The sequence below is a fragment of the Microcella alkaliphila genome (assembly GCF_004216855.1).
Classification (GTDB): Bacteria; Actinomycetota; Actinomycetes; order Actinomycetales; family Microbacteriaceae; genus Microcella; species Microcella alkaliphila.
Map to the genome: position 1 here is coordinate 113,659 of NZ_SGXT01000017.1, position 54,531 is coordinate 168,189.

The window sequence follows — 54,531 nt, forward strand, 5'->3', positions numbered from 1 at the left end:
ATTGCGTCCATGGCCATTGCAATCATCGTTCTGCTGGCCGTCGCGTTCTTCCTCCTGCGCACGCGCCTCGGAAAGGCGACGCGCGCCGTCAGCGACAATCCGGCTCTGGCCGCCGCATCCGGCATCGACGTCGACCGTGTGATCCGCATTGTCTGGGTCATGGCCGGTGGCCTCGCAGGCCTCGGTGGCATCCTCTGGGCCTACTTCCGACCGGGTGTGAGCTGGGACATGGGCTTCCAGATCCTGCTCCTCACCTTCGCCGCGGTCGTGCTCGGCGGACTCGGTACCGCGTTTGGTGCCCTCATCGGGTCGATCATCGTCGGCCTGTTCGTCGAGATGTCGACCCTCGTGATCGCTGCAGACATGAAGTACGTCGGTGCCTTGGTGGTCTTGATCGTCGTGCTACTGGTGCGACCTCAGGGAATCCTGGGCCGCAAGGAACGGATCGGCTAAGACATGATCGACTGGATTCAACTTCTCGGTAACTCCGCTCAGCAGATCCTGAGCCCCGTCACGGCGGCGTACGCGCTCGCCGCTCTCGGCCTCGCCATCCACTTCGGATACACCGGCCTGCTGAACTTCGGGCAGGCGGGCTTCATGGCCCTTGGCGCCTATGGCTACGGCATCTCGACGCTCACGTTTGGTTTCCCCTGGTGGGCGGCCCTGCTCGTGGGTGTGGGCGTGTCGATCATCTTCGCCTTGATCTTGGGTGTGCCCACGCTGCGACTGCGCGCTGACTACCTGGCAATCGTGACGATTGCGGCGGCCGAGATCGCGCGATTGTTCTTCACGACAAACACTTTCGTTCAGTACACGGGCTCGGCCAACGGCCTGCAGGGGTACAAGGGCAGCTTCGAAGAGGTGAACCCGATCCCGCCCGGACGCTACGGCTTTGGCCCCTTCACCTACAACGAATACGACTGGTGGGTTCGCATCTTCGGGTGGGGCCTCGTGATCATTGCCGCTCTCATCACGTGGCGCCTGATGAAGTCGCCCTGGGGCCGCGTCATCAAGGGAATCCGAGAAGACGAGGATGCCGTACGCGCCCTTGGCAAGAACGTTTACTTCTACAAGATGCAGGCTCTCGTTCTCGGTGGCGTCTTCGGGTCGCTCGCCGGCATGGTGTTCGTCCTCCCCCGCGCGATTGTTCCGTCGAACTTCCAGCCCACGCTGACGTTCTTCATCTACGCAATTCTGCTGCTCGGGGGCGCCGCCACGGTGCTCGGCCCGATCGTCGGCGCGATCGTGTTCTGGGTGGCGCTGAGCTTCTTCTCCGGGTTCGTTGCCCGCGCAGTCGAGGTCGGCTGGCTGCCCTTCATGTCAACGGTTCAGGCCGGCCAGTTGCAGTTCATCCTCGTCGGCATCGTGATCATGCTCTTGGTGATATTCAGGCCACAGGGCATGTTCGGAAACAAAAAGGAGCTGGCCTTTGTCAAGTAACGACGCCGTGCCCTCGAGCACGCCCACCAAAACCTCCGGCCTGCACATCGGCGAACCCGCTCCCGGGGTGAAGAAAGTCGATCCGATCATCGTCGCCGACCACATCAAGCGCTCGTTCGGCGGCCTCACCGCCGTTGACGTTGAGCACCTGGAGATCCCGCGCGGCGCGATCACGGCGCTGATCGGGCCAAACGGTGCGGGCAAGACGACGCTGTTCAACCTGCTGACCGGCTTCGACAAACCCGACACGGGTGAGTGGACCTTCGACGGCAACAGCATCGCCGGGGTGCCCGCCTTCAAGGTGGCCCGTCGCGGTCAGGTGCGAACCTTCCAGCTCACGAAGGCCCTCGGCCTGCTCACCGTTCTCGACAACATGAAGTTGGGCGCGAAGGGTCAGAGCGGCGAGAGCCTGACGAAAGCGATCTTCCCGTGGTTCTGGCGCAAGGAAGAGGAGGAAATCGAAGCGCGCGCGCTCGACCTGCTCGCCCGCTTCAAGCTGGATGCCAAGAAGGACGACTACGCCGCGAGTCTCTCGGGCGGACAGCGCAAGCTGCTCGAGATGGCCCGCGCCCTGATGAGCGAGCCCACGCTGGTCATGCTCGACGAGCCCATGGCCGGGGTGAACCCTGCGCTGACGCAGTCGCTGCTCGACCACATCTTGAACCTCAAGACCGAGGGCATGACCGTGCTCTTCGTCGAGCACGACATGCACATGGTGCGCCACATCGCCGACTGGGTTGTGGTCATGGCCGAGGGCAAGGTCGTGGCGGAGGGTGACCCACACGAAGTTATGAAGAACCCCGCCGTGATCGACGCCTACCTCGGCTCGCACCACGACGAAGACCTGGGCGAGCTCGACCCGAGCATCACCGAAGCAGTGAAGGAGCTGGCGGATGACGACGCCGACGAAATCAAGCACTGAGGCCGGCGGCGCGGTCGTCGACGACCGCAAGGTCGTCGTCCACGTCGACAACATCACAGCGGGCTACCTTCCCGGTATCAACATCCTCACCGACTGCTCTCTGACCGCACGCGACGGCGAGTTGATCGGCATCATCGGGCCGAACGGCGCCGGCAAGTCGACGCTCTTGAAGTCGATCTTCGGTCTCGTGAAGGTGCGCTCGGGGTCGATCTCGCTCTACGGCGACGACATCACGAACCTCAAGTCGAACAAGCTCGTGGCAAAGGGTGTCGGCTTCGTGCCACAGACGAACAACGTCTTTCCGACGCTGACGATCGAAGAGAACCTTCAAATGGGTATTTTCTTGCGCCCGAAGGACTTCTCGCACCGGCTCGAATTCGTGGTCAACATCTTCCCTGAGCTCGGCAAGCGTCTGCAGCAGCGGGCCGGATCGCTCTCGGGCGGCGAGCGACAGATGGTCGCCATGAGCCGCGCGCTCATGATGAGCCCCGAGGTGATCCTGCTCGACGAGCCGAGCGCGGGCCTCTCGCCGGTGCGTCAAGATGAGGCGTTCCTGCGCGTGAAGGAGATCAATAAGGCCGGCGTGACAACCATCATGGTCGAGCAGAACGCGCGCCGCTGCTTGCAGATCTGCGACCGCGGCTACGTGCTGGACCAGGGCAAGGACGCGTACGAGGGCACCGGCCGTGAGCTACTCAACGACCCGAAGGTCATCGGGCTGTACCTCGGCACCCTCGGGCAGGAATAGCGCCGCAGAAGGCCGCACAGAGCCGCAGACGGGGCGGGCCCCACCGTGCGGGGCACCGCTCGGCATGCATTGCGGGCGGTGGAGCGAGGGCGCGGGCGGGCACGCGCATGGGTCCACCCGGCCGGCTGGGCGGCCGGCGGCGAGGTAGGCCGGGCGGCATGCCCACGCGTGCCTCACGACCGGTCCCGAGAAGCGGGAAAGGAAAGGGGCCCCGGGAGCGAACTCCCGGGGCCCTCGTTCAGTCGATCAGACCGAGTGACGAGTCACTTAGTTGATGCGGCTGTAGGTGTTGTCGGCGTTGTACTGGTAAATGCCGATGGTCGCCTCAGTCGGGTCACCGTTCTCATCGAAGGTGATCGGGCCGGAGGGGCCGTCGTAGTCGATCGCTCCGCCACCGGCGAGGATCTCAGCACACTCGGCGAACGAGAAGCACTTCTCGCCGTCACCCGAGCCACCCGAAACAGCCTGCAGTTCGCCGGCCATCGCGCTCGCGTCGGTCGAGCCCGCGGCGAGGGCAGCGAGCGCCAGCAGCACGACGGCGTCGTACGACTCAGCGGCGTAGCTGAACTCGGTGAGGGCCGGGTCAACCTCGAGCAGGCGGTCCTGGAAGTCGCCGAGGGTCTCAATGTCGAGGCCGGGCAGCGTGCCCTTGGCGCCCTCGATCAGACCGTCTTCGAACTGGCCAGAGTAGTCGGCGAGGTTACCGTCGACCAGGTAGAGCTGCTCGCCCGAGAAGCCCGCGTTGACGAGGGCCGGCAGGGCGAAGGTCGCCTGGTCGAAGGTGATGACCGCAACGGCCTCAGGAGCCGCGGCCGACAGCGCCGAGACCTGAGCGTCGACGCTGGCGTCACCCTCGTTGAAGAGTTCCTCCGAGACGACGGTTCCACCGGCGGCCTCGAACGTGTCTCGCAATGCGGCTGCGAGGCCTGTGCCGTATGCATCGTTGAGCACGAGCATGCCAAGTGACTGCGCTCCATCGGCCGCAATTTCAGTACCGAGCACCTCACCCTGCAGCAGGTCGCTGGGGGCGGTACGCCAGTAGAGGCCGTTGTCGTTGTAGTCAGTGAACGCCGGCGAGGTGTTCGCGGGCGAGAACTGAATCACGCCAGCACCGGTGATCTGGTCGATGATGGTCAGCGACACGGCGGACGACGCCGCGCCAATGATGGCCGACACGTCCTGCGAGAGCAGGTCGGTGACCGACACGGTCGCGATGTCGGTGGTGGTGTCACCCGAGTCACGGAAGATCGCCTCGACGGTGATGCCCGCGTTCGCCGCGTTGACTTCCTGGACGGCGAGAGCAACGCCGGCTTCTTCGGGCGGGCCGAGGAAGGCGAGAGCGCCCGACTGCGGCAGGACCGTTCCGACGCGCAGGGTCAGGTCTTCACCCGGGGTGGTGGGGGTCGAGTTGTCAGCTGGCTCGGGTGCTTCCGACTCTGCCGCGCAACCAGCCAGCACAAGCGCGCTGACGGCGAGGAGGCCGGCGCCTCCGAGGGCAGTGCGGAACCGCGAGCGGGAGGCCGTGATGAATACGCCCATGGTGCTCCTTGGGTTTCGTGTGTTCAGGACACAGCAATGGATTCATTGCCGTGTCCTCAACGTACGGGGCGAATCGACGTCACACAATACGTACGGGTTACATCCCTGTAACGGCCAGAAACGTTACGTAACGCGGGATGCACGCACGGTTTCCGCGCGGAACGCCCGGTTCACGCGACGAATTCCGCATGTGCATCCCTTCGCGGTTGAGCGGTTCCGGATGCGCGTGATCAGTTCGTGAGGAGGTTCCCGTCGCGCACCGGTCGATTCTCATCGGTGTACACGGCCAGGCCGAAGGCCGCCTCGTCGAGATCACCGTCGACGCGCATCCCGAGCGGGCCCGAGAGCCCTTCGTAGTTGAGCCCCGCGTCGGGCTCGTCGATGAGGAATTGCAGGCACTCGCCGTAGCTGGTGCACGGCGCCCCCTCACGCGCCACCTGCGGGAGGCCGGCGATGATGGATGCTCCCCCGTCGTCGCCGATCACGGTCGCCGCGAGGGCGGCCAACAGTACGGCATCGTAGGCCTCCGGAGCCCAGCGGAACCCGCCGAGGAACGGGTCGGCGAAGCGCAGGCGTTCGACGAACTCGTCGTCGGCGTCGGCGCCGAGGAGCGCGCCTCGCGCGCCCTCGAGCGCGCCCGCGTCGAGCGACCCCGAGTAGTCGGCCGCGGCCGCGGAGGCGAGCCAGAGGCTCGCCGGGCTGAGGCCGGCGTCGAGGAGGTCTGCGAGCATCCCGGCGGTGACGTCGGCGAGCGCGACGCTCGTCGCGACGATGACGGCGTCAGCGTCGGCGACGGTGCTGGCCGCGCTGGTATCCGATGCCGTGACGGTGACGACGGTGGACGAGGCGGCGTCGCTCGCTGCGGCGGCGTCCGCCACGCCGTCGGCGATCGCCTCCCCGTAAGCGTCATCGGATGCGATGACGGCAATGCTCGACGCCCCGTCGGCCACGACGGCCTGGCCGATCGTGAGGCCTTGCAGGTAGTCGGTGGCAACGACGCGGGCGAAGAACCCCTCGTCGGCACCCGCGAGCTCGCCCGTCGCACCCGTCGAGATGAGGGCGACGCCGGCCTCGGCGGCGAGCGGCAGCGCCTGCTCGACGAGGGCGTCGCCGAACGGACCAATAACGACGTCGACGCCGCGCTCGACGAGGTCGGCGAAGGCCGCCTCGAGCTGGTCGCCCGGCTCGCCGCCCGAGTTGCGGTGGAAGACGGTCACGGGCTCGTCGAGCACGCCGCCGTTGTCGTTGAGTTCACGCACGGCGACCTCGACGGCGGCGATCTGCGCGGCCGCGAGGCCCGCGGTGTCGCCGTCGGTCGGCAGCAACGTGCCGATCACCAGGCGGCCGTCGCCGCTCGGCGCGACCTCGCGGAAGGGGGTCGGCGACGGGGCGGGCTCGGTCGGCACCGGCATGGGCTCGTCGGTCGTGCACCCGGTTAGCACGAGGGCGGCCGCCGCGAGCGCGGCGGGCAGCGCGAGTCGCGCAGCGCGGTGGGGGTGCGAGCGGCGAACGTCAGCGGTGCAGCGCATCAGGGTCCTTCCCGGAAAGTCTCTAGCGCCGGAAGACTACCCGCCCGCGGGCGTCATCGGGGCGAGCCGTGCGGGCGTCACGCTTCGTACATCGTTCACACCGTTTGCACCGGGCCCGTCAACGGCGCGGGGTCGGCGGCCGCGCCGCGCAGGGCCCGCCGCCGCTGGCGGACGGCGTCGGCGGTCAGCACCATGAGGGCGACCCAGACGAGAGCGAAGCCGACCCAGCGCTCGAGCGGCATCGGTTCGAGCATGACGAACACGCCGAACAGGAACTGCAGGATCGGCGCGAAGTACTGGAAGAACCCCAGAACCGTCAGCGGCAGGCGTCTGGCGGCGGCCGCGAACAAGAGGAGGGGCACCGCGGTCACCACTCCCGCGAGTCCCAACAGCACGCCGTGGCCGAGACCCTCACGCCCCATCGTGAGCCCGTCGAAGAACAGGGCGACGACGATAAGTTCGGCGACCGCGAGGGGCACGAGCCACGCCGACTCGAGGGTGAGGCCCGCGACCGCCGTGACCTGCCTGCCCATGCGGTTTTTGACGAAGCCGTAGAAGCCGAACGAGAAGGCGAGCACCAGCGCGATCCAGGGCAGCCGGCCGTAGCCGACGGTCAAGACGATGACGGCGACGACGCTGATGCTGACCGCGACCCACTGCACGGGCCGCAGGCGCTCACGGAGGAAGATGACGCCGAGCGCGATCGACACGAGCGGGTTGATGAAGTAGCCGAGGGCCGCCTCGACGATGAACCCGTTGAGGGACCCGTACAGGTACACGTGCCAGTTGACGCCGATCAGGACCGCGGTCACGGCGCTCAGCCCGAGCAGGCGACGATCACGGACGATCCCGGCAAGCAGGGCCAGGGTGCGTGTCGCGGTCAGCAGGATCAGACAGAAGACAAGCGCGAGCAGGATTCGCCAGGCCACAATCTCGATCGCCCCGGAGGGTTGCAGCGCGATGAAGTAGACCGGCAGAAGGCCCCAGAGCCCGTACGCACCGACGGCGAAAGCAAACCCCCGGCTCTTCTCGCGCTGGTCGCTCACATCGTCACTCTAGGCGAGGAAACGAAAGGCCCCCGACCGCGAGGGTCGGGGGCCTGATTCGTGGATGCGCGGGGTGCGCTTAGCGGACGACGACCGCCAGCACGTCGCGAGCCGACAGCACGAGGAACTCCTCGCCGCCGTACTTGACCTCGGTGCCGCCGTACTTCGAGTACAGCACGCGGTCGCCGACGGCGACGTCGAGCGGGACGCGGTTGCCGTTGTCGTCAATGCGGCCGGGACCGACGGCGACGACCTCGCCCTCCTGGGGCTTTTCCTTCGCAGTGTCGGGGATCACGAGACCCGACGCGGTGGTCTGCTCTGCCTCGACCTGCTGGATGACGATGCGATCTTCGAGCGGCTTGATGGAGACCGACACGGTTGACCTCTTCTTTCTTACGACGATGAGGGAAGTAATTGGCACACTCGATGGTCGAGTGCCAGAGATAACTGTATCGAAGGCGTTAGCACTCATGCAATCCGAGTGCCAGCCGGCGGCGAACTGGCAGGATCGCTCGTATGGATGCGGCCGACTTGCGCGAGCTATTCACCTCGGAGGCGCTGCGCCTGCTCGACACGCTTCCCGAGTCCGACTCCCCCGCTGACGCCGTCGCACTCGTCTCTGCTCTCCGGAAGGAGGGACACTCGGCCGCGCGCGTCGCCGCCGTGCTCACCCAGTACCGACTTCGCCGAAAGGCTCGTGCCAAGTTCGGCCCCTTCGCCGACCGCATGCTGTTCACCGAAGCGGGGCTCGAGCAGGCCTCGCGCCTGCGGGTCGCCGCCCAGCACGCGGGCCGTTTCGCGCGCGCCGGTCTCACCCGGGTCGCCGATCTCGGCTGCGGTGTCGGCGGCGATGCCCTCGCGCTCTCCTCGCTCGACCTCGCCGTCACGGCGGTCGAGCGCGACTCCGTCACCGCCGCCGTCGCCGGCTACAACCTCGCGCCGTTTCCGAACGCGTCCGTCGTGAATGCCGACATCGCCGATATCGACCTCGCCGACGTCGACGCGCTCTGGCTCGACCCGGCCCGCCGCTCGGGTGCTCGCAAGTTCAGCCGTCCCGATGACTGGTCGCCGTCACTCGAGGTCGCACTCGACCTGTCGCGGCGACTGCCCACCGGCATCAAGCTCGCCCCCGCAATGGACCGCGGCCTCATTCCCGACGGCCACGAAGCGCAGTGGGTGAGCGACGGCGGTGACGTCGTCGAGGTCGTGCTCTGGTCGGGGGCGCTCGCCCGCGATGGTATCCGCCGGGCGGCCCTCGTGCTCGCCGGCGACGGCAGTGCCCACGAGCTCACGGCGGCGGCGGACAGCGCCGACGAAAAGATGGGCTCCCTCGGCGAGTACCTGTACGAGCCCGACGGGGCCGTCATTCGGGCGCGGCTTATCGGAGACCTGGCGCGGTCTCTGGATGCTCGCCCCGTGCATCCGACAATCGCCTACCTGTCGAGCGATCACCTCATGCCCACGCCGTTCGCCGCCGCCTTCCGCGTGCGCGAAACGTGGCCCCTAAAGAAGGCCGTAATCGCGCGCGGCCTCGCCGAGCGGGGCATCGGCACGGTCGAGATCAAGAAACGCGGGGTCGACATCGACCCGGCCGAGTTCCGGAAGGCGCTGAAGCCGAAGGGGGACGCGTCAGCGACGCTGATCCTCACCCGGGTCGGAGCCGAGCGGGTCGCCCTGCTCGTCGACCGCGTCTGACCGCGCCCCCGACGCGCCGGGCGGAGGCACGACCTCGCGGATCGAGCGACCCTTCACGAGGCGATAGACCACCCGCACGACGATCGTCGCCACGATGACGAGGATCGCGCCAAGGAAGATCCACTGCCCGACGGTTGCGAACGACACCGCCAGGCCCGGTGCTGCGGCGACCATCGCGGGCTAGAAGCTGCCGGCGGTTCCGAGCGCGCCGAGGCCGATGAAGAAGAACAGCACCGGAATCAGCAGCAGGAGGCCGATCAGAATCGACAGGGCGAGCCCGACGTAGCTCGTGATCAGACCGCCGAGTGCGAGGCCGCGAGCGTGCGGTTCACGCTTCAGCGCCATGTGCCCCGTGACGACACCCGCGACCGCCGGCAGCAGACCGAGACCGAAGAAGAACGACAACACGACACCGGAAATGCCGGTGACGAGCGACACGATCGAGAGCGTCTGCTTGGGGGCCGCGGGAGCACCACCATAAGCGGGACCCGCTGCGGGCGCTGCGGGCGGCGGTGCGTAGGGGTTGCCAGCAGCAGGCTCGGGCGTGACGTCGGCAGCAGGCTCGACGGGTTCGTCGGGGCTGGCGGGGGGCGTGGTGGTCGCCATGGTCGCTCCTTCAGTCGTGGGGCGGGAATGCTCGCGCGCATCCCGCTCTTCGACCGTACCGAGTGTGACGGCGGCGCGCGACCCCGCGAACCCTCAGGCTTGGACGACGGTAACGGGCAACGTCGAATCGGCGGCAACGTCGAGCGACGACGGCTCATGCCCGGCCATGATGCGCTGTGCGGCGATGGCCGCGATCATCGCCCCGTTGTCGGTGCACAACGACAGCGGCGGGATGCGCAGGGCAACCCCCGCGGCCTCCGCCCGCTCGGCGGCCAACTCACGCACGCGGGCATTCGCCACCACTCCCCCACCGAGCAGCAGGCGGGGCACACCGAGATCACGGCACGCCGCGATCGCCTTGGCGGTGAGCACGTCGGCGACCGCCTCACGGAAGGAGGCCGCAATGTCGGCGACGGGTACGTCGAGGCCGTCGTCGCGCATCCGTTCGACGTGGCGGGCAACGGCAGTCTTGAGCCCTGAGAACGAGAAGTCGTAGCGGTGCTTCTCAAGGTCTTTGGGCAGCGTGAGGCCGCGCGGAAAGCGCACTGCACGGGGGTCGCCCGTCGCCGCCGCCCGGTCGATGTGCGGCCCGCCCGGGTAGGGCAGGCCGAGCAGACGCGCCACCTTGTCGAAGGCCTCGCCCGCCGCGTCGTCGATGGTCTCGCCCAGCAGTTCGACGTCATGCGTGAGGCTGCGAACGTGCAGCAGGCTCGTGTGCCCGCCCGAGACGAGGAGCGCGATGGTGGGAAGCTCGAGCTCGCCCTCGTCGTCGCGCAGAAGGTCGGCGCCGACGTGCCCAACCAGGTGGTTGACGGCGTAGAAGGGTTTCTCGAGCGCGACGGCGAGCGCTTTGGCGGCCCCCACACCGACCATCAGGGCACCTGCGAGCCCCGGCCCGCTCGTCACGGCGATCGCGTCGACGTCGGCGAGCGCGACTCCCGCCGTCTCGAGCGCCTGCTCGATCGTCGGCGTGAGCGCTTCGAGGTGTGCGCGGGCCGCAACCTCGGGGACGACACCGCCGAAGCGGGCATGCTCGTCCATCGAGCTGGCGATCGTGTTGGCGAGCAGCTCGGTGCCGCGCACGATGCCGACTCCGGTCTCGTCGCAGCTCGTCTCGATTCCGAGGACGAGCGGGTTGTCCGTGTTCACGCGACCCCCTCAACCGGTGCGATGTTCGCCCGCATGACCACGGCATCCACGTCGTCGGGCTGGTAGTAGCGGGGCCGCACGCCGATCTCGACGAAGCCGTGCCGCTCGTACAGGGCCCGGGCGCCCGGGTTGTCGGCCCGCACCTCGAGGAATACCTCGCGGGCGCCGCGACCGCGCGCCGCGGCGAGCAGCTGCTCGACGAGCAGGGTGCCGATACCGAGTCGTCGGTGGGTGCCGTCGACCGCGATCGTCTGAATGTCGGCCTGCTCGGCGCCGCTCGGCGCGCTCAGGCCGGCGTAGCCGACGAGCTCGTCATCGGAGTGCACCACGAGGTAGAGGGTGTGCGGCGAGGCGAGCTCGGCGAGCATGGCGTAGCGGCTCCACGCGTCGCCGGGGAAGGTCGCGGTCTCAAGCGCCATGATCGCGTCGAGGTCGCTCACCTCGGCGTCGCGCAGCCGGATGCTCGGGGCACCGGTCACGACGTCACCCTCTTCGGCCCCGTGGGCATCGTCACGTCGGGGGCGCGCAGGTAGAGCGGCTGCGGGTCGGGGAACGTCGCGCCCGCGGCGAGCCGTGCCGCCGCGACGTGCGCGAGCGCGGTCGCCGGAATCTCGGTCACCTCGTAGAGCACGACGCCCTCATCGGGCGCGAAGCCGAGCCGCGGTTCGAGACGCGCCGAGCGTACGACGCTCGGCACCGGCAGGGAGGCCGCGTACTCGGTGACGGCGACTTCGCGACGGCGGGCGTCAGTGACGACGCAGAAGCGGCCGGCCGCGACGCCGCCCTCGATGAGGTCGAGCGCGACGGCATCGTGGCTGGGCACCGGCAGCAGCGGCACCCCCCGAGCGATGGCCACGGCGCGGGCGGCGGCGATGCCGACGCGCAGGCCCGTGAACGGGCCGGGACCGATGCCGGTGACGACGCCGGTCAGCGGATCGGCGTTACCGCCGGCCGCCTCCGCGTCGGCGCCGGCAAGCACCTCCGCGAGGAACGGCCCGATCACTTCCGCGTGCCGACGCGTGTCCGCCGTCGAGCGCTCGGCAAGGACGCGGCCATTTCCGGCCACGGCGGCGACGGCCGTGCCGGCAGACGTGTCGATGGCGAGCAGCACGAGTAGAGCCTAGGCAATCGCGCTGAGCAGCTCGGCGCCGCGGGGGCCGACCGCGCGAAAACGCACGATGCGCGGTTCGGCGAGCACAGCATCCGGATCAATGTCCTCGTCGGATGCTCGGGGCGCCTCCCCGACGCCCGCCCCGCCGCCGACGGGCCGCTCGATGACCAGCTCGAGCCACTCGTCGCAAATGGCGTCGACGAGGCCGGCACCCCACTCGATGACCGTGATGGACGCGGCCAGGTCGAGGTCGAGGTCGTCAAGTTCGGCGGCGTCGGAGAGTCGGTAGGCGTCGACGTGCACGAGGGGCGCGCTCGCCTCGCGAGGGTGGGTGCGGGCGAGCACGAAGGTGGGGCTGGTGACCGCGCCGCGCACACCGAGTGCCTCGCCGAGGCCGCGCGTGAAGGTGGTCTTGCCCGCCCCGAGCTCGCCGGTGAGCACGAGCACGTCGCCCGCACGCAACTGGGCCGCGACGCGGGAACCGAACGCGTGCATGGCCTCGGGGTCGGCGATGGTCAGGGCTGCGGGGTGCGGTGAGCCCATCGCTGCGGGCGCGCCCGTCATGCGCGGGTTCTCGTGACGCGGCGACCCAGGCGGGTGACGATCTCGTAGCCGATCGTGCCGGCGGCGTCGGCCCAGTCGACCGCCGAGGGCGCCCCGGTGCTGCGGGGGTCGCCGAAGAGGATGGCGCGGTCGCCGACGGCCACGGGCTGGTCGCCGGCGTCGACGACGAACTGGTCCATGGCGACGCGGCCGACCACGGGCATCCGGTGGTCGCCGACGAGGACGGAGGCGCCGTCGGTATGACGCGGAATTCCATCGGCGTAGCCGAGCGGCACGAGCGCGAGCGTCGTGGGTCGCGCTGTGCGGTAACGGTAGCCGTAGGAGACGCCGCTGCCGGCGGGCACGCGCTTGACGTGCACGATCTCGGCGCTGAGCTCCATCGCGGGGGTGAAGGGCAGCTCGCGATGGTGGTCTTCGGGCGGCAGTCCGTAGATCGACATGCCGAGCCGAACCATGTCGTAGCGCGCCGCGGGGTGATCGAGGGCACCGGCCGACGCGGCGAGGTGACGCAGCCCCGGGTCGAGGTTCGCGGCGCGCACGGCGTCGACGAACTCTTCGAACGCGACGATCTGCGCGCGGTCCTCGTCGGGCGACGTGTTCGACAGGTGGCTGAAGACACCTCCGAGACGGAGGCCGTCGTGGTGCACGGCGTGGGCGAGCTCGTCGACGAACAGAGCCCACTCGTCGCGGGAGACGCCGTTGCGCGACAGCCCTGTATCAACCTTCACGTGGATGGTGCCGCGGTGCCCCGCGTCGGCGGCCTGGCGCAGCTGCGCGACCGAGTTGACGCCGACCATGATGCCGGCCTCCGCCGCAGCGGCAAGGTCGGCGCCGCTCGGGTGGATCCACGCGAGCACGGGGGCGTCGATACCGGCAGCGCGCAGCTCGAACGCCTCCTCGAGGTCGGCGACGCCCAGCATGTCGGCGCCCGCTTCCAGAGCGGCGCGTGCCGCGAGGATGGCGCCGTGCCCGTAGCCGTCGGCCTTCACCACGGCCATGGCACGCGGGGCCGGGGCGAGTTTGCGCATCACCTCGACGTTCTGCGCGATCGCCTGGCGCGAGATGCGCGCCTCGCGGAAGGGCCGGCTCACGGCGCCGTCTCCGCCACCACGAAGGCGATCGCCGCCCCCGCGTCATGCGACATCGACACGTGCAGTCGCGCGATACCGCGAGAGAGCGCGATCTCGGCGGCGCGACCACTCAGGGCAACGTCGGGATTGCCCTCATCATCGGAGACGATGCGCATGTCGTGCCAGCGAACACCGTCGGTCGCGCCGAGAGCCTTCATCACCGCTTCCTTCGCGGCGAATCGTCCGGCGAGCGAGCGCACCGGGCGGTCGCGTTCCGACTCGGCAAAGAGCCGCTCTCGCAGCCCGGGCGTGCGGGTAAGCGCGCGGTCGAAGCGGGCAAGGTCGACGATGTCGACACCCACTCCGACGATCACCGCACCCTCCCGCCCGTACCGAAACGACCCGCGGCCTACTCGACCGTGACCGACTTGGCGAGGTTGCGCGGCTGATCGACGTCGAGACCCTTTGCCGCGGCGAGTTCCATGCCGAAGAAGTGCAGCGGAACAACGGCGAGCAGCGGCTCGAAGAACGGCGACGCGAGCGGAATGCGGATGACCTCGTCGGCGTGCGGCAAGACGGCGACGTCCCCGGCCTCGGCGATCGCGATGACGCGCGCACCACGGGCGCGAATCTCTTGGATGTTCGATACGACTTTGGCGTGCAGTGAACGCTCATCGCGCGGGCTCGGCACGATCACGAACACGATCTGGCCGGGCTCGATCAACGCGATCGGACCGTGCTTCAGCTCGCCGGCGGCGAACCCTTCGGCATGGATGTACGCGAGCTCTTTCAGCTTCAGCGCACCTTCCAGCGCGATCGGGTAGCCGACGTGGCGGCCGAGGAACAGCACCGAGCGGGTGTCCGCCATCCAGTGGGCGAGTTCGGCGATGCGCTCGCCGCTCGCGATGACGTCGCGAAGCTGGTCGGGCACCTTCTGGAGGTCCGCGACGAGCGCGCGAACAGCATCCGCCGCAAGCGTCTCGCGCACCTGCGCGAGTTGCAGTCCGAACAGATAGCAGGCGGTGATCTGCGCGACGAACGCCTTCGTCGAGGCGACCGCGACCTCGGGGCCGGCATGGGTGTACACAACGGCGTCGGACTCGCGCGGGATCGTCGCTCCCTGCGTGTTACAGATCGACAGCGTGCGCGCGCCCTGCTCGCGGGCGTACTTGACCGCCATGAGCGTGTCCATCGTTTCGCCCGACTGGCTGATCGACACGACCAGCGTGTTCGGCGACAGCACCGGCTCGCGATAGCGGAACTCGTGGGCGAGCTCGACGTCGACGGGCACGCGCGCCCACTGCTCGATGGCGTACTTGCCGACCATGCCGGCGTACGCGGCCGTGCCGCAGGCGATGATGAGCACGCGGTCTATCGAGCGCAGTACGTCGTCACCAAGGCCGTCGAGCTCGGGAATGTGTACGAGGCCGTCCGTCACCCGGCCGCGGATCGTGTTGGCCACCGCGTCGGGCTCTTCGCTGATCTCCTTCGCCATGAAGCTCGACCAGCCACCCTTCTCGGCGGCGGAGGCGTCCCAGTCGACCTCGAACCGGCGCGACTCGACGGGGTTGCCGTCGAAGTCGACGACCTCGACGCTGCCTGGTCGGATCGTGACGAGCTGGTCTTGGCCGATCTCCATGGCCTGCTTCGTGTAGGCGACGAACGCGGCGACGTCCGAGCCGAGGAAGTTCTCGCCCTCCCCGAGGCCCACCACGAGCGGAGAGTTGCGGCGAGCGCCGACCACGACGTCGGGCTCATCGGCGTGCACCGCGAGCAGGGTGAACGCACCCTCGAGGCGGTTGACGACGGCGAGCATCGCGGCGGTCAGGTCGTGGGTGTCGCGGTACGCCTCGCCGACGAGCAGCGCGGCGACCTCCGAGTCGGTCTCGCTCGCGAACGTGTGGCCGCGCTCAGTGAGCTCGGCCTTCAGCTCGCTGAAGTTCTCAATGATGCCGTTGTGAATGAGCGCGAGCTTGCCGCCGTCACCCAGGTGAGGGTGCGCGTTGCCATCAGTCGGCCCGCCGTGCGTTGCCCAGCGCGTGTGGCCGATGCCCGTCTGGCCGTCGGCGATGGGATGCGCGGATAGCTCGTCGGTGAGGTTGCCCAGCTTGCCAGCACGCTTCGCAGAGCCCAACCCCCCGTCCGGAGTCAGCACGGCAACCCCGGCCGAGTCGTAGCCCCGATATTCCAGTCTCTTCAACCCACCGAGGAGCACCTCAATGCTGCCACGGTGACCGACATATCCCACGATTCCACACATGTGCTCGATTCTAGGGCGCGAGGGTCAGGCGGCCGCCCGCGCTACTGTGGTGGCGATGGTCGAGGCGCATCCCGCCCCCGGGCGCGAGAATGGCGCCGGCGCACCGTCGCGCGATCAGAGCCCCTTCGTCGAGCTCGACCGCGACCGGTGGTCGGCGCTCGCCCCGGCGACCCCGCAACCGCTCACCGAACACGAGTTGATCGGCCTGCGGGGCCTCGGAGACCAGCTCGACCTGCGCGAGGTGGCGGAGGTCTACCAGCCGCTCAGCCGATTGCTGAACCTCTACGCCGCGGGCGCCCGTGACCTGCACACGGCGACACGCGAATTTCTCGGCGACCGCGGCCCGCGTACGCCGTTCGTCATCGGGGTCGCCGGGTCGGTCGCCGTCGGCAAGTCGACCATCGCGCGCCTCTTGCGCGAGCTCCTGTCACGGTGGGACGACACCCCTCGCGTCGAGCGCGTCACCACTGACGGATTCCTGCTGCCGACGGCCGAGCTCTCGCGGCGCGGCATCCTGCACCGCAAGGGGTTCCCCGAGAGCTACGACCGTCGGACGCTGTTGCGGTTCGTGTCACGCATCAAAGCGGGCGCCGAGGAGGTGCGAGCACCGGTGTACTCGCACCTGTCGTACGACATCATCCCCGGCGCCGAAATCATCGTGCGCCGTCCCGACATCCTGATCGTCGAGGGCCTGAATGTCTTGCAGCCGCCTGGACCGGGCGCATCCCTCGCGGTCAGCGACCTGTTCGACTTCACCGTCTATGTGGATGCCCGCACGAGCGACATCGCCGACTGGTACGAACAGCGCTTCCTCAAGTTACAACGAGGCGCCTTCAGTGACCCGCGCAGCTACTTCCACCGCTATGCGAGCCTCAGCGAGGACGAGGCGCGCATCACGGCGCGGCGCATCTGGGGCGACATCAACGAGCCGAACCTGACGCAGAACATCCTGCCGACGCGCGCCCGCGCATCCCTCGTCTTGCGGAAGGAACGCGACCACACCGTGTCCACCGTGCTGCTGAGGAAGATTTAGACGGCCAGTTCGGCTTTGACCACCGCGGCGAGGCGGTCGGCCATCTCCCGGGCGGTCGCGTCGTCCGCGGCCTCGACCATGACGCGGATCATCGGCTCGGTTCCGCTCGCGCGCAGCAGCACGCGGCCGCTGTCACCGAGCTCCGCCTCAACCTCGGCGACCGCCGCGGCGATTCCGTCGTGACCCTCAAGCCTGGTGCGGTCGACACCGCGCACGTTCTCGAGCACCTGCGGGAAGACGGTCATCACCGAGGCGAGTTCCTCGAGGGTCTTCCCGGTGCGCGCCATCTCCGCGGCAAGCTGCAGGCCGGTCAGAATGCCGTCGCCCGTGGTCGCGTGGTCGCTCATGATGAGGTGGCCCGACTGCTCGCCGCCGAGCGACAGCCCATGCTCGGCGAGCGCCTCCAACACGTAGCGGTCCCCGACCTTCGTCTCGACCAGTTCGATGCCGTTGCTACGCATCGCGCGCTTCAGGCCGAGGTTGCTCATCACGGTGACGGCGAGCGTGTCCTTAGCGAGCAACCCGCGACGCTTCATCGACAGCGCGAGGATCGCCATGATCTGGTCGCCGTCGACGACCTGGCCCCGGGCATCCACGGCGAGGCAGCGGTCGGCGTCGCCGTCGTGGGCGATTCCGAGGTCGGCGCCCACCTCCACGACTGCACGCTGAAGCGGGGCCAGATAAGTCGAGCCCACGCCGTCGTTGATATTGAGCCCGTTCGGATCAGCGCCGATAAGGGTCACGCGAGCGCCCGCATCAGTGAAGGCCTGGGGGGAGACGGCCGACGCGGCTCCATGCGCGCAGTCGAGCACGACGTGCAGACCGGCGAGCGACACGTCAACCGTCGACAGGAGATGAAGGAGGTATCGATCCTCCGCGTCAGCGAAACGGCGAATGCGCCCTACACCCCCGCCGACGGGGGCCAGCTTCTGCTCCTCCAATGCCCATTCGATGCGGTCTTCGACCTCGTCAGGCAACTTGGTTCCGCCGTAGGAGAAAAACTTGATGCCATTGTCGGGCATGGCGTTGTGAGAGGCCGACACCATCACGCCGAAGTCGACGCCTGCGTCGCTCACGAGGAAGGCCGCGGCCGGCGTCGGAATGACTCCCGCGTCGAGCACGTCGATGCCGCTCGAGGCAAGCCCCGCGGCAACAGCGGCCGTCAGAAACTCGCCCGAGACACGCGGGTCGCGTGCGACCACCGCGGTCGGGCGCTTGCCCTGTGCGCGCAACTCGTCAGCGTGACGCCCCTGGGTCAGGACCCACGCAGCAGCCTGAGACAGGCCGAGGGCCAGCCCGGCGGTGAGATCGCCGTTGGCCAGCCCTCGGACCCCGTCGGTACCGAATAAACGGCCCATGATCGGGATGCTCGTCTCGGGTTAGCGCTTCGAGTACTGAGGCGCCTTGCGGGCCTTCTTGAGACCGGCCTTCTTGCGCTCGATGACGCGGGCATCCCGAGTGAGGAAGCCGGCCTTCTTGAGCGCCGGGCGGTTGTTCTCGCGGTCGATCTCGTTGAGAGCGCGCGAGATGGCGAGGCGCAGGGCGCCCGCCTGGCCCGAGGGGCCGCCGCCGGTGATGCGTGCCGTCACGTCGTAGCCGCCGGTCAGGTCGAGCAGCGTGAAGGGGTCGGTGATGAGCTGCTGGTGCAGCTTGTTCGGGAAGTACTCGTCGAGAGCGCGGCCGTTGACCGTGAACGCGCCCGAGCCGGGCACGAGGCGCACGCGGGCGATGGCCTGCTTGCGTCGTCCGACGGCCTGGCCGGAAACGGACAGGACGGGGCGGGGAGCCGACTCGGCCGCGGGGGCCGACGACTCGGTGGTGTAGCTCTCGGGAGCCACGTCGGTAGTGGTGTCGTTCGCCATGTGTTCTATACGTCCTTGGAAGCGGGGCCGCGTTACTGCGCGACCTGGTCGAGGGTGTAGGCCGTGGGCTGCTGCGCGGCGTGCGGGTGCTCGGCGCCGGCGTAGACCTTCAGCTTCTTGATCTGGGCGCGGCCGAGCGAGTTCTTCGGCAGCATGCCGCGGATCGCCTTCTCGACGGCGCGGACGGGGTTCTTCTCGAGCAGCTCGGAGTACGAGGTTGCCGTGAGGCCGCCCGGGTAGCCGGAGTGGCGGTAGGCCTTCTTCTGCTCAAGCTTCGACCCGGTCAGGGCAACCTTGCTCGCGTTGACGATGATGACGAAGTCACCCATGTCCATGTGCGGGGCGAAGGTCGGCTTGTGCTTGCCACGCAGGAGGGTGGCGGCGTGGCTGGCGAGTCGGCCGAGCACCACGTCGGTGGCGTCGATGACGACCCAGTTCCGCTGGATGTCAGCGGGGGTGGGGCTGAATGTGCGCGTCACAGTGCGTACTTTCTTGTCGAGGTGTTCGTGAATCCCGCTCCGGTGGGGGTTCTCGCGTCGATGACGGGGAAACGCCCGCGGTGGAGGGCTCAACTGGATGCCCGTCGGCGACGGACACCAAGGGGTTAGCTTACGGCAGTGGCGCGCCGTCGGCAATTTCGCGTTTTGCGCGGGTCTGCTGCGCTCGGGCGGCGAGCTCGTGATCGGGCGGGTAGCCAACCTCGACGAGGGTGAGCCCGTGGGGTGCGACGACGGGGAACAGGCTCGTGCGCACGGCCTCGTCACGCGCGGCGACGAGCTGCTCGACGCTCAGCGCGCCGCGCCCGACGGCGATGGCCGCGCCGACGAGCGAGCGGACCATCGAGTGGCAGAAGGCGTCGGCGCGCACGGTCGCGACGAGCACGCCGTCGTTTGTCTCTCGCCACTCGTACTGCTGCAGCGTGCGTACCGTGGTGGCGCCCTCGCGGGGCTTGCAGAAGGCGCCGAAGTCGCGAAGGCCGAGGAGGGCATCCGCCGCCGTGTTCATGGCGTCGAGGTCGAGCGTGTCGCGCACCGCGAGGGTGTCGTGGCGGCGCCGGGGGTCGCGCGGGGCGCGCCCGTCGGCGAGCCGATACTCGTAGCGGCGCCAGACGGGCGAGAAGCGCGCGTCGAACCCCGCGGGGGCGAGGGATGCGCGGTGCACGACGATGTCTCCGTCGCGTCCCACGATCCCTCCGAGCCGCCGCGCGAGCGCGTCGGCCGGGCTGAGGGCAGCGTGCTCTGTTCGCGCACCGCGGTCGGGGCGGGCGAGCGCGGCGAACCGTGCCGCGTCGAGGTCGACGTGCAGCACCTGGCCGGTGGCGTGCACGCCGGCGTCGGTTCGACCGGCGACGACCACGCGTGGCCGATCGTCGCCGTCCCGGCTGAACAGTGTGGCCAGGGCGGATTCGATCTCTCCTTGCACGGTGCGCAGGCCGGGTTGGGCCGCCCAGCCCGAGAACGCTGAGCCGTCGTACGCGAGGTCGATGCGCACGCGCACGGAACTCACCGCGTCGCCGCCTGTCTCCCGGTTATCCACAGCTGGCGAGTCTACGGCGCGTCGAGTTTGACGGCCCCTCTCACCCCGCGCGACCCTTGACGCACGATGTCTTCCAGCGCTCCACCTCTCGCTCTGCGCGGCCGGCTTCCCGGCCTCGACGCGCTGCGGGCGCTGGCGGTCATTCTGGTGCTGGGCTACCACCTGTTCCCCGGCCTGATCCCCGGCGGGTTCATCGGCGTGGACGTCTTCTTCGTTGTCAGCGGCTACCTCATTACCGCGCTGTTGCTGCACGAGCGTCGCCGAACGGGTCGCATCGCGCTGCGCGCGTTCTGGGCTCGGCGCGCGCGCCGACTGCTGCCCGCGCTCGCGCTCGTTGTCATGTCGACGGCAACCCTCGCGTCGCTGATCGGCGGCGACGTGCTCGTCGGTATGGGCTGGCAGCTGCTCGGCGCGGCGACGTTCACGAGCAACTGGGTGGCGATCAGCGCCGGGTCGAGCTACCTCGACCAGACGAGTCCCGAACTGTTCCGGCACCTCTGGTCGCTCGCCGTCGAGGAACAGTTCTACCTGCTGTGGCCGATCGCCGTGATCGCGCTGCTCGCGCTCCCCCTCCGGCGCTGGATGCTCGTGGCACTGCCGCTTGCCCTCGCCGCCTGGTCGGCGCTCGCGATGGCCGCTGCCGCGGGTGACCCGGCGCTCGACGGCGGCGCGGCCGCGTCGGCGGCCTACCTGTCGACGCTGACGCACGGCTTCGGCCTGCTCGCCGGCGCGGCGCTGGCGCTCGGACGTGACCCGCTCACGCAGCCCCGCGCGCTGCTGGGCCGCGCGTCGACGCCCGTCGGCGTCGCCGCGGTCGCGGGAGTGGTGGCGGTTGCGCTGTCGACGAGTATCGACGACCCGGGTGCGTACCGCGGCGGAATGGCGCTCGCGGTAGCCCTCACCGTGCTGGCGATCCTGTCGCTTGAGCGCCGCGAGTCTCTGGCCGCCCGTGTTGCCGAGTCGTCGCCGCTCGTGTGGGTAGGCGAGCGCTCCTACGGGCTGTACCTCTGGCACTGGCCCCTCTGGGTGTTGGGGCTTGCGCTCGTCCCCGGCCTCGACCGCACAGGGTCAGGGGCGTGGGGCCTCGGCGCCGCCGTGCTTGCGCTGTCGGTGCTGCTCGCAGCGGTCAGCTACCGTTTCGTCGAGCTGCCCATCCGCCGCCGCGAGTTGCTCGCGCCTGCCCGTGCGGCGGGCGGGAAGCGCGAGGGTGCCGCCGTCGCGACCGTCGCGGTGGCCCTGGCGCTGCTCGTCGCCGGCACGGGGGCCGCACTGCAGCGCTCGCCCGCGACGTCCGAGGCGGCAGACCTGATCGCCGCGGGCCAGCTCGCCGTCGACACGGCCGAGCAGCCGCGGAGTGCCGGCCCATCGCCTTCGCCGTCTCCCGATTCGGTGCCTGCGACGGCACCGCAACCGCCAACGGAGCCCGAGCCGGAGCCGGCGCCCGAACCGGCACCCGAATCCGATCCGGCTCCGGAGGACACCCCCGCTCCGCTGCCGACCGGGGACCAGATCATCGCCTTCGGCGACTCGGTCATGTTGGCGGCAGCCCCCGCGCTCATCGACGAATTCCCCGGCATCGCCGTCGACGCCACGGTCGGTCGGCAGATGTGGTCGATGCCCGAGGTGATCGAGGAGGCGGCCGCGGCCGGCGCGCTCCGCGATGTCGTCATCATCGGTGTCGGGGCGAACGGCCTCATCAGCCAGTCCGACCTCGACCGCGTCATCGGTGCCGTCCGCGACCGCGAACTGGTCGTCGTGACGGCCTCGGCTCCCCGCGGATGGATCGACGAGTCCAACACGCGTCTGCACGAGACGGCGCGGGCCTACCGCCAGGTGGAGGTCGCCGATTGGAACGCGACCATTTCGGGGCGTCTGGATTTGCTGGCAGGTGACCAGGTGCATCCCGGCCCGACGGGCAGCACGCTGTATTCGGCTGAGATCCGCGAGGCGCTGCAGAGGCTCGCCGACCTGCCCCCGCTGCCTCCTCCGCCAGACCCGAACCGCTACGACGAGAATCCGCACTGGCAGCGCCCGGTCTAGAGCCCCGCGCGCTCAGTACAGCCGGGGATACGCCACGTCGCGGGCGACCGCGGCGAAACCGAGCCGCTCGTACACGCCGAGCGCGCCCGTCGGGTTCGCCGTGTCGACATCGAGCACGGCCAGCTCGAGGCCTTGGGCGCGGTAGGCGCGCATGACATCGACGAGCAGCGCGCTCGCCAACCCTTTGCCGCGCCACTCGCGTACCGTCCCGACGAGGCCGATGTAGCCGCTCGATCGGCCCATGCGCGCCCAGTCTTCTTCGTTGACGTCGGTGGTGATGAATCCGACCACCTCGTCGCCGACGAGCGCAACGCGACTGAGTTCGGGACGGAAGGTGGGCAGACCCTGCCACGACTCCCACCCTTCGCGGGTGGCCGGCTGCGACCCCCAGTGGTCCGCGAAGGCCGCATTCTTTGCCGCGCGGGCGCCCTCGCTGAATCGGGGAGACCACGGCTCGAGGCGAACGCCGTCGGGCAGGTCGCGCGGTTCGAGGGCCGCGACGGCGAGCTCAGCGTGCAGGGTGGTGAAGTAGCGCGAGGGGCTGTACCCGGCACGCTCGAGCAGTCGCCCGTGTTCCGGCGAGCGATCGGCGGCGTACGACAGCACCCAACCGGGGTTCGAGACGTCGAGTTCGGCGAGCAGCTGCTCGGCGCGGGCGGTCTGCCAGGCGAGCAGTTGCCGGCCCAGGCCGCGACCGCGGTGTTCCGGATGCACGCCGCCGCTGAGCCAGACCCGCGCGTACTCGACGGGCTCAGGCGCGCGCATCGCCATCCCGTGCGCGATCATCCGGCCGTCGGCGTCTTCCGCCACGACGCTGTCGCGCGCGACATCGACGTACGAGTGGCCGAACGTCTCCGCGATCTCGTCGGCGGTTTCGCTCCAGTCGGGGTGGTCACGCGTCGCTATCGCGGCCAACAGGGTCGCGATCGCCTCGACGTCGTCGTCGCGAGTGGCGCGCCAGGCGACGCCCGCGGGCCCGGTCGGCTCGGGCAGCTCGGTGGCGGGGATGCGCGCAGACAGCGGGCGGGACGCATCGATCTCGCCCGCCCCGCTATCGATCAGGGAGTCGGTCACGCCGACAACAGTAGAGCCCCGCCCGGGTACCCGGGCGGGGCTCTACGAAACCGTTACAGCGCGGTGACTACTTGGACTCCTCGGCCGACTCGTCGGCCGCGTCCGTGGTCTCGTCGGCGCTGGTCTCGTCCGCAGCGGACTCGTCAGCGGCGGCATCCTCGGCCGGGGCCTCGGTGGTCTCCTCGACGGTCTCCTCGGCCGGAGCCTCTTCGGCGGCGGGGGCCGGCGCCGCGGCAGCCGACTTCTTCGCCGACTTCGGCTTCGGGTTCACGGGCTCGAGCACGAGCTCGATGACCGCCATGGGGGCGTTGTCGCCCTTGCGGTTGCCGATCTTCGTGATGCGGGTGTAGCCACCCTCGCGCTCGGCGACGAGCGGCGCGATCTCGGTGAAGAGCTCGTGCACGGCGCTCTTGTCGCGGATCACCGTCATAACGCGACGGCGGGCGTGCAGGTCGCCGCGCTTCGCGAACGTGATGAGGCGCTCGGCCAGCGGACGCAGACGCTTTGCCTTGGTCTCGGTGGTGGTGATGCGCTTGTGCGTGAACAGCGCGGTGGCGAGGTTCGCCAGCAGCAGGCGCTCGTGCGCCGGACCGCCTCCGAGGCGGGGACCCTTGGTGGGCTTAGGCATGATCGTGGTTCTCCTGTGTGGGGTTCGTCAGTGACAGTTCTGGGGGTGAGCGGTGACGAACCCGTTAGTTGGTCTCGTCGTCGTAGCTGTAGAACGCGGCTCCGTCGAAGCCGGGGACGGCGTCCTTCAGCGACAGACCCATCTCGACGAGCTTGTCCTTGACCTCGTCGACCGACTTCTGGCCGAAGTTGCGGATGTTCATCAGCTGGGTCTCCGACAGGGCGACGAGCTCGCTGACCGTGTTGATGCCCTCGCGCTTGAGGCAGTTGTAGCTGCGCACCGAGAGGTCGAGGTCCTCGATCGGCATCGAGAGCTCGTTCGAGAGCACGGCGTCGACCGGGGCGGGCCCGATCTCGATGCCCTCGGCCTGGGTGTTCAGCTCGCGGGCGAGGCCGAACAGCTCGACGAGGGTGCGGCCGGCCGAGGCGACGGCGTCGCGGGGGCTGATCGCGGGCTTCGTCTCGACGTCGACGACGAGGCGGTCGAAGTCGGTGCGCTCGCCGGCACGGGTGGCCTCGACGCGGTAGGTGACCTTCAGCACGGGCGAGTAGATCGAGTCGACCGGAATCTGGCCGGCCTCGCTGAACTCGCTGCGGTTCTGGGTCGCCGAGACGTAGCCGCGGCCACGCTCGATGGTCAGCTCGAGTTCAAACTTGGCGCTGTCATTCAGCGTCGCGATGACGAGCTCGGGGTTGTGGATCTCGACGCCGGCGGGGGCGGAGATGTCGGCGGCGGTGACCTCACCGGCGCCCGTCTTGCGCAGGTAGGCGGTGATCGGCTCGTCGTGCTCGCTCGAGACGACGAGCTGCTTGATGTTGAGGATGATCTCGGTGACATCCTCCTTCACGCCGTCGATCGTGCTGAACTCGTGCAGCACGCCGTCGATGCGGATGCTCGTCACGGCCGCGCCGGGAATCGACGACAGCAGCGTGCGACGCATGGAGTTGCCGAGCGTGTAGCCGAAGCCGGGCTCGAGGGGTTCGATGATGAACCGCGACCGGAATTCGGAGACGTTCTCCTCGGTCAGAGTGGGACGCTGTGCGATGAGCACTATGGGTTCCTTTCGGCGAAGTGTCCGCTATATGACACTTGTTGCGCGACGAGGGCGGATCTCGTCGAGTGTGTTGAGTTATCGAAAGCTGGGGCGAGCGGATGCGCGGGGCGCGTCAGAAACGCACCGCGCGCATCCGATCGAGGGATGCGCGGGGCGCGTTACCTAGACGCGGCGACGCTTCGGCGGGCGGCAGCCGTTGTGCGCCTGCGGCGTCACGTCGCTGATCGAGCCCACCTCGAGGCCGGCGGCCTGAAGCGAACGAATCGCGGTCTCGCGGCCCGAACCGGGGCCCTTGACGAACACGTCGACCTTCTTCATGCCGTGCTCCTGCGCCTGGCGCGCGGCCGACTCGGCGGCGAGCTGCGCGGCGAAGGGCGTCGACTTGCGCGAGCCCTTGAAGCCGACCTGGCCGGACGACGCCCAGCTGATGACGGCGCCGCTCGGGTCGGTGATCGACACGATCGTGTTGTTGAACGTCGACTTGATGTGGGCCTGGCCGACGGCGATGTTCTTCTTGTCCTTGCGGCGGGGCTTGCGCGCGGCCGACTTGGGTGCTGCCATGGTCTTCTCCTAAACCTGTGGGATACGCGGGTCGCGGCGGGGCCGGACTAGCGAGCCTTCTTCTTGCCGGCGACGGTGCGCTTCGGGCCCTTGCGGGTGCGCGCGTTGGTCTTGGTGCGCTGACCGCGCACCGGCAGGCCGCGGCGGTGGCGCAGGCCCTCGTACGAACCGATCTCGACCTTGCGGCGAATGTCGGCGGCGACCTCACGGCGAAGGTCACCCTCCACCTTGTAGGTGCCTTCGATGTGGTCGCGGAGAGCGACGAGCTGGTCGTCGGTCAGATCCTTGACGCGGACGTTGCGGTCGATACCGGTCGCGGCGAGCGTTTCGGTCGCGCGGGTCCGGCCGACTCCGTAGATGTAGGTCAGGGCGACTTCCACGCGCTTATCGCGGGGAATGTCGACTCCGGCAAGACGGGCCATGATGGCTCCTTACAGGGTTTCGTGGAAGGTGTGGAGCAGTTTCGGTGCCCGGGCCTTCCGCCCGAGGTGTCCCCCGCACGGGTGCGGGTTCTGAGACTGCCGTGTGTTCGTATTCAGTTGTGAGTCGTGGGGTGCGCCCGCTTTAGCCCTGGCGTTGCTTGTGGCGCGGGTTCTCGCAGATGACCATCACGTTGCCGTGGCGGCGAATCACCTTGCACTTGTCGCAGATGGGCTTGACGCTGGGGTTGACCTTCATGGTTCTCTCGTTCTGTTATATCGCTGGCCTCGTGCTCCGGGTGGATTCCCGGGCCGTTCCTTACCCAGCGCGCACTGCTTACTTGTAGCGGTAGACGATCCGGCCGCGGGTCAGGTCGTAGGGGCTCAGCTCAACGATCACGCGGTCCTCGGGGAGGATGCGGATGTAGTGCTGGCGCATCTTGCCCGAAATGTGGGCAAGAACCTTGTGGCCGTTGGTCAGCTCGACGCGGAACATCGCGTTGGGCAGCGCTTCGACCACCGAGCCTTCGATCTCGATGACACCGTCTTTTTTGGCCATAGCCTCTTCGTCGCAAATAAGGGGAGTGTGCACTGGTCGTGCGGATGCGGTGCCCAGCGGCTCAGTGTCGTCTGCACGGCGACTGCTGATCGCGGCACGCCGAAGCGGGCCGAAAGCACCAAAGGGAAAGCTTAGGTGATGGAACGCGTCACGGCAAGTCGCGAACGGACAGGGCATCCAGGATGCGCCCGGTCACCTCGTCGATCTCGCCGATGCCGTTGACCTTGGTGAGCATCCCGCGCTCGGCGTAGACGTCGATGAGGGGAGCCGTCTGCTTCGCGTAAACGTCGAGGCGGTGGCGGACCACGTTCTCGTCGTCGTCGGCGCGGCCCTGATCGACGGCGCGCTTCTTCAGACGCTCGACCACGATGTCGGGGTCGGCGACCAATTCGACGACCGCGTCAAGTGCGACACCCTTCTCGGCGAGGAACTCGTCGAGCGCGCGTACCTGATCGGTCGTGCGGGGGTAGCCGTCGAGCAGGAAACCCTCGGCGCAGTCGGGCTGGCTCAGCCGGTCGCGCACCAGGTCGTTCGTCACCTCGTCTGGCACGTTGTCGCCCGCGTCCATGAACGCTTTGGCCTTGAGCCCGAGCTCGGTCTCGTCGCGCAGGTTCTGCCGGAAGATGTCGCCGGTCGAGATCGCGGGGATTCTGAAGTGCTCGGTCAGGCGACCGGCCTGCGTGCCCTTGCCCGCACCGGGCGGGCCGATCAGGAGGAGGCGGCGGGTCACTTCAGCAGGCCTTCGTAGTGACGCTGCTGCAGCTGCGCGTCGATCTGCTTCACGGTCTCAAGACCCACGCCGACGATGATCAGGATGCTCGCCCCACCGAACGGGAAGTTCTGGTTGGCACCCACCGACGCGAAGGCGATGAGCGGAATCAGGGCGACAAGACCCAGGTACAGCGATCCCGGCAGCGTGATGCGGGTGAGCACGTAGTCGAGGTACTCGGCGGTCGGGCGACCGGCGCGGATGCCCGGGATGAAGCCGCCGTACTTCTTCATGTTGTCGGCGACGTCCTCCGGGTTGAAGGTGATCGCGACGTAGAAGTAGGTGAAGCCGACGATGAGCAGGAAGTACACGACCATGTACAGCCAGTTGTCGCCCGAGATGAAGTTGTTCTGGATCCACACGACCCACTCGGGGGCGGTCTCGCCCGCGGCAGGCTGGTTGAACTGCGCGATGAGAGCGGGCAGGTACAGCAGCGATGAGGCGAAGATGACGGGCACGACGCCGGCCATGTTCACCTTGATCGGGATGTACGTGTTGTTTCCGCCGTACGTGCGGCGGCCGACCATGCGCTTGGCGTACTGCACGGGCACGCGGCGCTGCGACTGCTCGACGAAGACGACCGCGGCCATGACGACGAGGCCGAGGGCCAGCACGATGACGAAGATTTCGAAACCCTGGGCGACCTGGATGCCCCACAGCGCCGACGGGAAGGTCGCGGCGATGGAGACGAAGATCAGCAGCGACATGCCGTTGCCGATTCCGCGCTCAGTGATGAGCTCGCCGAGCCACATGATGAGACCGGTGCCCGCAGTCATGGTGATGACCATGAGCAGGATCGCGTACCAGCTGTCGTTCGTGATGAGCTGCGAGCACTGCGGCACACCCGACGTCGTCGGGAACAGCGCACCGGCGCGGGCGACCGTGATGAGCGTGGTCGACTGCAGGATCGCGAGCGCGATCGTCATGTAGCGCGTGTACTGCGTGAGCTTCGCCTGGCCGGCCTGCCCCTCCTTGTAGAGGGCCTCGAAGTGAGGGATGACGACGCGGAGTAGCTGCGTGATGATCGACGCGGTGATGTAGGGCATGATGCCGAGCGCGAAGATCGACAGCTGCAGCAGAGCACCGCCGCTGAAGAGGTTGACGAGCTGGTAGAGGCCCGTGGCGCCTTCGTTGCCCGCGAGACACAGCTGCACGTTCTGGTAATCGACGAACGGCGCGGGGATGAACGAACCCAGACGGAAGATCGCGACGATTCCGAGAGTGAACCCGATCTTCCGGCGGAGGTCGGGCGTCTTGATGATTCGCCCGATAGCTCTGAACACGAGACCTCCCGTAAAAAAACATGGGCATCCCGTGGCCCGGCGGCTCGGGATGCTGGCCCGAATGGGCCGAAGCCGGGCGGCCCCGAAGGGCCGCCCGAGCGGCTACTGAATGGAACCGCCGGCCGCGACGATCTTCTGCTCGGCAGAGCGGGAGACCTTGTCGACGGTCACGTTCAGCTTAACCGCAATGTCCCCGTTGCCGAGAACCTTGACCTTCTCGTTCTTGCGCACGGCACCCTTGGCCACGAGGTCGGAGACGGTGACGTCGCCGCCCTTCGGGTACAGCTCGGCGAGCTTCGCCAGGTTGACCACCTGGTACTCGACCCGGAACGGGTTCGTGAAACCACGCAGCTTCGGCGCACGCATCACGAAGTTGAGCTGACCACCCTGGAAGCCAGGACGCACGGTGTTGCGGGCCTTCGTGCCCTTCGTGCCGCGACCCGCGGTCTTACCCTTCGAGCCTTCACCACGACCCACGCGGGTGCGGTCCTTCTTGGCACCCGCGGCGGGCCGCAGGTGGTGAACCTTCAGCACCTGCGGGCGGGCGGCGTCGGTCGACTCCGCCTTCTTCGCGGGAGCCTTCTTGGCGGGAGCCTTCGCGGCCGGAGCCTTCTCGGCGCTGTCCGACTTTGCCGACGACGCCTTGGCTGCGGTCGACTTCGCCGGAGCCTTCTTCGCGGCGGTGGTCTTCGCCGCCGCCGGCTTCTTCTCGGCTGCCGGCTTCGAGGCTGCAGGAGCCTTCTTCGCCGGGGCCTTCTTCTCTTCTTCAGCCATTAGTCAATCTCCTCGACCGTCACGAGGTGCGCGACCGTCTTGACGTACCCACGGTTGGCCGGGGTGTCCTCGCGCACGACACTGTCGCCGATGCGCTTGAGGCCCAGGCTGCGCAGGGTGTCGCGCTGGTTCTGCTTCTCGCTGATTACGGACTTGATCTGGGTCACCTTGAGGCGCTGAGCCATCATGCACCCGCCTTTCCGGCTGCGGCCTTCGCGGCCTCGGCCTCGGCGCGGACGAGACGGGCGGGAGCCACGTCTTCGAAGTCCAGGCCACGGCGAGCGGCGACGGCGCGCGGCTCCTCGAGCATCTTCAGCGCCTCGACGGTCGCGTGAACGATGTTGATCGTGTTCGACGAACCGAGCGACTTGCTCAGAACGTCGTGGATTCCGGCGCACTCAAGCACGGCGCGCACCGGACCACCGGCGATAACACCGGTACCGGCGGCGGCGGGACGCAGCAGCACGACGCCGGCCGCGGCCTCACCCTGCACGGGGTGCGGGATCGTCTGGGCGACGCGGGGAACGCGGAAGAAGTTCTTCTTCGCCTCCTCGACGCCCTTCGAGATCGCGGTCGGAACCTCGCGAGCCTTGCCGTAGCCGACGCCGACCATGCCGTTGCCGTCACCGACGACGACGAGAGCGGTGAAGCTGAAGCGACGACCACCCTTGACGACCTTCGAAACACGGTTGATCGTCACGACGCGCTCGAGGAAGGGGCTCTTCTCGGTCTCGCGCGCACCGCGGTCACGGCCCTGGTTGCGGTCGCGGCCACCACGACGCGGCTCGCGCGTCTCTGTGGTGTTCGACTGCGACGACGCAGCGGTCTCCACGGGGGCCTCTGCCGCCACGGTCTGCTCCTTCTCGTTCTCGCTCACAGGCTCAACCCTGCCTCTCGCGCTCCATCGGCGATCGCCGCAACGCGCCCGGCGTAACGGTTACCACCCCGGTCGAAGACGACTGCCTCCACACCGGCATTCTTCGCACGCTCGGCGAGCAGCTCGCCCACCTTGCGCGCCTTCGCGGTCTTGTCGCCGTCGAACGTGCGGAGGTCGCCCTCCATCGTCGACGCGCTGGCGAGGGTGTGACCCTTGCTGTCGTCGACGATCTGCACGAACACGTGACGCGCCGAACGCGTCACGACGAGACGGGGACGCTCGGCCGTGCCAACGACCCGCTTGCGCAGACGCGCGTGGCGACGGCTCTTCGCGGCCGTCTTGCTCTTCCCTCGAGTACCGAGACCCATGGTTACTTACCAGCCTTTCCGGCCTTGCGGCGAACGACCTCGCCCGCGTAGCGGATGCCCTTGCCCTTGTACGGCTCGGGCTTGCGGATCTTGCGAATGTTCGCGGCGACCTCGCCCACGGCCTGCTTGTCGATGCCGCTGACGGTGAGCTTGTTGTTGCCTTCGACGGTGAACGTGATGCCCGCGGGCGGGTCGACCGTCACCGGGTGCGAGAAGCCGAGTGCGAACTCGACCGAGGAGCCCTTGGCCTGCACACGGTAACCGGTGCCGACGACCTCGAGACCCTTCGAGTAGCCCTGCGTCACGCCGATGATCTGGTTCGCGATCAGCGTGCGAGTCAGGCCGTGCAGCGAGCGCGAGTTGCGCTCGTCGTCGGGACGGGTCACGACGACCTGGCCCTCCTCGATAGCGACCTCGATGGGGCTCGCCACGGTGAGCGACAGCTCACCCTTCGGGCCCTTGACGGTGACGGCCTGGCCGTCGATCTTCACGTCGACTCCTCCGGGGATGTCGATCGGCATGCGTCCAATACGTGACATGACGGATCACCACACGTAGGCGAGGACTTCCCCACCCACGCCCTTCTGCGTCGCCTCGCGGTCGGTCAGAAGACCCGAGGAGGTGGACAGGATCGCGACGCCGAGGCCACCCAGAACGTGGGGAATCTCGGTCGACTTCGCGTAGACACGAAGGCCGGGCTTCGACACGCGCTTGATGCCGGCAATCGACCGCTCACGGTTCGGACCGTACTTCAGCGACAGGGTGAGGGTCTTGCCGACGCGGGCGTCTTCGACGGCCCAGTCGGTGATGTACCCCTCACGCTTGAGGATTTCCGCGAGGCCGGTCTTCAGCTTGGAGCTGGGCATCGACACGGACTCGTGGTGCGCCGAGTTGGCGTTGCGCAGTCTGGTCAGCATGTCTGCGACCGGATCTGTCATCGTCATGATGGATGTTTCCTGTTCTCGTCCGGTTTCGACTCCCGGTACACCGGGGCCGACCTAGGCGATCGGGGTCCGCTGATGCGGACCGAGTGGAGTGTTACTGAGGAGCGTCGGCGGCCTTGAAGGGGAAGCCGAGAGCGCGCAGTAGGGCGCGGCCCTCGTCGTCCGTCTTCGCGGTCGTGACGACGGTGATGTCGAAGCCGCGAACGCGGTCGATCTTGTCCTGGTCGATCTCGTGGAAGACGCTCTGCTCCGTGAGACCGAAGGTGTAGTTGCCGTTGCCGTCGAACTGGCGGTCGCTCAGACCGCGGAAGTCGCGGATGCGCGGCAGCGCGAGCGACACGAGACGGTCCAAGAACTCCCATGCGCGGTCGCCACGCAGCGTGACGTGCGCGCCGATCGGCATGCCGTCGCGCAGCTTGAACTGGGCGATCGACTTGCGGGCCTTCGTGACCTGCGGCTTCTGACCCGTGATGAGGGTCAGGTCGCGGATCGCACCGTCGATGACCTTCGAGTCGCGAGCGGCCTCGCCCACACCCGTGTTCACGACGATCTTGACGATCTTCGGAACCTGGTGGGGGTTCGTGTAGCCGAACTCGTCGGTCAGCTGCTTCGTGATCTCCGAGCGGTACTTCTGCTTGAGACGCGGCTGAATCTTGGCCGGCGCCGTAGCGGTGTCAGTCATTAGAGCTTCTCACCCGACTTCTTGGCGTAGCGCACGCGGACGGTCTTCTTCACACCGTTCTTCTCGACGGTTTCCTCGCGGTAACCGATGCGCGTGGGCTTCTTGGTCTTGGGGTCGACGACCGCGACGTTCGAGACGTGAATGGGCGCCTCGTGCGTCTCGATGCCGCCGGTCTTGGTGCCGCGCTGCGTCTGGCCGACGCGCACGTGCTTCGTGACGAGGTTGATGCCCTCGACGATGACGCGGTCCTTGTCAGCAAGCACCTCGATGACGCGACCCTGCTTGCCGCGGTCTCCACCGCGGTCCTCGGTCGCGCCCGAGATCACCTGGACGAGGTCGCCCTTTTTGATCGTGGCCATGAGTTACAGCACCTCCGGTGCGAGCGAGACGATCTTCATGAACTTCTTGTCGCGAAGCTCACGGCCAACCGGTCCGAAGATGCGGGTACCGCGGGGGTCCCCGTCGTTCTTCAGAATCACGGCGGCGTTCTCGTCGAACTTGATGTAGGAGCCGTCGGCGCGGCGGGTCTGCTTGACCGTGCGCACGATGACGGCCTTGACGACATCGCCCTTCTTGACGTTGCCGCCGGGGATCGCGTCCTTGACGGTGGCGACGATGACGTCACCGAGGCCGGCGTAGCGACGGCCCGAGCCACCCAGAACGCGGATGGTGAGCAGCTCCTTGGCGCCGGTGTTGTCGGCGACCTTGACTCTGGATTCCTGCTGAAGCATTTCCTACTCCTTAGGGTCAAGCAGGCCGGGGCCTACTTGGCCTTCTCGAGGATCTCGACGAGGCGCCAGCGCTTCGTGGCGGACAGGGGACGGGTCTCGTTGATGAGCACGAGGTCGCCGATGCCGGCGCTGTTCTGCTCGTCGTGAGCCTTCACCTTGGAGGTGCGGCGGATGACCTTGCCGTACAGCGGGTGCTTCACGCGGTCTTCCACCTCAACGACGATGGTCTTGTCCATCTTGTCGCTGACGACGTAGCCGCGGCGGGCCTTGCGGTACCCGCGCGCGTTCTCGTCGCGAACGTCGTGCTCGGCCGACTCGTGGCCGGCTTCGGCCTTCTTCGTCGTCGCCATTAGTTGTTCTCCTCGGTCTTCTCGTCGGCCTCGGCCTTGTCAGCCTTCTTGGTCGACTTCTTCGCCGGCTTCTCGGGCGCCTCGATCGGCGCGGGCGTGGCACGGATGCCCAGCTCGCGCTCGCGGATCACCGTGTAGATGCGAGCGATGTCGCGCTTGACCGCGCGGAGGCGGCCGTGGCTCTCGAGCTGACCGGTAGCGGCCTGGAAGCGCAGATTGAACAGCTCTTCCTTGGCGCGCTTCAGCTCATCGAGCAGACGCTCGTCTTCGAAAGTGTCGAGCTCAGCAGGTGCCAGCTCCTTGGATCCGATCGCCATTACGCGTCGCCCTCCTCGCGCTTGATGATGCGTGCCTTGAGGGGCAGCTTGTGAATTGCACGGGTCAGTGCCTCACGAGCGAGCTGCTCGGGAACACCGGCAACCTCGAAGAGGACGCGACCCGGCTTGACGTTGGCGACCCACCACTCCGGCGAACCCTTACCCGAACCCATGCGGGTTTCGGCGGGCTTCTTGGTCAGCGGACGGTCGGGGTAGATGTTGATCCACACCTTTCCACCACGCTTGATGTGACGGGTCATGGCGATACGAGCGGACTCGATCTGCCGGTTGGTGACGTAGGCGGGAGTGAGGGCCTGGATGCCGAACTCGCCGAACGCCACGGTGGTGCCGCCCGTCGCGTGACCACCGCGCTTGGGGTGGTGCTGCTTGCGGTACTTGACCTTGCGGGGAATCAGCATTGTTCCTAGCCTTCCGCTCCGGCCGCGACCGGCGCCTCAGCGGCAGCCGGACGGCCGCCGCGACGGCCGCCGCGGTCCGAGTCACGACGCTCGGGGCGCGACGACTTCTGAGCCGCCTGCTCGCGAGCGAGTTCCTTGTTGGTGATGTCGCCCTTGTAGATCCAGACCTTCACGCCGATGCGACCGAAGGTGGTCTTGGCCTCGTAGAAGCCGTAGTCGATGTTCGCGCGCAGGGTGTGCAGGGGCACACGGCCTTCGCGGTAGAACTCCGAGCGGCTCATCTCGGCGCCGCCGAGGCGGCCCGACACCTGGATCCGGACACCCTTGGCACCCGCACGCTGGGCGCCCTGGAGGCCCTTGCGCATCGCGCGGCGGAACGCCACACGGGCGCTCAGCTGCTCGGCGATGCCCTGCGCGACGAGCTGAGCCTCGGCCTCGGGGTTCTTCACCTCGAGGATGTTCAGCTGGATCTGCTTGCCGGTGAGCTTCTCGAGGTCAGCGCGGATGCGCTCAGCCTCGGCGCCGCGGCGGCCGATCACGATGCCCGGACGAGCGGTGTGAATGTCGACGCGAACGCGGTCACGCGTGCGCTCGATCTCGATGCGGGCGACGCCGGCACGGTCGAGGCTCGTCGTGAGCATGCGACGGATCTTGACGTCCTCAGCCACGTAGTCGGCATAGCGCTGACCGGGCTTGGTGCTGTCGGAGAACCAGCGCGACACGTGGTCGGTGGTGATTCCGAGACGGAAACCGTACGGGTTGACTTTCTGACCCATGACTACTTGCTCGCCTTCTTCTTGCCGGTGCTCGAGCCCGCGGCAGCCAGCTCATCGGGGGTCGACAGGACGACCGTGATGTGGCTGGTGCGCTTGTTGATGCGGAACGCACGGCCCTGGGCACGCGGCTGGAACCGCTTCAGGGTCGTGCCCTCGTCGACGAATGCGCGGGCCACGTAGAGGTCCTGCTCGTCAAGGAAGGTGTTCTGCGCATCCGCCTTCACCCGGGCGTTGGCGATGGCCGACGCGACGAGCTTGTAGACGGGCTCGCTCGCACCCTGGGGCGCGAACTTCAGGATGGCCAGGGCCTCGAGGGCCTGCTTGCCGCGGATCAGGTTGACGACGCGACGGGCCTTCTGGGGGGTAACGCGGATGTGTCGCACGCGGGCGATCGACTCCACCATTTCTCTCCTCCTTCTTCGCCTCCGCGGTTAGCGGCGGCGACCCTTCTTGTCGTCCTTCTCGTGACCACGGAAGGTGCGGGTGGGCGCGAACTCGCCGAGCTTGTGCCCGACCATGGTCTCGGTCACGAACACGGGGATGTGCTTGCGACCGTCGTGAACGGCGATCGTGTGCCCGAGCATGGCCGGGATGATCATCGAACGACGCGACCAGGTCTTGATGACGTTCTTGCTGTTGGCCTCGTTCTGGGTGACGACCTTGCGAAGCAGGTGGTCGTCGACGAACGGGCCCTTCTTGAGACTGCGAGGCATTCTTCTCGACTCCTACTAGCGCTTCTTACCGACGGTGCGGCGACGGACGATGAGCTTGTCGCTGGGCTTGTTCGGGCGACGGGTACGACCCTCCGCCTGGCCCCAGGGGCTGACCGGGTGACGACCACCACTGGTCTTACCCTCACCACCACCGTGCGGGTGGTCGACCGGGTTCATGGCGACACCACGGACGGTCGGGCGAACGCCCTTCCAGCGCTTGCGGCCGGCCTTACCCCAGTTGATGTTCGACTGCTCGGCGTTGCCGACCTCGCCGACGGTCGCGCGGCAGCGCGCGTCGACGTTGCGGATTTCGCCCGACGGCAGACGCAGCTGGGCGTACGGGCCGTCCTTGGCGACGAGGCGCACCGAGGCGCCGGCCGAGCGGGCCATCTTGGCGCCGCCACCGGGGCGCAGCTCGATGGCGTGCACGACGGTACCGACGGGGATGTTGCGCAGCGGCAGGTTGTTGCCGGGCTTGATGTCGGCGCCGGGGCCCGACTCGACGATGTCGCCCTGCTTCAGCTTGTTCGGCGCGATGATGTAGCGCTTGGTGCCGTCCACGAAGTGCAGCAGCGCGATGCGCGCGGTGCGGTTCGGGTCGTACTCGATGTGCGCGACCTTCGCGTCGACGCCGTCCTTGTCGTTACGACGGAAGTCGATAACGCGGTACTGGCGCTTGTGGCCACCACCGATGTGACGGGTCGTGATGCGACCGGTGTTGTTGCGGCCACCGGTCTTCGGCAGCGGCTTGAGAAGCGACTTCTCGGGGGTCGAGCGCGTGATTTCAGCGAAATCAGCGACCGACGAGCCGCGACGACCCGGCGTCGTGGGCTTGTACTTGCGAATAGCCATTGTCTGTCGTCCTTCGTCTAGCCGACGGCCGTGAAGATGTCGATGGAGCCCGACTTCAGGGTCACGATGGCGCGCTTGGTGTCTTTGCGCTTGCCGGTGCCGAAGCGGGTGCGGCGGGTCTTGCCCGAGCGGTTGAGCGTGTTCACCGAGGCGACCTTCACGCCGAAGATCTTCTCGATGGCGAACTTGATCTCGGTCTTGTTCGCACGAGTGTCCACGAGGAAGGTGTACTTGCCGTCGTCGATGAGCGCGTAGCTCTTCTCGCTCACGACCGGCGCGATGATGATGTCGCGCGGGTCCTTGTTCTGGGCGGTGGTGTGGATGCTCAACGCTCGACCTCTTCCTTCTTGGTCTTGCTGGCGACAAACGTCTCGTACGCCGACTTCGTGAAGACGATGTCGTCGCTGACCAGAACGTCGTACGCGTTCAGCTGGTCGGGAGTGATGACGTGCAGGTCCTTGAGGTTGCGCACGCTCTTCTGGGCGAGCTCGTCGTCACGCTCGATCACGACGAGGACCTTGCGGCCTGCGGTGAGCGAGGCGATGACCGAGGCTGCGGCCTTCGTCGAGGGCGCGTCCGAACCGAACGACTCAACGATGTGCAGGCGGTCACCGCGGGCGCGGTCCGACAGCGCACCGAGGAGGGCGGCGGCGATCATCTTCTTGGGGGTCCGCTGCGAGTAGTCGCGCGGCTTCGGGCCGTGGACGGTGCCACCACCGGTGTGCTCCGGAGCACGAACCGAGCCCTGACGGCTGCGGCCGGTGCCCTTCTGCTTGAACGGCTTGCGACCGGAGCCCGAGACTTCGCCACGGGTCTTGGTCGAGTGCGTGCCCTGACGGGCAGCCGCGAGCTGGGCGACGACCACCTGGTGCAGCAGCGGCACGTTGGTCTGAACGTCGAACACGTTCGCGGGCAGATCGACCGAACCGGTCTTCTTGCCGGCGGCGTCGACAATGTCGAGTGAGGTAGCCATGGCGGTTACGCCCCCTTCACGGCGTTGCGGACGAACACGAGACGACCGCGGGCACCGGGAACGGCGCCCTTGATGAGCAGAAGGCCCTTCTCGGCGTCAACCGAGTGGACGGTGAGGTTGAGCACCGACACGCGCTCGCCACCCATGCGACCGGCCATGCGCATGCCCTTGAAAACGCGGCTCGGCGTCGCCGAGGCGCCGATCGAACCGGGCTTGCGGTGGTTACGGTGGGCACCGTGCGAAGCGGAGACACCCTTGAAGTTGTGGCGCTTCATGACGCCGGCGAAGCCCTTGCCCTTGCTGGTGCCGACAACGTCGACTTTCTGGCCGGCCTCGAACACGTCGACGGTCAGCTCCTGGCCGGGGGTGTACTCAGCGGCGTCCGCGGTGCGGATCTCGGTGAGGTGACGGCGCGGCGTGGTGCCGGCCTTCTCGAAGTGGCCGCTGAGCGGCTTGGTGACCTTGCGGGGGTCGATCGCGCCGTAGGCGATCTGCACGGCCTCGTAACCGTCGACCTCGGCGGTGCGCACCTGCGTCACCACGTTCGGGGCGATCGAGACAACGGTGACGGGAACGAGCGTGTTGTTCTCGTCCCACACCTGCGTCATGCCGAGCTTCGTGCCCAGCAGACCCTTGGTCGTCTTAGTAGCAGACATGTCCGGGTTCCTTAGAGCTTGATCTCGATGTTGACGTCGGCGGGCAGGTCGAGACGCATGAGCGAGTCGACGGCCTTCGGCGTCGGGTCAATGATGTCGATGAGCCGCTTGTGCGTGCGCTTCTCGAAGTGCTCGCGGCTGTCCTTGTACTTGTGGGGCGAACGGATAACGGCCACCACGTTCTTCTCCGTGGGGAGGGGCACGGGGCCCACGACGGTCGCTCCGGCACGGGTGACCGTGTCGACGATCTTGCGCGCCGACGCGTCGAGACCAGCGTGGTCATACGACTTCAGTCGAATGCGGATCTTCTGTCCCGCCATGCTCAACTCTCTTCCTTGTTGGATTGGGCGCAGCCCTTAGGCCATACCCAGCGCGGAGCGCTATCGCTGTCGCACCACTGTTTTTCTGTCAAACGTCAACCGGCTGCCTTCGCCCCGCGCGCAAGAGTGAAACTCTTGTGAGCGGCGGATACCAACGTGCGCGATCTCCGCATGTCACCGACCCGTACACGATGGGCTGTTGTGGCCACTCGCGCGCACTCCTCAGCGCGCAGGAATTCACCTGCGAATCTGAGGGGGTCGATTTACGCTGTGTTCTGCTACCCGCGGCCTAGGTTCCCGGCGTTCCGCACCTGCGGTTCGCTCGTCCTATGCACTGCCTGGCAGTGAGCCACGCGACGAGGCGCGGCGTATTGAACTAGGAAAGTCTGCCACACGCCGGGAGGTGCTGCAACCCGGGCGTGTCGCCTTGGAGATCGGGCCATTTCTGGCCCGATCGGCGACACGCCCCGAGCGCCGTCCCGGCGCTCGGTCGGCCCAAGTTGTGGCGACCCGGCCATAAGAGTTACATGCGACACACCCCGGCGGCCGTCCCGGCCGCCGGTCGGCCTCAGTTGAGGCAACCCGGCCATAAGAGTTACGGGCGGCACACCCCGCAGTGGGGGAGCTGAGCGCCCGGGATCCCCTCGTTCCTCCCGTCGGTGTTCGCAATTCAGGACGCGCGGACTGGAAGATCGCGCAACGGGCGCACATTCTCCCTCTCTTCCTGAGTTGTGAACACCGCCCCGCGGGGATGTTGAGCTTGAGCGTAGGTGCGCGGCGGGTTGGAGCGGGCGGAGCGGCCGGCCGGATCAGCGGACGGGACGGGCTAACGAGCGGCTGGGGGCGGGCCACCGCGTGGGTGAGGCCGGGCCACCGGACAGGCCGGGCCAATGGGCGGGCCGGACGGCCGGGCGGTCTGGGCTGCCGAACGGGCGGTCGTGGCCGGGCCAGATCGGAGCGGATCCTCGTCTACGTCAAGGACGTTTCTCGCTGACCCGCAACAACCGTCTCGGCCACGAGCGGCACCCCCACCCGGTACCCGATCCACCGATGGTCGGGCGCATCGAGCACCACGAGGTCACCCCGCGCCCCCACCCCGAGGTGCCCGATGTCGTCGCGGCGCAGGGCCGCCGCTCCCCCGCGCGTGGCGGCGGTCACCGCCTCGAGGGGGGTCATCCCCATGTCTCTGATCGCCAGGGCGATGGCGGTGGTCATCGAGCTCGAATAGTTCGACCCCGGGTTGGTGTCGGTGGCGATCGCGACGGTGACTCCCGCGTCGATGAGGCGGCGAGCATCCGGATACGGCTGCCGCGTCGAGAATTCGACGAGCGGCAGCAGCGTCGCGACTGTGGATGATCGGGCGAGCGCGTCGACGTCGGCGTCGGTCAGGTGGGTGGCGTGGTCGACGCTGGCGGCGCCGAGGTCGACGGCGAGGGCGACTCCGCCGTCGGCGGCGAGCTGGCCGGCGTGGACGCGGAGGCCGAGCCCTGCCTCGCGCCCTGCGGTGAGGATGCGGCGGGCCTCGTCGACGGTGAAGGCTCCGGAGTCGATGAACACGTCGACCCATCGGGCGTGCGGCGCGCAGGCGGCGAGCATGGCGCCGCAGACGAGGTCGACGTAGCCCTGCCGGTCGTCGGCGTGGTCGGCGGGCACGACGTGGGCACCGAGGAACGTGACCTCGTCGGTCACCTCGCGGGCGAGCCGCACGGCGCGGGCCTCGTCATTGACGGTGAGGCCGTAGCCGCTCTTCACCTCGAGCGTCGTGATGCCCTGGCGGTGGGCCTCGGCGATGTGCCGGCCGAGCGTCGCGCGCAGCTCGTCGTCGCTGGCGGCGCGTGTCGCCTCGACCGTGCGTCGAATGCCGCCGGCGGTGTACGGCGCGCCGGTCATGCGCGCCTCCCACTCGTCGGCGCGGTCGCCGGCGAATACGAGGTGGTTGTGGCTGTCGACGAAGCCGGGGATCACCGCCCGGCCGTCGGCGTCGAGCCGCTCGTCGGCGGCGGGCGCGTCTGCGGCGTCTCCGACCCACGCGACGTGCCCGCCGTCGATGACGAGTGCCGCGTCGTTGCGGGTGGGTCTGTCGGGGTCGGCCGGGTCGAGGGTGACGAGCTGGCCGATGCGGTCGACGAGCACGCTCACGCGGGCACCTCGTCGACGCGGGGCGCCGGCCGGGCGGCAAGCCCGGCGAGCGCCTCCAGCACGCACAGTGCCGCGAGCCGGACCGTGCGCCCGTCCGGCGCGTCGGCGCTCGCGTCCAGTTCGGTCAGGTCGATGCCGCGCACGGCGGAGTGCCGCCCGGCCACGTGCGCGGCGCGGCGCAACTCGTGCGCGCTGATTCCCCCGGGGATGCTCGCGGGGCATCCCGGCGCGACCGCACGATCGCAGACATCCAGGTCGAGGTCGACGTGCACGGGGCCGCCGGCGGAGGCGGCCCGGTCGAGGGCGGCGGCCATCTCGGCCGCGACGTGTGAGTGGGCGAGCTCGTCGCGGGTCACCACCGCGATGCGGTGCTGCGCCGCGCGCTCGGCGTAGAAACGGGAGTTGGCGAGCGGCTCGATGCCGAGCTGGGCCACGCGCGAGCCGTCGAGCCCCGCGTCGAGCAGGCGACGCACCGGGCTGCCGTTGGTGGTGCCGTCGCGGAGGTCGTGGTGAGCGTCGACGGTGACGAGCCCCGCGCATCCGATTCTCCCGCCCCACACGCCGAGGGCCGCGGGCACGGTCGCGGCGTTGTCTCCGCCGAGCACGATCACGAGATCGCAGTGGGCGACGAGTTCGGCGATGCGGGCTATCGCCGCCTCTTCCCCCTTGCCATCCGGCTCGGCGATGTCGCCGGCATCGCGCACGACGAGCGGGATGCCCGCTGGCGTCAGCAGGGCATCCGCGCTGTAGCGGCGCAGCGCGTCACGGATCGCCGCGGGCGTCTCGTACGCGCGCGTCGGCGACAGCGAGGTGCACCAGGTGGGTACGCCGACGATGATCGCGTCGGCGCGCTCGCCCGGCTGCCAGGCCGGCCAGTCGCCGGCCCGGGGCCAGTGCTCGTCGTGGGCGAGCGCGGGGCCGGTCACTGCGCGCCGCCCTCGCGCATCGGGATGCGCACCCCGTGTTTGGCCACGACACCCTCGCCTTCGTCGTAGCCGGCGTCGATGTGCCGGATCACACCCATGCCCGGATCGTTGGTGAGCACCCGCTGCACCTTCTGACCGGCGAGCGCCGTTCCGTCGGCGACGACGACCTGCCCGGCGTGGATGGAACGGCCGATGCCGACTCCCCCGCCATGGTGAATCGACACCCAGGTGGCGCCGGAGGCCGTGTTCACGAGGGCGTTCAACAGCGGCCAGTCGGCGATCGCGTCGCTGCCATCCTTCATCGCCTCGGTCTCGCGGTAGGGGCTCGCGACCGAACCCGAATCGAGGTGGTCGCGGCCGATCGCCACCGGGGCGCTGAGCTCGCCCGAGGCGACCATGTCGTTGAACCGCTCGCCCGCGACGTCGCGCTCACCGCAGCCGAGCCAACAGATGCGGGCCGGCAGCCCCTGGTAGTGCACGCGCTGCTGGGCCATCGGAATCCAGCGCTGCAGGTTCTCGTTGTCGGGGAACAGCTCGAGCACCGCGCGGTCGGTCGCCGCGATGTCTTTCGGGTCGCCGCTGAGGGCGGCCCAGCGGAACGGCCCCTTTCCCTGGGCGAACAGCGGGCGGATGTACGCGGGCACGAAGCCGGGGAACGCGAACGCGTCGGCGAAACCCGCAGCCAGAGCCTCCGTGCGGATGTTGTTGCCGTAGTCGAACACCTCCGCCCCGGCCTTCTGGAAGCCGACCATCGCCTCCACCTGCCGCGCCATCGACTGCCGCGCCGCGGCGGCGAACCCGATCGGGTCGCGCTCACGCGCGGCGTGCCAGTCATCCATCGTGTGCTCGAGCGGCAGGTACGCGAGCGGATCGTGGGCGCTCGTCTGGTCGGTCACGATGTCGATCGGGGCGCTCATGGCGAGGAGCCGGGGGAAAATGTCCGCGGCATTGCCGAGCAGTCCGATCGAGAGCGCGCGCCGAGCATCCCGTGCCTCTGTCGCCAGTTCGAGCGCGTGCTCGAGCGAGCGGGCCTCGACGTCGAGGTAACGGTGCTCGAGGCGGCGGGCGATGCGCGACGGGTCGACGTCGACGCAGATCGCGACGCCGCCGTTCATGGTGACGGCGAGCGGCTGCGCGCCGCCCATGCCGCCGAGGCCGCCGGTGAGGGTGATGGTTCCGGCCAGCGTTCCTCCGAACCTTTGCGCGGCCACCGCGGCGAAGGTCTCGAAGGTGCCCTGCAGGATTCCCTGCGTGCCGATGTAGATCCACGAACCGGCGGTCATCTGGCCGTACATGGTGAGGCCAAGCTGTTCGAGGCGGCGGAACTCGTCCCAGTTGGCCCAGTCGCCGACGAGGTTCGAGTTGGCAAGCAGCACGCGCGGCGCCCACTCGTGCGTCTGCATGACGCCGACCGGGCGGCCGGACTGCACGAGCATCGTCTCGTCGCCCTTCAACGTGTGCAGCGTGCGCACGAGTGCGTCGTAGCTCGCCCAGTCGCGGGCGGCCTTGCCCGTGCCGCCGTACACGACGAGTTCGTCGGGGTGCTCGGCAACCTCGGGGTCGAGGTTGTTCTGCAGCATGCGCAACGCACCCTCCTGCTGCCAGCCGAGGGTGTGGAGCTGGGTTCCTCGGTGGGCGCGGACGGGGCGGGGCCCGTGCCCGGAGAGCACTGCGCCGGATGCGCGGGGCGTCGTTTCCGAGGTGATGATCGTCATTGATCTACTCCTGTCGTGAGGGCGGGTGGTGTGGTTACGGTGAGGCTTGCCCGCGCGGCCGCGAGCAGTGCGCCGCTCACGACGAGCGCGTGCGCCGCGTCGATGTCGGGGGCGAGGTAGCGGTCGGGGCCCGGGCCGGGAACGTCGGCGCGCAGGCGGTCGACGACCGCGGCGGTAGCCGGGGCGGGGCTGACACCGAGGGCGGCGACCCGGAGGTCGAGCGCGCGGGCCGCCGTGAGCAGCTCGATGGCGACGACGCGCGAGAGCCCGTCGACCGCCCGGCGCAGCTTGCGGCCGGCGGCCCAGCCCATCGACACGTGGTCTTCCTGCATCGCGCTCGACGGGATCGAGTCGACGCTCGCGGGCGCGGCCAGCCTCTTCAGCTCGCTGACGATGCCGGCCTGCGTGTACTGGGCGATCATGTGGCCCGAGTCGACGCCGGGGTCGTGGGCGAGAAAGGGCGGCAGCCCGGCGTTGCGGGCGACGTCGAGGAAGCGGTCAGTGCGCCGCTCGCTCATGCTCGCGAGATCGGCGACCGCGATCGCGACGAAGTCGAGGGCGTAGGCGACCGGCGCCCCGTGGAAGTTGCCGTTCGACTCGACCCGCCCGTCGAGCGTGACGACGGGGTTGTCGATCGCGCTGGCGAGCTCGCGCTCAGCGATGGTCGCCGCGAAGGTCAGCGTGTCGCGCGCTGCCCCGTGAACCTGCGGCGCGCACCGCAGCGAGTACGCGTCCTGCACGCGGGTGCAGTCGTCGGTCTTATGGCTCGCCACGACGCCCGAGTCGCGCAGGAAGGCGCGCATCGCGCTCGCGCTCCGGGCCTGACCGGGGTGCGGGCGCAACACCTGCAGGTCGTCGGCGAGCACGGCGTCGGTGCCGAGCAGCGCCTCGATGCTCATCGCGGCGGCGAGGTCGGCCGTGTCGATGAGGGCCGAGAGGTCCTCGAGGGCGAGGGCGAGCATCCCGAGCATGCCGTCGGTTCCGTTGATGAGGGCAAGGCCCTCCTTCTCGCGCAACACGATGGGCGCAAGGCCAGCGGCGGCGAGCGCCTCGGCGGCCGGCATGCGCGCCCCGGCGGCGTCGCGCACGTCGCCCTCTCCCATGGCGGCGAGCGCGATGTGCGCGAGCGGCGCGAGGTCGCCGGAGCAGCCGAGGCTGCCGTACTCGCCGATGATCGGCGTGATCGAGGCGTTGAGCAGCGCCGCATACTGCTCGGCGAGGTCGGGGCGCGCTCCGGTGCGGCCGGTCGCCAGGGTCTGCAGGCGCAGCAGCATCGTGGCGCGCACGACCTCGGTCTCGACCTCGGCGCCCGACGACGCGGCGTGTGAGCGTACGAGGGAGCGCTGCAGGTCGACGCGGCGCTCCGGCGGGATCGAGGTAGTCGCGAGGGCGCCGAATCCGGTCGAGATGCCGTAGTGCGGCACCGTGTCGTCGGCGAGCGCCTCGATGATTGCGCGCGTCTCGGCCATGCGGGTGAGCGCCGCGGCGTCGAGTGTGACGGGCTCGCCGTGGCGGGCGACGGCGGTGACCTCGGCGGTCGTCAGGGGGCGGGCCCCGATCGTGATCGGCATGCCTCGAGTGAACCGCGGTTCCGCTGTGCCCGGGCGGCGCGTCACCCATAATGTGTCTGAGATATCAGACTTCTGACGACGGGGAGGCGCGATGCCTGAGGTGCCTGCCGCGCGCGCCGCCCTGCGCATCGTCAGCCACCTGGCCGCGCACGGCGACCCGGTGCCGGCCTCGCTCATCTCCCGCGCCCTCGACCTCCCCCGCTCGAGCACCTATCAGCTGCTTAGGGTGCTCATGGACGAGGGCTACGTCGTGCACTACCCCGAACTGCGGGCCTACGGGCTCGGCGGTCACGTCGCCGAGATCGGTTCGGCCGTGCTGCGCGCGAGCCGCCTCGGCAGCCTCGCCATGCCGCTGCTCGACCGGGTGGTCGCCGAGGCGGGCCTGCCCGTGGCGGCGCAGCTCGCCGTGCTGCACGGCTCCGACGTGTCCTATGTCGGCCAGGCGAGCGCCCCGCGGGCGCCCACCACCGTGGTGCGGGTCGGCGTACGCCTCCCCGCCCACCTCACGGCGACCGGCCGCGCCATGCTGGCCGCGCTGCCCGCCGCGCAGGTGCGCGCCCTCTACCCCCATCGGGATGCCCTCATCACCCGACAGGGGATCGGCCCGGCAACGCTCGCCGACCTGGACGCGATCCTTGCGGCGTCTCGCGAGCGCGGCGTCGCCTCTGAAGACGGCGAGATCACCGCCGACTACGCCTCGGTCGCGGCGGCCGCCACCGACCGCGGCGGCTACCCCGCTGCGGCCATCGGTGCGACGTTTCGCTCGGGCACGGCGACCTCGGATGCGCGTGAACGCGTCGCCGCGGCCGTCACCGCGGCGGCCGCTCAGCTCACAGCGCGACTAACGGGCCGCGCGTAGAGCGGTCGCGCAGGATCAGGAATTCGACGAGCATCCCGAAACCGGAGTAAATGACCAGCATGCCGACATCGCTCGCCTGAGGCGCCTGCATCAGGATGAACGTGATCACGGCGATCACAACGGTGATTTCCACAAGCAGCAGGCTGCGAGCGGCGGGGCGCGTGCTCATGGCGCGGGCGTACTCCCGGCCACGAGCATCCGTGCCGTTTTCGGGAGGAAAGAAACGGGGCCGAACCCGAAGGTTCGACCCCGTTTCGTTGGAAGCAGGTACTACTTGATGATCTTGGTCACCGTACCGGCGCCCACGGTGCGGCCACCCTCACGGATGGCGAAGCCGAGGCCCTCCTCCATGGCGATGGGCTGGATCAGCTCAACCGTCATGTCGGTGGTGTCGCCGGGCATGACCATCTCGGTGCCCTCGGGCAGCGAGATGACGCCGGTGACGTCGGTGGTGCGGAAGTAGAACTGCGGGCGGTAGTTCGTGTAGAAGGGGTTGTGACGGCCACCCTCGTCCTTCGAGAGGATGTACGCGGTGCCCTCGAAGTTGGTGTGAGGGGTAACCGAACCCGGCTTCACGACGACCTGGCCGCGCTCAACGTCTTCGCGCTTGGTGCCGCGGAGGAGCAGACCACAGTTCTCGCCGGCCCACGCCTCGTCGAGCTGCTTGTGGAACATCTCGATACCGGTGACCGTGGTCTTCTGCGTCGGGCGGATGCCGACGATCTCGACCTCGGAGTTGATGGCGAGGGTTCCACGCTCGGCGCGGCCCGTCACGACGGTGCCACGACCGGTGATGGTGAAGACGTCCTCGATGGGCATGAGGAACGGCTTGTCCTTGTCACGCACCGGGTCGGGGATCGAGTTGTCGACGGCCTCCATGAGGTCGAGGACCGACTGGACCCACTTCTCGTCGCCCTCGAGAGCCTTGAGGCCCGAGACCTGAACGACCGGGGCGTTGTCGCCGTCGAAGCCCTGGCTCGACAGGAGCTCGCGGACCTCGATCTCGACGAGCTCGAGGATCTCTTCGTCGTCGACCATGTCGGACTTGTTCAGCGCGACGAGCAGGTAGGGAACACCGACCTGCTTGGCGAGCAGAACGTGCTCACGGGTCTGCGCCATCGGGCCGTCAGTCGCCGCGACCACGAGGATCGCGCCGTCCATCTGAGCGGCACCGGTGATCATGTTCTTGATGTAGTCAGCGTGACCGGGGGCGTCAACGTGCGCGTAGTGGCGCTTCGGGGTCTCGTACTCAACGTGCGAGATGTTGATCGTGATACCGCGCTGGCGCTCTTCGGGAGCCGAGTCGATCGACGCGAAGTCACGCTGGACGTTCGTCGCCGAAGGGTACTTGTCAGCAAGCACCTTCGAGATGGCGGCGGTCAGGGTGGTCTTGCCGTGGTCGACGTGACCGATCGTTCCGATGTTGACGTGCGGCTTGGTCCGCTCGAACTTGGCCTTAGCCACTGTGGGTCCTCCTCAGGACTCGTTCGCGCGCATCCGACCGGTTGTCGGACAAAGCGCTGGTTGGTGTGTTCTTACTGTAGTCAGGCTCGGGAGCCCTCGCAGGTCGAGTGGTTACTCGCCCTTGGTCTTCTGGACGATCTCGTCGGCAACAGCCTTCGGGACCTCCGCGTAGCTGTCGAACGACATCGAGTAGACGGCGCGGCCCGAGGTCTTCGACCGCAGGTCACCGACGTACCCGAACATCTCCGACAGCGGGACGAGTGCGCGCACGACCTTGACGCCGGTCGCGTCCTCCATGGCCTGAATCTGGCCACGGCGCGAGTTCAGGTCGCCGATAACGTCGCCCATGTACTCCTCGGGCGTACGAACCTCGACGGCCATGAGCGGCTCGAGCAGCGCGGGGCTGGCCTTGCGAGCAGCCTCCTTGTACGCCATCGAACCGGCGATCTTGAACGCCATTTCCGACGAGTCGACGTCGTGTGACTGGCCGTCAACGAGCGTTGCCTTGACGCCCACCGTGGGGAAGCCGGCGAGCACGCCGACCTGCATGGCGTCCTGGATACCGGCGTCGACCGAGGGGATGTACTCGCGCGGCACGCGGCCACCGGTGACGGCGTTCACGAACTCGTAGCTCGTCTCGGGGGTCACCTCGAGCGGCTCGATCGTGATCTGCACCTTGGCGAACTGACCCGACCCACCCGTCTGCTTCTTGTGGGTGTAGTCGAATTTCTCGATCGTCTTGCGAATCGTCTCGCGGTAGGCAACCTGCGGCTTACCGACGTTCGCCTCGACGTTGAACTCGCGCTTCATGCGGTCGACGAGGATGTCGAGGTGCAGCTCGCCCATGCCCTTGATGACGGTCTGACCGGTCTCCTGGTTGAGTTCGGTGCGGAACGTCGGGTCTTCTTCGGCGAGCTTCTGGATCGCGGTGCCCAGCTTCTCTTGGTCGGCCTTGGTCTTCGGCTCGATGGCAACCTCGATGACCGGCTCGGGAAAGGTCATCGACTCGAGGACAACCTGCTCGGTGAGGTCGCAGAGCGTGTCACCGGTCGTGGTGTCCTTGAGGCCAATGACGGCGTAGATGTGGCCCGCGGTGACCGACTCGACCGGATTCTCCTTGTTGGCGTGCATCTGGAAGATCTTCCCGATGCGCTCCTTCTTGCCCTTCGTCGAGTTGGCGATCGCCGAGCCCGACTCGATGGTGCCGGAGTACACGCGAATGTAAGTGAGGCGACCGAAGAAGGGGTGCACCGCAACCTTGAACGCGAGGGCCGCGAACGGGTCTTTGGCGTCGGGGTTGCGAACGATCTCCTTCTCTTCGTCGCGCGGGTCGTGCGCAACGGTCGGGGGAACATCCAGCGGGCTGGGAAGATAGTCGACGACCGCGTCGAGCATGGGCTGCACGCCGCGGTTCTTGAAGGCCGAGCCGCAGAGCACGGGGTAGGCCTCGCTGTTGATCGTGAGCTTGCGGATGCCGGCCTTGATCTCGGCGACCGTCAGCTCTTCGCCACCGAGGTACTTCTCGAGCAACTCGTCGGAGGCCTCGGCGACGGCCTCGAGCAACTGAGCGCGGTACTCCTCAGCCTTCTCCTTGAGGTCGGCGGGGATCTCTTCGACGGCGTACTCGGCGCCCATCTTGACGTCACCCTTGGCGTCGCCGCGCCACGTGAGCGCGCGCATCTCAACCAGGTCGACGACACCCTCGAAGGTGCTCTCGAAGCCGATCGGCAGCTGAATCACGAGCGGCTTCGCGCCGAGGCGCTTGATGATCGTGTCGACGGTGAAGTAGAAGTCGGCGCCCAGCTTGTCCATCTTGTTGACGAAGCAGATGCGGGGCACGTCGTACTTGTCGGCCTGACGCCAGACCGTCTCGGACTGGGGCTCGACGCCCTCCTTGCCGTCGAAGACGGCGACGGCACCGTCGAGCACGCGCAGCGAGCGCTCGACCTCGACCGTGAAGTCGACGTGGCCGGGGGTGTCGATGATGTTGATCTGGGTGCCGTTCCAGAAGCAGGTGGTGGCAGCCGACGTGATGGTGATGCCGCGTTCCTGCTCTTGCGCCATCCAGTCCATCGTCGAGGCACCGTCGTGGGTCTCACCGATCTTGTGGTTCACACCCGTGTAGAACAGGATGCGCTCGGTCGTGGTGGTCTTTCCGGCATCGATGTGCGCCATGATGCCGATGTTGCGGACCTTCTTCAGGTCGGTGAGCACGTCAAGTGCCACGGGATTCCTCCGGAGTGTTGTGAGGCGGGTGGTCGAGCGGGCACGCGGGTAGCGGCCCGCCCGACCGAAAAGGTGTTACCAGCGGTAGTGCGCGAAGGCCTTGTTCGACTCGGCCATCTTGTGCGTGTCTTCACGGCGCTTGACCGCGGCACCGAGACCGTTCGACGCGTCGAGGATCTCGTTCATCAGGCGCTCGGTCATCGTCTTCTCGCGACGAGCCTTGGCGTACGAGGTCAGCCAGCGCAGTGCGAGTGTGTTCGCACGGTGAGGCTTCACCTCGACGGGCACCTGGTAGGTCGAACCACCGACACGACGCGACCGCACCTCGAGGGTGGGGCGCACGTTGTCGAGGGCCTTCTTCAAGACGACCACCGCATCCTGACCGCTCTTCGCGGCGACGCCTTCGAGGGCACCGTAAACGATGCGCTCGGCGAGGCCCTTCTTGCCGTCGAGGAGGATCTTGTTGACGAGCTGGCTGACGATCGGGGCGCCGTAGACCGGGTCTGCGACGACGGGGCGCTTAGGCGCGGGACCCTTGCGAGGCATTACTTCTCCTTCTTCGCGCCGTAGCGGCTACGCGCCTGCTTGCGGTTCTTGACAGCCTGGGTGTCGAGCGCGCCGCGCACGATCTTGTAGCGCACGCCGGGCAGGTCTTTCACACGACCGCCACGCACGAGCACCATCGAGTGCTCCTGCAGGTTGTGGCCTTCGCCCGGGATGTAGGCGGTGACCTCGGTGCCGTTCGAAAGCTTCACACGGGCGACCTTGCGAAGGGCCGAGTTGGGCTTCTTCGGGGTGGTCGTGTACACGCGGGTGCACACGCCGCGCTGCTGAGGGTTGGCCTTCAGCGCCGGCGCCTTGGTCTTGACGACCTTCGGCGACCGGCCCTTGCGGACCAGCTGCTGAATAGTGGGCACAATGCTCCTTGGTTCTGCTGCACGGTGACAGCGGTTGCGGTTTGGTTTCGCCGTGTCGTGGTGTCACGACCCGGCCTCACGCGAAACCCGCCAGAACCTGTGCGGTTCTGAGCGGCGGGTATGCCGTGGGGGTTTCTGGGATCACCGCGTCAGGACGCGGAGCCGAGGGACCCGGTGTGGGAGCGACTGCCCTCGCCCTCGTGTACCGAATTCACGGCACGACGCAGGCGCGCGCAAAAGCACACACGCGATCAAGGATACGCGCGGTGCCTCTCGCGGTCAAACGACGGGATGCTCGGCTCAGCTCGCCGGCGCTGCCGGCTGCACGGATGCCCGGTGCGCCGCGAGGTCACGCTCGTACGCGGCCTGTGCGTCGGCGTTGCGCGCGGTCTGCGCGCGGCCCCGGCGGGCGACGATGCCGCCGACCCAGATCGGGATTTCGCGGGCCAGCACGGCCGCGATGATGCCGAGCGGGTTGACGAGCTGCTGCAGGATCACGCTCTGCTGCTGCGCCTCGGTGGCGCCGATCGCTTCGGCGGCGATCAGGGCGGCGCCGAGGAAGGAGACCCAGACGACAACGGCGACGAGGAAGCCGCCGAGCACGTGAATCCACCAGCCGGCGCGGTTCGCGACGATCACGAGGAGCAGGTGGGCGCCCGCGAAGACGAGCACGGGCACGAAGAACGGGGCCGATGCGAGGTAGCCTCCGAAGCCGTTGAGCCCGTCGGGGCGCAGGGCCAGCGCGAGGGCGATCGTCGCGAGGGCGTAGAGCACGGCGAAGACGCCCGTCGAGAGCAAGACGACGGCGAGGCCGACGCCGCGCGTGCCGCGCTTCTTCGGGCGGGCGGGAGCGTCGACGTAAACGACCTGCGGTGCGGCCGCGGTGTCGGCGGCGGGCTCGGGCTGCTGGCCGTGAGCGGGCGGCGGGGCGCTCGGCAACGCAGTCGTGGGCTGAGCCGCAGGCTCGGCGGCCGGCTGCGCGTCGGCGGCCGGCTCGGGGTCTACCGCCGGCTCGGGGTCGGCAGCCGGTTCGGGCGCGGGCGCCACGGGCTCCACGGGCGCCGGCTCAACGAGCTCGGGCTCGGCGGGCGCCTCAGGGGTGGGCGTGACGGGATCGGCGGCCACCGGCTCGACGGGCGTGTCGTCCCCGTCGGGGCGAGGGGTGCTGTTGTCGGTAGTCATGCGTCGAACCTCCGGTTGATCGGGCGACTCACCCTAGCAACCGGAGGTCTACGGACGGCTCTACTCTTCGGTTTCGGTTTCGGCCCCATCCTCAGACGGTGCGGCTGGCAACTCGTTTGCCGGCGGTTCGTCGGTCGGAAGTGCGGTGCCCGCGGGCGGAATCACGAACACAAAACCCTGAAGGTTGACAGCCCCGGAATCTCCGCTCTCCGAGAGCGTGAACTGTTCGACAAGGAAGAGGCGTGTGCCGAACTGAACGGATCGCAGGAAGTCGCTTAGGCCGATCGGGTCTCCGGTGGCGCTCACGCGGACCGGAACGGCGACGAGTCCGCTCACGCCGAACTCCTCGACGATCTCCGCGGGGAACAGAAGAGGCGGATCAGCGGTGATCTCACTGATTTCCACTCCGGCCGTCTCGGCCAGAGCGTTCAGCTGCCCGAGCAGCGCTGACAGATCGGGACCCTCAGGAATCTCCTGGCGGATCGCGTCAAGTTCTGCCTCAAGCGCCGGCAGGTTCTCCGATAGTTGTCGCAACTCTTGCAGGGTGGCTTCGTAGCCGACGTTGACAACCTCGACGTTTTGCCGCTCGGTGTCTGCGCGGGCTGCATCATCCAAACGGGGAGAGATTCCGAGTGTCCAGCCGAGTCCGGCGATCACGAGGGACACCAGAACGGCGCCGATAACCCAGATGCGAAGTGTCGACATGGCCTACTCCTCTCCCTCTTCGCTGGCATCGGTCTCGGAGGCGGTACTGAAACGGCCGAGGTAAGCGCTCGTGTCAAGCAGTACCTCGATTGTCACCGAGTACGACGCGCCCTCGCTGCCCGAGACGGTAATGGGCGGGGCAATGCCCGCGTAGCCGGTCACCCCTTCCAGGTCGATCAGCCACGACTCGACGTCCGGAACAGTGGGGCTGTTCGCGTTAATACGGAAGCTGCCGATCGAGTCTTGCCGCAGGGGCTCATCTTCGGCAGGGGCCACCCGCGTCGCGCCGTCCACCGAGACAAGCACAAGACCCGGGGGCAGGGATGCGCGGATCTCGTCGAGCAGCGCCTCCCAGTCAACTTCCGCGGAGGTCGCCGCTTCGCGAGCGATGACCGCGTTGTCGAGCGCGTTGTTGATTGCCCGCGCATCCGCGAATTGCAGTTGCTGCGCGAGAAGGTCTTCGGAGCGACGCTGCTCATCGGCGAGCGCCTGTTGCGCGTTGAGGGCCAGGTACGTGGCACCCGCAACACCCCCAGCGGTGACGAGCGCGACGAGGAGGACGAGCGCGACGAGACGGCGCACGAGAGGGCGGCGCTTGATGGCCTCCCGGACGGACGGTGGCAGCAGGTCAGCGCGTGGCGCGCCGCCGACCGCGACCGTTTCGACTTCTTTGCGGCTCACGACTGCACCCCCATTGCCAAGCCAAAGGCGGTTCCGCACTTCAGCGCTTCCGACACGTCGTAGTCGGCCAACGATTTCGGCATCTTCACTCGCGAGAACGGCGCGGGCGCGACGACCGATACTCCCGTCGAGTGGGCGAGTGTCGCTGGCAGCCCGCGCATTCGCGCTCCGTTGCCAGTGAGCACGACGCTGTCAACCTTCACTCCGTCGTGAGTGCTCGAGTAGTACCGCAGCGTGTTGATGATGCTCGTGAGCAACTCGCGCGTCATCTCGACGATGATTCCCGCGCTGCGAGCGTCATTGGGGGGAACGATCTCGGGGTGCAAGCCCTGAACAATCTTGAGGTTCTCGGCCTCATCGCGAGGGATCTCGAGCTGGTTGGAGAGCGCCCGAGTGACGTCATCACCGCCGGCGGGGATGATGCGAACGAAGTCGGGGACCCCGTGATTGCTCACGATGACGTTCGTGGTTGACGCGCCAATGTCGACAACCGCGTGCACACCGTCTTTCCCCGCACTCACCGAACGGTGTAGCGCGAAGGGGACGAAGTCAACCGCGACCGTGTCGAGCCCCGCGCGCTTCACGGCGTTGACATTGTTCGTCACCGCGTCGGCGTACGCCGCAATGAGGAGGCCGCGCACCATCGGACCCTCGTCAGTCGCTGGCGCTTCAGCGATGGGATAGAAGTCGAGCACGGCCTCCGCAACGGGCATCGGAATCAACTCTTGAACGCGCAGCGGCAAGAGGTTCTTGATCTCAGTCTCACTGACGTGAGGCATGACGAGGTCACGAGCAACGACCTTCTGGTCACCCATGCCGAGAATCACCTTCTTGGAGGTGAATTTCGCTTCGGCCCACATCTTCTTCAACACGGTGGCGACGGTCGTCGGTTCGATGACCTCTCCCCCGCGTACAGCCCCCTCGGGAAGCGGAGCCTCCCGATATGCCTTGATCTCGACAACGCCGCCGCGTCCAAGGCGAGCTTCCGCCGCTCGAACCGTGGTCTGGCCTATGTCGAGGCCGACAATGCTGCTGCTCACGTGAGTGCCCCCCTCATTAGATTGCTATGCCGAACAGTGCCAGGTATGCGGTGGCGAGCGGAAGGCCCGCGACCAACCCCACCCACGTACCCACGATCATCCAGGGGCCGAAAGGAATCCCTGACTTCCGCGTCGCGCGTCGCGCAAGAAGAAGAATGAGACTCAGCGCACCGCCGAGCAGGAAGGGCGCGAAGGCTCCAACCGCGAGAGCCGCCCAGCCCGAGAAGCCCAAGAATGCGCCGAGCACCCCAGAGAGTTTGACGTCGCCCATTCCCATGCCGCCCGGCCACGCGAACCAGAGCACGAAGTAGAGCGCGAAGAGGATTCCGGCGCCGGCAGCCATTACGCCGAGGCGCTGAATGTCTCCGGCCAACATGGCGGGCAGACCCAGGCCGAGGGCGACGACGGCATAGCCCGGCAACACGATCGCGTTCGGCAGTCGGTGGGTTTCAAGATCGATTGCGGTAAGCGCGATGCTGGTCGCAACCAGCCACAGGTAGGCGATGACGAGCAGAACGGCGACGAGGGTTCCCAGCCCACCCGCGGCCTCGGTGACGGTTGCGACGGGGCTGAGTGAGCTGAGCATCCAGGCGGCCGCCCCCGCGAAGGCGACAGCTGTGCCGAATTCCACGAGCGGATACCGCGCGGAGATCGGTGCTGAGCATGACCGGCATCGGCCGCGCAAAATCAACCACGACACGATCGGGATGTTGTCGGCCGGCCGAATGCGCGTCGCGCACACCGGGCACGCGCTCGGCGGGTGCACGACGGATTGCCCTGCCGGGACGCGGTGGATGACCACGTTGAGGAAGGATCCGATGAGCGCGCCGACGATCGCGGCGGCGGCGATCAGGACG

At 68.2% G+C, this 54,531-nt stretch carries 68 protein-coding genes (2 of these 68 cut by a window edge); 8 read left to right on the forward strand and 60 right to left on the reverse strand.

Annotated elements, in window-relative coordinates; genetic code table 11:
- The 4 genes in view from EV140_RS10585 to EV140_RS10600 are tightly spaced (at most 7 nt apart) and all read left to right on the forward strand, a layout consistent with a single transcriptional unit that may run on beyond the window.
- Positions 1-453 carry the end of a branched-chain amino acid ABC transporter permease gene (locus EV140_RS10585; RefSeq protein WP_241971414.1) on the forward strand. The gene continues 876 nt to the left of window position 1, outside the view, so only the last 453 of its 1,329 coding nucleotides appear in the window; the start codon falls outside the window, past its left edge; the stop codon is at positions 451-453.
- A 6-nt stretch (positions 454-459) separates the two neighbouring features.
- The gene (locus EV140_RS10590; RefSeq protein WP_130283964.1) at positions 460-1,440 is read left to right on the forward strand and encodes a branched-chain amino acid ABC transporter permease; all 981 of its coding nucleotides are present in this window, start codon (positions 460-462) and stop codon (positions 1,438-1,440) included.
- Between the two features lie 7 nt (positions 1,441-1,447).
- On the forward strand, positions 1,448-2,362 hold the full coding sequence (locus tag EV140_RS10595) for an ABC transporter ATP-binding protein (RefSeq protein ID WP_241971415.1): 915 nt from the start codon (positions 1,448-1,450) through the stop codon (positions 2,360-2,362).
- On the forward strand, positions 2,334-3,110 hold the full coding sequence (locus EV140_RS10600) for an ABC transporter ATP-binding protein (protein WP_130283739.1): 777 nt from the start codon (positions 2,334-2,336) through the stop codon (positions 3,108-3,110). Before EV140_RS10595 ends, EV140_RS10600 begins: the two co-directional genes overlap by 29 nt.
- 267 nt (positions 3,111-3,377) lie before the next feature.
- Here EV140_RS10600 and EV140_RS10605 read toward each other — a convergent pair whose 3' ends face one another.
- The 4 genes from EV140_RS10605 to groES all read right to left on the reverse strand — a co-directional run bounded on the left by EV140_RS10605 (position 3,378) and on the right by groES (position 7,600).
- Positions 3,378-4,649: an ABC transporter substrate-binding protein gene (locus EV140_RS10605; protein WP_130283741.1), complete on the reverse strand. Its 1,272-nt coding sequence runs from the start codon at positions 4,647-4,649 to the stop codon at positions 3,378-3,380.
- Between the two features lie 230 nt (positions 4,650-4,879).
- Positions 4,880-6,178 carry an ABC transporter substrate-binding protein gene (locus tag EV140_RS10610; protein WP_130283743.1) on the reverse strand — a complete coding sequence of 433 codons (1,299 nt, stop codon included), beginning with the start codon at positions 6,176-6,178 and terminating at the stop codon, positions 4,880-4,882.
- A 95-nt stretch (positions 6,179-6,273) separates the two neighbouring features.
- The gene (gene rarD, locus EV140_RS10615) at positions 6,274-7,224 is read right to left on the reverse strand and encodes an EamA family transporter RarD (RefSeq protein ID WP_130283745.1); all 951 of its coding nucleotides are present in this window, start codon (positions 7,222-7,224) and stop codon (positions 6,274-6,276) included.
- 79 nt (positions 7,225-7,303) lie between these two features.
- Positions 7,304-7,600 (reverse strand): co-chaperone GroES, encoded by a 297-nt coding sequence (gene groES, locus EV140_RS10620; RefSeq protein WP_096420604.1) that lies wholly within the window; start codon positions 7,598-7,600, stop codon positions 7,304-7,306.
- 140 nt (positions 7,601-7,740) lie between these two features.
- On the opposite strand from groES, the gene EV140_RS10625 reads away from it, so the two are divergent.
- Entirely contained in the window at positions 7,741-8,919 is a 1,179-nt protein-coding gene (locus tag EV140_RS10625; protein WP_130283747.1) for a class I SAM-dependent methyltransferase, read from the forward strand.
- On the opposite strand, the gene EV140_RS10630 is transcribed toward EV140_RS10625, so the two are convergent.
- The 9 genes from EV140_RS10630 to glmS all read right to left on the reverse strand — a co-directional run bounded on the left by EV140_RS10630 (position 8,854) and on the right by glmS (position 15,679).
- Positions 8,854-9,093: a hypothetical protein gene (locus EV140_RS10630; RefSeq protein ID WP_130283749.1), complete on the reverse strand. Its 240-nt coding sequence runs from the start codon at positions 9,091-9,093 to the stop codon at positions 8,854-8,856. The genes EV140_RS10625 and EV140_RS10630 overlap by 66 nt on opposite strands.
- 6 nt (positions 9,094-9,099) lie before the next feature.
- Positions 9,100-9,525 carry a DUF4190 domain-containing protein gene (locus EV140_RS10635; RefSeq protein ID WP_130283751.1) on the reverse strand — a complete coding sequence of 142 codons (426 nt, stop codon included), beginning with the start codon at positions 9,523-9,525 and terminating at the stop codon, positions 9,100-9,102.
- A gap of 93 nt (positions 9,526-9,618) precedes the next feature.
- Complete coding sequence (gene tsaD, locus EV140_RS10640) at positions 9,619-10,674, reverse strand: tRNA (adenosine(37)-N6)-threonylcarbamoyltransferase complex transferase subunit TsaD (RefSeq protein WP_130283753.1); 1,056 nt, start codon at positions 10,672-10,674, stop codon at positions 9,619-9,621.
- Entirely contained in the window at positions 10,671-11,153 is a 483-nt protein-coding gene (gene rimI, locus EV140_RS10645) for a ribosomal protein S18-alanine N-acetyltransferase (RefSeq protein ID WP_241971416.1), read from the reverse strand. The genes tsaD and rimI overlap by 4 nt, the downstream gene beginning before the upstream one ends.
- A complete protein-coding gene (tsaB, locus tag EV140_RS10650; protein ID WP_130283755.1) occupies positions 11,150-11,785 on the reverse strand; it encodes a tRNA (adenosine(37)-N6)-threonylcarbamoyltransferase complex dimerization subunit type 1 TsaB in 636 nt (211 codons plus the stop codon). Before tsaB ends, rimI begins: the two co-directional genes overlap by 4 nt.
- 9 nt (positions 11,786-11,794) lie before the next feature.
- Positions 11,795-12,349, reverse strand: coding sequence for a tRNA (adenosine(37)-N6)-threonylcarbamoyltransferase complex ATPase subunit type 1 TsaE (gene tsaE / locus EV140_RS10655; RefSeq protein ID WP_277871111.1), 555 nt, complete (start codon positions 12,347-12,349; stop codon positions 11,795-11,797).
- Positions 12,346-13,440: an alanine racemase gene (alr, locus tag EV140_RS10660; protein WP_198674428.1), complete on the reverse strand. Its 1,095-nt coding sequence runs from the start codon at positions 13,438-13,440 to the stop codon at positions 12,346-12,348. The genes tsaE and alr overlap by 4 nt, the downstream gene beginning before the upstream one ends.
- Complete coding sequence (locus EV140_RS10665) at positions 13,437-13,793, reverse strand: holo-ACP synthase (RefSeq protein ID WP_130283757.1); 357 nt, start codon at positions 13,791-13,793, stop codon at positions 13,437-13,439. Before EV140_RS10665 ends, alr begins: the two co-directional genes overlap by 4 nt.
- 35 nt (positions 13,794-13,828) lie before the next feature.
- Positions 13,829-15,679 carry a glutamine--fructose-6-phosphate transaminase (isomerizing) gene (gene glmS, locus EV140_RS10670; protein ID WP_130283759.1) on the reverse strand — a complete coding sequence of 617 codons (1,851 nt, stop codon included), beginning with the start codon at positions 15,677-15,679 and terminating at the stop codon, positions 13,829-13,831.
- 55 nt (positions 15,680-15,734) lie between these two features.
- Here glmS and coaA point away from each other — a divergent pair, with 55 nt between their 5' ends.
- Complete coding sequence (gene coaA / locus EV140_RS10675; RefSeq protein WP_130283972.1) at positions 15,735-16,712, forward strand: type I pantothenate kinase; 978 nt, start codon at positions 15,735-15,737, stop codon at positions 16,710-16,712.
- Here coaA and glmM read toward each other — a convergent pair.
- From glmM to EV140_RS10695, 4 genes are all read right to left on the reverse strand, one after another.
- Positions 16,709-18,070: a phosphoglucosamine mutase gene (gene glmM / locus EV140_RS10680; RefSeq protein ID WP_130283761.1), complete on the reverse strand. Its 1,362-nt coding sequence runs from the start codon at positions 18,068-18,070 to the stop codon at positions 16,709-16,711. The two genes, coaA and glmM, sit on opposite strands and share 4 nt — an antisense overlap.
- A 21-nt stretch (positions 18,071-18,091) precedes the next feature.
- Positions 18,092-18,574, reverse strand: a complete 483-nt coding sequence (gene rpsI, locus EV140_RS10685) for a 30S ribosomal protein S9 (protein WP_130283763.1) — start codon at positions 18,572-18,574, stop codon at positions 18,092-18,094.
- A 32-nt stretch (positions 18,575-18,606) separates the two neighbouring features.
- Positions 18,607-19,053 (reverse strand): 50S ribosomal protein L13, encoded by a 447-nt coding sequence (gene rplM, locus EV140_RS10690; protein WP_096420579.1) that lies wholly within the window; start codon positions 19,051-19,053, stop codon positions 18,607-18,609.
- Between the two features lie 130 nt (positions 19,054-19,183).
- Positions 19,184-20,110 carry a tRNA pseudouridine synthase A gene (locus EV140_RS10695; RefSeq protein ID WP_241971417.1) on the reverse strand — a complete coding sequence of 309 codons (927 nt, stop codon included), beginning with the start codon at positions 20,108-20,110 and terminating at the stop codon, positions 19,184-19,186.
- 66 nt (positions 20,111-20,176) lie between these two features.
- On the opposite strand from EV140_RS10695, the gene EV140_RS10700 reads away from it, so the two are divergent.
- On the forward strand, positions 20,177-22,150 hold the full coding sequence (locus tag EV140_RS10700) for an acyltransferase family protein (RefSeq protein ID WP_130283765.1): 1,974 nt from the start codon (positions 20,177-20,179) through the stop codon (positions 22,148-22,150).
- Between the two features lie 12 nt (positions 22,151-22,162).
- Here the strand turns inward: EV140_RS10700 and EV140_RS10705 are convergent, their stop codons facing one another.
- The 33 genes from EV140_RS10705 to hutH all read right to left on the reverse strand — a co-directional run bounded on the left by EV140_RS10705 (position 22,163) and on the right by hutH (position 44,600).
- A complete protein-coding gene (locus EV140_RS10705) occupies positions 22,163-23,224 on the reverse strand; it encodes a GNAT family N-acetyltransferase (protein ID WP_130283767.1) in 1,062 nt (353 codons plus the stop codon).
- Between the two features lie 67 nt (positions 23,225-23,291).
- Entirely contained in the window at positions 23,292-23,852 is a 561-nt protein-coding gene (gene rplQ / locus EV140_RS10710; RefSeq protein WP_130283769.1) for a 50S ribosomal protein L17, read from the reverse strand.
- A 64-nt stretch (positions 23,853-23,916) separates the two neighbouring features.
- Positions 23,917-24,903: a DNA-directed RNA polymerase subunit alpha gene (locus tag EV140_RS10715; RefSeq protein WP_096420571.1), complete on the reverse strand. Its 987-nt coding sequence runs from the start codon at positions 24,901-24,903 to the stop codon at positions 23,917-23,919.
- A 165-nt stretch (positions 24,904-25,068) separates the two neighbouring features.
- Entirely contained in the window at positions 25,069-25,467 is a 399-nt protein-coding gene (gene rpsK / locus EV140_RS10720; protein ID WP_096420569.1) for a 30S ribosomal protein S11, read from the reverse strand.
- A gap of 47 nt (positions 25,468-25,514) precedes the next feature.
- Positions 25,515-25,889 carry a 30S ribosomal protein S13 gene (gene rpsM / locus EV140_RS10725; protein WP_096420567.1) on the reverse strand — a complete coding sequence of 125 codons (375 nt, stop codon included), beginning with the start codon at positions 25,887-25,889 and terminating at the stop codon, positions 25,515-25,517.
- A 142-nt stretch (positions 25,890-26,031) separates the two neighbouring features.
- Complete coding sequence (gene rpmJ, locus EV140_RS10730; RefSeq protein ID WP_047561540.1) at positions 26,032-26,145, reverse strand: 50S ribosomal protein L36; 114 nt, start codon at positions 26,143-26,145, stop codon at positions 26,032-26,034.
- 78 nt (positions 26,146-26,223) lie between these two features.
- A complete protein-coding gene (gene infA / locus EV140_RS10735) occupies positions 26,224-26,445 on the reverse strand; it encodes a translation initiation factor IF-1 (protein WP_021759551.1) in 222 nt (73 codons plus the stop codon).
- Positions 26,446-26,593: 148 nt separating this feature from the next.
- Positions 26,594-27,175: an adenylate kinase gene (locus tag EV140_RS10740; protein ID WP_130283771.1), complete on the reverse strand. Its 582-nt coding sequence runs from the start codon at positions 27,173-27,175 to the stop codon at positions 26,594-26,596.
- Complete coding sequence (gene secY, locus EV140_RS10745) at positions 27,172-28,497, reverse strand: preprotein translocase subunit SecY (protein ID WP_130283773.1); 1,326 nt, start codon at positions 28,495-28,497, stop codon at positions 27,172-27,174. Before secY ends, EV140_RS10740 begins: the two co-directional genes overlap by 4 nt.
- Before the next feature lie 102 nt (positions 28,498-28,599).
- Positions 28,600-29,271, reverse strand: a complete 672-nt coding sequence (gene rplO / locus EV140_RS10750; RefSeq protein ID WP_130283775.1) for a 50S ribosomal protein L15 — start codon at positions 29,269-29,271, stop codon at positions 28,600-28,602.
- The gene (rpmD, locus tag EV140_RS10755; protein WP_096420560.1) at positions 29,271-29,456 is read right to left on the reverse strand and encodes a 50S ribosomal protein L30; all 186 of its coding nucleotides are present in this window, start codon (positions 29,454-29,456) and stop codon (positions 29,271-29,273) included. The genes rplO and rpmD overlap by 1 nt, the downstream gene beginning before the upstream one ends.
- On the reverse strand, positions 29,456-30,148 hold the full coding sequence (gene rpsE / locus EV140_RS10760) for a 30S ribosomal protein S5 (protein WP_130283777.1): 693 nt from the start codon (positions 30,146-30,148) through the stop codon (positions 29,456-29,458). Before rpsE ends, rpmD begins: the two co-directional genes overlap by 1 nt.
- Positions 30,145-30,516 carry a 50S ribosomal protein L18 gene (gene rplR, locus EV140_RS10765; protein ID WP_096420558.1) on the reverse strand — a complete coding sequence of 124 codons (372 nt, stop codon included), beginning with the start codon at positions 30,514-30,516 and terminating at the stop codon, positions 30,145-30,147. The genes rpsE and rplR overlap by 4 nt, the downstream gene beginning before the upstream one ends.
- A 2-nt stretch (positions 30,517-30,518) precedes the next feature.
- Entirely contained in the window at positions 30,519-31,055 is a 537-nt protein-coding gene (rplF, locus tag EV140_RS10770; protein WP_096420556.1) for a 50S ribosomal protein L6, read from the reverse strand.
- Positions 31,056-31,061: 6 nt separating this feature from the next.
- Positions 31,062-31,460: a 30S ribosomal protein S8 gene (gene rpsH / locus EV140_RS10775; protein ID WP_096420555.1), complete on the reverse strand. Its 399-nt coding sequence runs from the start codon at positions 31,458-31,460 to the stop codon at positions 31,062-31,064.
- A gap of 94 nt (positions 31,461-31,554) precedes the next feature.
- The gene (gene rplE, locus EV140_RS10780; RefSeq protein ID WP_130283779.1) at positions 31,555-32,142 is read right to left on the reverse strand and encodes a 50S ribosomal protein L5; all 588 of its coding nucleotides are present in this window, start codon (positions 32,140-32,142) and stop codon (positions 31,555-31,557) included.
- On the reverse strand, positions 32,142-32,501 hold the full coding sequence (gene rplX / locus EV140_RS10785; RefSeq protein WP_130283781.1) for a 50S ribosomal protein L24: 360 nt from the start codon (positions 32,499-32,501) through the stop codon (positions 32,142-32,144). The genes rplE and rplX overlap by 1 nt, the downstream gene beginning before the upstream one ends.
- Positions 32,502-32,504: 3 nt before the next feature.
- Entirely contained in the window at positions 32,505-32,873 is a 369-nt protein-coding gene (gene rplN, locus EV140_RS10790; protein ID WP_096420549.1) for a 50S ribosomal protein L14, read from the reverse strand.
- Between the two features lie 32 nt (positions 32,874-32,905).
- Entirely contained in the window at positions 32,906-33,223 is a 318-nt protein-coding gene (gene rpsQ / locus EV140_RS10795; protein WP_130283783.1) for a 30S ribosomal protein S17, read from the reverse strand.
- Entirely contained in the window at positions 33,223-33,540 is a 318-nt protein-coding gene (gene rpmC, locus EV140_RS13555; RefSeq protein ID WP_130283785.1) for a 50S ribosomal protein L29, read from the reverse strand. Before rpmC ends, rpsQ begins: the two co-directional genes overlap by 1 nt.
- Positions 33,540-33,959, reverse strand: a complete 420-nt coding sequence (gene rplP / locus EV140_RS10805; RefSeq protein WP_130283787.1) for a 50S ribosomal protein L16 — start codon at positions 33,957-33,959, stop codon at positions 33,540-33,542. The genes rpmC and rplP overlap by 1 nt, the downstream gene beginning before the upstream one ends.
- Before the next feature lie 5 nt (positions 33,960-33,964).
- Complete coding sequence (gene rpsC, locus EV140_RS10810) at positions 33,965-34,735, reverse strand: 30S ribosomal protein S3 (protein ID WP_130283789.1); 771 nt, start codon at positions 34,733-34,735, stop codon at positions 33,965-33,967.
- Between the two features lie 2 nt (positions 34,736-34,737).
- Positions 34,738-35,139 (reverse strand): 50S ribosomal protein L22, encoded by a 402-nt coding sequence (gene rplV, locus EV140_RS10815; RefSeq protein WP_130283791.1) that lies wholly within the window; start codon positions 35,137-35,139, stop codon positions 34,738-34,740.
- Between the two features lie 27 nt (positions 35,140-35,166).
- Positions 35,167-35,448 carry a 30S ribosomal protein S19 gene (gene rpsS, locus EV140_RS10820; RefSeq protein ID WP_130283793.1) on the reverse strand — a complete coding sequence of 94 codons (282 nt, stop codon included), beginning with the start codon at positions 35,446-35,448 and terminating at the stop codon, positions 35,167-35,169.
- Between the two features lie 15 nt (positions 35,449-35,463).
- Complete coding sequence (gene rplB, locus EV140_RS10825; RefSeq protein ID WP_130283795.1) at positions 35,464-36,300, reverse strand: 50S ribosomal protein L2; 837 nt, start codon at positions 36,298-36,300, stop codon at positions 35,464-35,466.
- A gap of 17 nt (positions 36,301-36,317) precedes the next feature.
- A complete protein-coding gene (rplW, locus tag EV140_RS10830; RefSeq protein ID WP_130283976.1) occupies positions 36,318-36,623 on the reverse strand; it encodes a 50S ribosomal protein L23 in 306 nt (101 codons plus the stop codon).
- A 2-nt stretch (positions 36,624-36,625) separates the two neighbouring features.
- Positions 36,626-37,273, reverse strand: a complete 648-nt coding sequence (gene rplD / locus EV140_RS10835) for a 50S ribosomal protein L4 (protein WP_130283797.1) — start codon at positions 37,271-37,273, stop codon at positions 36,626-36,628.
- Between the two features lie 5 nt (positions 37,274-37,278).
- A complete protein-coding gene (rplC, locus tag EV140_RS10840; RefSeq protein ID WP_096420531.1) occupies positions 37,279-37,929 on the reverse strand; it encodes a 50S ribosomal protein L3 in 651 nt (216 codons plus the stop codon).
- 11 nt (positions 37,930-37,940) lie between these two features.
- Positions 37,941-38,249: a 30S ribosomal protein S10 gene (rpsJ, locus tag EV140_RS10845; protein ID WP_096420529.1), complete on the reverse strand. Its 309-nt coding sequence runs from the start codon at positions 38,247-38,249 to the stop codon at positions 37,941-37,943.
- 969 nt (positions 38,250-39,218) lie between these two features.
- The gene (gene hutI / locus EV140_RS10850) at positions 39,219-40,388 is read right to left on the reverse strand and encodes an imidazolonepropionase (RefSeq protein WP_130283799.1); all 1,170 of its coding nucleotides are present in this window, start codon (positions 40,386-40,388) and stop codon (positions 39,219-39,221) included.
- Positions 40,385-41,314, reverse strand: coding sequence for an arginase family protein (locus EV140_RS10855; protein ID WP_130283801.1), 930 nt, complete (start codon positions 41,312-41,314; stop codon positions 40,385-40,387). Before EV140_RS10855 ends, hutI begins: the two co-directional genes overlap by 4 nt.
- The gene (hutU, locus tag EV140_RS10860) at positions 41,311-43,029 is read right to left on the reverse strand and encodes a urocanate hydratase (RefSeq protein ID WP_130283803.1); all 1,719 of its coding nucleotides are present in this window, start codon (positions 43,027-43,029) and stop codon (positions 41,311-41,313) included. Before hutU ends, EV140_RS10855 begins: the two co-directional genes overlap by 4 nt.
- A complete protein-coding gene (gene hutH / locus EV140_RS10865; protein WP_130283805.1) occupies positions 43,026-44,600 on the reverse strand; it encodes a histidine ammonia-lyase in 1,575 nt (524 codons plus the stop codon). The genes hutU and hutH overlap by 4 nt, the downstream gene beginning before the upstream one ends.
- A gap of 91 nt (positions 44,601-44,691) precedes the next feature.
- Between hutH and EV140_RS10870 the strand changes: the two genes are divergently transcribed.
- A complete protein-coding gene (locus EV140_RS10870; RefSeq protein ID WP_130283807.1) occupies positions 44,692-45,459 on the forward strand; it encodes an IclR family transcriptional regulator in 768 nt (255 codons plus the stop codon).
- Here EV140_RS10870 and EV140_RS10875 read toward each other — a convergent pair.
- The 10 genes from EV140_RS10875 to EV140_RS10920 all read right to left on the reverse strand — a co-directional run.
- Positions 45,431-45,628, reverse strand: a complete 198-nt coding sequence (locus EV140_RS10875; protein ID WP_130283809.1) for a hypothetical protein — start codon at positions 45,626-45,628, stop codon at positions 45,431-45,433. The genes EV140_RS10870 and EV140_RS10875 overlap by 29 nt on opposite strands.
- Positions 45,629-45,729: 101 nt before the next feature.
- Complete coding sequence (gene tuf, locus EV140_RS10880; RefSeq protein ID WP_130283811.1) at positions 45,730-46,923, reverse strand: elongation factor Tu; 1,194 nt, start codon at positions 46,921-46,923, stop codon at positions 45,730-45,732.
- 111 nt (positions 46,924-47,034) lie between these two features.
- Positions 47,035-49,149: an elongation factor G gene (gene fusA, locus EV140_RS10885; protein ID WP_130283813.1), complete on the reverse strand. Its 2,115-nt coding sequence runs from the start codon at positions 49,147-49,149 to the stop codon at positions 47,035-47,037.
- 75 nt (positions 49,150-49,224) lie between these two features.
- Entirely contained in the window at positions 49,225-49,695 is a 471-nt protein-coding gene (rpsG, locus tag EV140_RS10890) for a 30S ribosomal protein S7 (protein WP_096420512.1), read from the reverse strand.
- Entirely contained in the window at positions 49,695-50,066 is a 372-nt protein-coding gene (gene rpsL, locus EV140_RS10895) for a 30S ribosomal protein S12 (RefSeq protein ID WP_096420510.1), read from the reverse strand. The genes rpsG and rpsL overlap by 1 nt, the downstream gene beginning before the upstream one ends.
- 300 nt (positions 50,067-50,366) lie before the next feature.
- Complete coding sequence (locus EV140_RS10900; protein ID WP_130283815.1) at positions 50,367-51,248, reverse strand: hypothetical protein; 882 nt, start codon at positions 51,246-51,248, stop codon at positions 50,367-50,369.
- Between the two features lie 60 nt (positions 51,249-51,308).
- Entirely contained in the window at positions 51,309-51,953 is a 645-nt protein-coding gene (pilO, locus tag EV140_RS10905) for a type 4a pilus biogenesis protein PilO (RefSeq protein WP_130283817.1), read from the reverse strand.
- A gap of 3 nt (positions 51,954-51,956) precedes the next feature.
- Entirely contained in the window at positions 51,957-52,634 is a 678-nt protein-coding gene (locus EV140_RS10910) for a hypothetical protein (RefSeq protein WP_130283819.1), read from the reverse strand.
- Positions 52,631-53,674 (reverse strand): type IV pilus assembly protein PilM, encoded by a 1,044-nt coding sequence (gene pilM, locus EV140_RS10915; RefSeq protein ID WP_130283821.1) that lies wholly within the window; start codon positions 53,672-53,674, stop codon positions 52,631-52,633. Before pilM ends, EV140_RS10910 begins: the two co-directional genes overlap by 4 nt.
- Before the next feature lie 16 nt (positions 53,675-53,690).
- A protein-coding gene (locus EV140_RS10920) for a prepilin peptidase (protein ID WP_130283823.1) crosses the window boundary here: on the reverse strand, positions 53,691-54,531 show its 3' portion. Its footprint extends 20 nt past the window's final position; only the last 841 of its 861 coding nucleotides appear in the window; the start codon falls outside the window, past its right edge; its stop codon occupies positions 53,691-53,693.

Excerpts from the sequence above, each read along its gene's own strand:
- EV140_RS10875 (WP_130283809.1), bottom strand. The coding sequence starts at position 45,628 with ATGAGCACGCGCCCCGCCGCTCGCAGCCTGCTGCTTGTGGAAATCACC.
- EV140_RS10635 (WP_130283751.1), bottom strand. The coding sequence starts at position 9,525 with ATGGCGACCACCACGCCCCCCGCCAGCCCCGACGAACCCGTCGAGCCT.
- rpsG (WP_096420512.1), bottom strand. The coding sequence starts at position 49,695 with ATGCCTCGCAAGGGTCCCGCGCCTAAGCGCCCCGTCGTCGCAGACCCG.
- EV140_RS10625 (WP_130283747.1), top strand. The coding sequence starts at position 7,741 with ATGGATGCGGCCGACTTGCGCGAGCTATTCACCTCGGAGGCGCTGCGC.
- rpmC (WP_130283785.1), bottom strand. The coding sequence starts at position 33,540 with ATGGCGATCGGATCCAAGGAGCTGGCACCTGCTGAGCTCGACACTTTC.
- rpsS (WP_130283793.1), bottom strand. The coding sequence starts at position 35,448 with ATGCCTCGCAGTCTCAAGAAGGGCCCGTTCGTCGACGACCACCTGCTT.
- infA (WP_021759551.1), bottom strand. The coding sequence starts at position 26,445 with ATGGCCAAAAAAGACGGTGTCATCGAGATCGAAGGCTCGGTGGTCGAA.
- rplV (WP_130283791.1), bottom strand. The coding sequence starts at position 35,139 with ATGGTGGAGTCGATCGCCCGCGTGCGACACATCCGCGTTACCCCCCAG.
- glmM (WP_130283761.1), bottom strand. The coding sequence starts at position 18,070 with ATGGGCCGTTTATTCGGTACCGACGGGGTCCGAGGGCTGGCCAACGGC.
- rpsJ (WP_096420529.1), bottom strand. The coding sequence starts at position 38,249 with ATGGCGGGACAGAAGATCCGCATTCGACTGAAGTCGTATGACCACGCT.
- rpsC (WP_130283789.1), bottom strand. The coding sequence starts at position 34,735 with ATGGGTCAGAAAGTCAACCCGTACGGTTTCCGTCTCGGAATCACCACC.
- rplE (WP_130283779.1), bottom strand. The coding sequence starts at position 32,142 with ATGACTGACACCGCTACGGCGCCGGCCAAGATTCAGCCGCGTCTCAAG.
- rpsH (WP_096420555.1), bottom strand. The coding sequence starts at position 31,460 with ATGACGATGACAGATCCGGTCGCAGACATGCTGACCAGACTGCGCAAC.
- glmS (WP_130283759.1), bottom strand. The coding sequence starts at position 15,679 with ATGTGTGGAATCGTGGGATATGTCGGTCACCGTGGCAGCATTGAGGTG.
- rplO (WP_130283775.1), bottom strand. The coding sequence starts at position 29,271 with ATGGCTGAAGAAGAGAAGAAGGCCCCGGCGAAGAAGGCTCCTGCAGCC.
- rpsK (WP_096420569.1), bottom strand. The coding sequence starts at position 25,467 with ATGGCAGCACCCAAGTCGGCCGCGCGCAAGCCCCGCCGCAAGGACAAG.
- coaA (WP_130283972.1), top strand. The coding sequence starts at position 15,735 with ATGGTCGAGGCGCATCCCGCCCCCGGGCGCGAGAATGGCGCCGGCGCA.
- tsaE (WP_277871111.1), bottom strand. The coding sequence starts at position 12,349 with ATGACGGGCGCGCCCGCAGCGATGGGCTCACCGCACCCCGCAGCCCTG.
- EV140_RS10870 (WP_130283807.1), top strand. The coding sequence starts at position 44,692 with ATGCCTGAGGTGCCTGCCGCGCGCGCCGCCCTGCGCATCGTCAGCCAC.
- rpmD (WP_096420560.1), bottom strand. The coding sequence starts at position 29,456 with ATGGCTCAGCGCCTCAAGGTGACCCAGATCAAGTCCGTAATCAGCGAG.
- EV140_RS10700 (WP_130283765.1), top strand. The coding sequence starts at position 20,177 with ATGTCTTCCAGCGCTCCACCTCTCGCTCTGCGCGGCCGGCTTCCCGGC.
- rpmJ (WP_047561540.1), bottom strand. The coding sequence starts at position 26,145 with ATGAAGGTCAACCCCAGCGTCAAGCCCATCTGCGACAAGTGCAAGGTG.
- EV140_RS10605 (WP_130283741.1), bottom strand. The coding sequence starts at position 4,649 with ATGGGCGTATTCATCACGGCCTCCCGCTCGCGGTTCCGCACTGCCCTC.
- rplQ (WP_130283769.1), bottom strand. The coding sequence starts at position 23,852 with ATGCCTAAGCCCACCAAGGGTCCCCGCCTCGGAGGCGGTCCGGCGCAC.
- rplN (WP_096420549.1), bottom strand. The coding sequence starts at position 32,873 with ATGCTTCAGCAGGAATCCAGAGTCAAGGTCGCCGACAACACCGGCGCC.
- rplC (WP_096420531.1), bottom strand. The coding sequence starts at position 37,929 with ATGTCTGCTACTAAGACGACCAAGGGTCTGCTGGGCACGAAGCTCGGC.
- EV140_RS10630 (WP_130283749.1), bottom strand. The coding sequence starts at position 9,093 with ATGGTCGCCGCAGCACCGGGCCTGGCGGTGTCGTTCGCAACCGTCGGG.
- pilO (WP_130283817.1), bottom strand. The coding sequence starts at position 51,953 with ATGTCGACACTTCGCATCTGGGTTATCGGCGCCGTTCTGGTGTCCCTC.
- rplP (WP_130283787.1), bottom strand. The coding sequence starts at position 33,959 with ATGCTGATTCCCCGCAAGGTCAAGTACCGCAAGCAGCACCACCCCAAG.
- rplF (WP_096420556.1), bottom strand. The coding sequence starts at position 31,055 with ATGTCACGTATTGGACGCATGCCGATCGACATCCCCGGAGGAGTCGAC.
- rplR (WP_096420558.1), bottom strand. The coding sequence starts at position 30,516 with ATGGGTCTCGGTACTCGAGGGAAGAGCAAGACGGCCGCGAAGAGCCGT.
- hutU (WP_130283803.1), bottom strand. The coding sequence starts at position 43,029 with ATGACGATCATCACCTCGGAAACGACGCCCCGCGCATCCGGCGCAGTG.
- rpsQ (WP_130283783.1), bottom strand. The coding sequence starts at position 33,223 with ATGGCGACGACGAAGAAGGCCGAAGCCGGCCACGAGTCGGCCGAGCAC.
- hutH (WP_130283805.1), bottom strand. The coding sequence starts at position 44,600 with ATGCCGATCACGATCGGGGCCCGCCCCCTGACGACCGCCGAGGTCACC.
- rplD (WP_130283797.1), bottom strand. The coding sequence starts at position 37,273 with ATGGCTACCTCACTCGACATTGTCGACGCCGCCGGCAAGAAGACCGGT.
- rplB (WP_130283795.1), bottom strand. The coding sequence starts at position 36,300 with ATGGCTATTCGCAAGTACAAGCCCACGACGCCGGGTCGTCGCGGCTCG.
- EV140_RS10610 (WP_130283743.1), bottom strand. The coding sequence starts at position 6,178 with ATGCGCTGCACCGCTGACGTTCGCCGCTCGCACCCCCACCGCGCTGCG.
- rplX (WP_130283781.1), bottom strand. The coding sequence starts at position 32,501 with ATGGCCACGATCAAAAAGGGCGACCTCGTCCAGGTGATCTCGGGCGCG.
- EV140_RS10600 (WP_130283739.1), top strand. The coding sequence starts at position 2,334 with ATGACGACGCCGACGAAATCAAGCACTGAGGCCGGCGGCGCGGTCGTC.
- rpsI (WP_130283763.1), bottom strand. The coding sequence starts at position 18,574 with ATGGCGAACGACACCACTACCGACGTGGCTCCCGAGAGCTACACCACC.
- EV140_RS10900 (WP_130283815.1), bottom strand. The coding sequence starts at position 51,248 with ATGACTACCGACAACAGCACCCCTCGCCCCGACGGGGACGACACGCCC.
- rpsM (WP_096420567.1), bottom strand. The coding sequence starts at position 25,889 with ATGGCCCGTCTTGCCGGAGTCGACATTCCCCGCGATAAGCGCGTGGAA.